Below are 57671 nucleotides of genomic sequence, written 5' to 3'. Positions count from 1 at the left end.
TGTGAGAACTGGTTGATGGTCGCCGAGCGCACGTACCGCGCGAGCTCGGGGAAGAACGCGACCACGAGCACCAGGAACGGCATGACGAAGTGCATCAGGAAGTCGACCGGGTCTCCCTGCTTGCCCACCGAGTGCATGCCGATGATCGGGAACCAGCGCAGCTGGTAGCCGAAGACGTAGATCACGAGCAGGGCGAACCAGAACGACGGCGTCGCGATGCCGATGCCGGCGAGACCGTCGATCGCCTTGTCGATCACGGTGCCGCGGCGCGAGCCGGCGATGAGGCCCAGGACGATCGCGAGCACGAGGGCCGCGACGTACGCCGGAGCCACGAGCAGGATCGTGTTGGGGATGCGGGCGGCGAGCTCCTCGGCGATCGGCTGACGGCTGGCGAGCGAGTAGCCGAAGTCGCCCCGCACGACGTTCCCGAGCCAGAGCCCGTACTGCACCACGAGGGGCTGGTCGAGGCCGTACCGCTCGCGCATGGCGGCCTTGGTCTCTTCCGACATCTGCGGCGTCGTGATGGTGTCGACCACGTCGTACGGCGCGGCGTGCAGCAGCGCGAAGACGATGAACGTCACGAGCAGCAGCATCGGCACGACCTGCAGCAGGCGGCGGAGGATGTAGACCGCCATCGTTCTCCTTTCACGGCGCGTGACCGGGGATGCCGCGAGCCAGCGCCCCGGGCACACGACGACGTCACGGGCACCCGGCGCGGGTGCCCGTGACGCCGGTGACTCACTGCTCGGTGAGGAGCCCGAAGTTCTCGAACGTGTAGATCGGGACGAGGCGGGCGTCCTCGACGCCGCCGATCCGCGGGTTCACGGCGAGGATCTTGAGGTTGTCGGCGAGCGGGAAGACCACCGCGTCCTCGGCGATCTGCGCCTGCAGGTCGGCGTAGATGTCCTTGCGGGCGTCGGGGTCGAGCTCGACGGCACCCTGGTCGAACAGCGCGTCGGTGGCCGGGTTCGAGTACGAGAAGTAGTTCGCCGAGGCGCCGGTGCGGTACAGCAGGCTGTACGCGTCGGGGTCCTGGCCCATGATGTACCCGCCGAGGAAGGCGTCGTACTGGGAGTCGGTGCCCTTCTGGATCTCTTCGAAGACCGCCGCCGGCTCGATGCCCGCGAGCTCCACCGTGATGCCGGCGTCCTTCAGCTGCTGCTGGATGAGGGTCGCCTCGGTGGTCTGCGCGGGGTCCGCCCCGGCGTACGCGAGCGTGAACGAGAGGCCCTCGACGCCGGCCTCTTCGAGGAGGGCTGCCGAGGCATCCGCGTCCTGCTCGTACTTCTCGACGTCCTCGGTCGCGAACGCGTTGCTCGGCGGAAGGATCGTGTAGGCGTTCTCGTAGTAGTCCTCGCTGAGGAACGCGCCGGTGTTGATCTCCTCGCGGTCGAGCGCGAAGAAGATCGCCTGGCGCACCTTCGGGTCGGTGAGCTTCGCGGCGTTCAGACCCAGGTAGGCGACGCGACCCTCGGCATACGGGTACACGTTCAGGCCGGCGCCCTCGAGCTCGCTGATCTGGTCGGGCGTCGCGAACGAGGCATCCACCTCGCCCGTCTGCAGCGCCGTCTTGACGGTGTTGGCGTCAGCCACGATGCGCAGCGTGAGCTCGGGGATCTCGGGCGCCTCGCCGTAGTAGTTCTCGTTCGCCTCGAACGTCAGGTACTGGCCGCGCTCGTACTCGGTGAGCGTGTACGGGCCCGAGCCGACCGCGATCGGGTCGAGCTCGGTCACGGAGAAGTCGGTGACGTCGCCGTAGACGTGCTCGGGGATGATGTACGTCTCGGTCGCGATGTTGCTGAGGGCAGCGGCGCTGACGCTGGGCAGGCGGAAGACCACGGTGCGCTCGTCGGTCGCCTCGGCGGTGATGGGCTGGTCGCCGACGTACAGCAGGTCGGCGTTGCCGTTCTCGCGGACCGCCTTGTTCGTGTAGGTGAAGACGACGTCATCGGCCGTGAGCGGCTCGCCGTCGGACCACTTCAGGCCGTCCTTCAGCGTGACGGTCACGGAGAGTCCGTCGTCGGCGGGCTCGATCGACTCGGCCAGCTCGTTGACGACGGTGCCGTCGCCCTCGACCCGCGCGAGCGGCGAGTAGACGATGTTCGTGACGGTCAGGCCCCAGCGGTCGCTGACGTTGATCGGGTTGAGCGACGACGGGTCGCTCGCGATCGCGTAGGTGAGCTGGCCGGTGGCCTCGGCGCCCGACGTCTCGGGTGCGGCATCGCCCTGCGCGCAGGCGGCCAGACCGATGGTCGCCGCCAGTGCCAGTGCGATGGGGGCGATCACTCGCCTCTTCGTCTTCATTCGTTCGAGTCCTCTTCGCTGTGCATGCGCCGGAATGGACGCACCGTTCGAGCCTAGGTCGGGTCGGATGAGGGGGGCTCCGTGACGGCGAACAATTGCGAAGTATGACGACGCGCGGACGCGCACATGGCTTCTCCGGCTGGGCGCGTACTTCGCAGCCTGCCCAGACGGCGCGGGTCGCAGCATCCGTCGCTCTACGCTCGGATCATGCTCCTGACCTCGCCCGTCACCCTCGAGAACGCCTACGTCCGCCTCGAACCGCTCGCCCCCGACCACGAGACCGACCTGGCTGCCGCCGCCGTGGGGCTCGAGCACACCTGGTACACATCGGTTCCGCGCGCGGACGGCATCGCGGCCGACATCGCCCGGCGACTGGCGTGGCGCGACGAAGGACACATGAACCCGTGGGCGGTGCGCCGCCTCGACACCGGGAAGGTCATCGGCACGACCACCTTCTGCAACATCGACCAGGCCAACCGCCACGTCGAGATCGGCCACACCTGGATCGGGCTGGAGGCGCAACGCACGGCGGTGAACACCGCGTCGAAGCTGCTGCTGCTCGGCCACGCGTTCGAGCAGTGCGACGCGATCGCGGTCGAGTTCCGCACGCACTGGCACAACCGCCAGTCCCGCGCGGCGATCGCGCGCCTGGGCGCCAAGCAGGACGGCGTGCTGCGCAACCACCGCCTGGGCCCCGACGGCACCCTCCGCGACACCGTGGTCTTCTCGATCCTCCCCTCGGAGTGGCCGGCAGTGCGCCTCGACCTGACCGAGCGCCTCGCGCGCGGCTGACGGATGCCGCAGCTCAGCCGTCGATGACCGCGACGAGCTCGTCGAGGAAGGCGTTGAAGTCCGTGCCGCGGCGCACGATGCGCTGCACGCTGTCGCGCTCGCTGAACACCTCGACGAACTGCTCGAACACGGTCTGGAACGCTTCGCGGTCGGTCTCGGAGAAGGCGACGAGGGCCACGACCTGCACGCGCCCGTCGCCCCACGGGATCGACGGGTCGGCGATGCCGATGGCGATGGCGGTGCGGGATGCCGTCATCTCGAGCGCGTGCGGCACCGCCAAGGCGTCGGTGAACGCCGTGGACGACAGGCGCTCGCGCTCGATCGTGCGCTCGATGTAGTCGGCATCGATCACGCCCCGGTCGCGCAGGAGCGCGCCCAGCGTGCGGATCACGCCCTCCTCGCCGGCGGTGTCGTCCAGCCCGCGCGCGAACGCCGACGGCTCGAAGTACCGCTCGAGCTCGGCGCGCAGGCGCGCGAGCCGCCGGGTTCGCCGGATGCGTCCTGCCGCGCCCTGCACCCGCTCGACATCGGTGTCGGTGAGGAACGGCTGGATGCGCACGATCCGGTCGCCGGTCGCCGGCGGGTCGATCGTGGTGAGCACGAGGTCGGTGTCGATCGCCCCCCAGTCGGGATCGACGCGCGTCTCGACGCCGACGACCTCGATCGCCTGCCCGAGCGAGCGGTCGACGCTCGAGCGCAGCAGCTCGTGCAGGTCGTAGTAGCCGGGGCAGACGATGGTGGCGGTCAGCAGCTGGTCGGCGCGGCGGCTGCGCTCGAGGCGGCCGCCGACGTGCATGGCGATGTAGGCGATCTCATCGTCGGGCAGCGGGATGCCCAGCCGCTGCTGCAGGCGGCTCGCGATGAACACCGCGACCTCGAAGATCATCGGATAGGTCGACTTGAGCGACCGCGTCAGCGGGTTGCGCGACCACGCCTGCTCGCGGGCGCGGTGCAGCAGGTTCTGCACGTGCAGCGCCAGCCGCGCGATGAAGTCCTCGTGCACGATGTCGACGAGGAACTCGTCGGCGGCGGCCGTCACGACCTCGCGCACGACTTCGTGCACCGCCGGGTCGAGGCTGGAAGGAGCGGTGGCGGATGCCGCGCCCGCGGGCTCGTCGGGGGCGACGACGCGCGTCAGCACCAGGGTGGCGAGGTGCTGCAGATCGGCGCTGCCGAGCCGCACCTCGAGGTGGCGCTCCGTGAGCTCGGCGAGGATCTGCGCCACCTGAGTCTGGGTCGGGCGTTCGGCGACCGCTGCACCGTCGGCGCCCACGGCGTCGAGCGGACGGTCTCGGGCGGTGCGGTCCGCCGCGATCGCGATGTGCATCACCACGTCGGCGATGCCGAACTCGTTGACGAACCAGCCGAGCTCTCCCAGGCGCGCGACCAGCTCGGTCTTGAAGGGACCGAACGCGCGCGCACCCACCGAGCCTTCGCCGAGCGTGCGCCGGAGGGCGGCGAGGTCGAAGGAGCCGGCATCCATCTCGTCGTGCGCCAGCTTGCTGAGCAGCCGCCGCTGCGCACCCTCGGTGCCCCGCAGCCGAGCGCGCGACGCCGAGCGCTCCAGCGTGAGCTCCGTGCCGCCGAGAAGTCCGCGCACCCGGGCGAGGTCGGCGTCGAGCGTCGCCGGTGAGACGTGCAGCGCGTCGGCAGTCTCGAACACGTCGATGCCGTCGGAGGCGTCGAGAAGGGTCCGCACCAGCGTGTGCAGCCGGTCGCGGGGCGTGCCCACCTCGCTGCCGGCGCGCAGGGCGGCCGCGGCATCCGATCCCGCGCGGTATCCCTGTGGGCCGGATTCCACGGCGACGCCGGGAGCGACGCGCGCGTTCGCCGCGGTCACGTACGAGCGGATGCTGCGCGGCGTGACGCCGAGAGCGTCGGCGAGCGCGGCCGCCGTCACCCACTCTCCGTCGCGCAGGAGCAGTCCGAGCGCGCGATCTTGCCGGGCCCGGGTCACTCCCCCAGTCAACCACGCACACCGGCGGCGAAGGCCGTCCGGTCGCCCACCGCGTTTCATCTCGCTGGATCGACGACCGGGGACCGAACCGACGCCGACGCCGCGGCGTTTCCGCCCCCGCGGAAGAAGCAGTGGTTGTCCCCTCCCAGCGTTCTCACAAGAATGGCGGGAAGAGGAGGCGGATCGATGAGGATCCTGGTGGTCTGCGGAGCGGGTGCCTCGAGCACCTTCGTCGCACAACGCGTGCGACACGCTGCCCATGCAGAGGGACTCGACTATTCCGCCTTCGCCGGCACCGAGCAGTCGCTCCCGATCGATCTCGATGCCGCCGACGTCGTGCTGGTCGGTCCGCACCTCGGTCATGCGCTCGCGCGTATCGAACGGGACGCGGCCGCCCGCGGCACGACGGTGGTGCTGCTGCCGCCCGACATCTTCGGAGACCGGGACGGCACACGGACACTCGCGCTGGTCCGCGCCGCGACCGGGGGCCCCGGGGGGCCGCTCCCGGCCGCGGACACGGTCGCACCGCGCGACTCGGCCGGGCCGCACGTCTCCGCCGACCCCGACCAGACCGCCACGTCCTGAACGACGACCAGAAAGGGCCCTGCCATGCCACCCATCTCCCGCACCGTCCGGATCGGATCGTCGCACGGGCTGCACGCGCGCCCGGCGAAGCTGTTCGCGCAGGCGGCGAAGGATGCCGGCATCCCGGTCACCATCGCGAAGGACGCGGGCAGTCCCGTCAACGCGGCCAGCATCCTCGGCGTGATCGCGCTCGGCGTGGAGCAGGGCGACTACGTCACCCTCACCGCCGACGGCGACGGCGCCGAGTCCACGCTCGACAAGCTCGCCGAGCTCCTCACCACCGACCACGACGCGGAGGCCTGAACGATGACCGAACTGCGGGGTGTGGGAATCGGCCTGGGTGTCGCCCAGGGACCCGTCGCGCGCATGGCCGAGCCGGCGCCGGCGCCGTCGGACGCGCCGAGCACGCTGAGCATCGACGAGGAGAAGGCGCGAGTGACGGATGCCGTGGCCGCCGTCGCCCGTGAGCTCGAGGCCCGCGGCGCGCAGGCAGGCGGCGCTGCGCAGGAGGTGCTCGAGGCCCAGGCGATGATGGCCGAGGACCCCACGCTCGCCGACGAGGTCGGTGCGCGGCTGGAGAAGGGCAAGACCGGCGAGTTCGCGGTGTTCGACGCGTTCGCCTCGTTCCGCGACCAGCTGACCGCGCTCGGCGGCTACCTCGGCGAGCGCGCCGCCGACCTCGACGACGTCGCCCAGCGGGTCATCGCCCGGCTCCGCGGCGTCGCGGCTCCGGGTGTGCCCGATCCGGGGCATCCGTTCGTCCTCGTCGCGAAGGATCTCGCGCCCGCTGACACCGCCCTGCTCGATCTGGACAAGGTCCTCGCCCTCATCACCACCGAGGGAGGCCCGACCTCGCACACCGCGATCCTCGCGCGCGAGAAGTCGATCGTGGCGATCGTGGGCGCCGTGGACGCCACCGGCCTCCGTGAGGGCGAGACGGTGATCGTCGACGCGGCGGCCGGCGTGGTCACGACGGAGCCGACGCCCGCCGAGCTCGAGCGGGCCCAGAACCGCGCCGACGCGCGTGCGGCCGCGGCATCCGCCCCCATCACCGACGGAGCGCTCGCCGACGGCACTCCGCTGCCGCTCCTGGCGAACCTCGGCAACCCAGAGGGCGCGACAGACGCGGTGGCGCTCGGCGCCGAGGGCGTGGGCCTGTTCCGCACCGAGTTCCTGTTCCTGAGCTCCAACCAGGCGCCCACCGTCGAGCAGCAGCGCGAGGCGTACACGAAGCTCCTCTCCGCGTTCCCGGGCAAGAAGGTCGTCGTGCGCGTGCTCGACGCCGGCGCCGACAAGCCGCTGGCGTTCCTCAACGATGCGCACGAGGAGAACCCCGCGCTCGGTCTGCGGGGCATCCGCGCGCTTCGCGCGAGCGAGGACATCCTGCGCGAGCAGCTGACGGCGCTGGCCCAGGCCGACGCCGCGACAGACGCCGACCTCTGGGTCATGGCGCCGATGATCGCCACCGTCGAGGAGACGAACTACTTCACCGGCCTCGCGCGCGACTACGGGATCAAGACGGCCGGCGTCATGGTGGAGGTGCCCTCGTCGGCGCTGCTGGCCGACCGCATCCTGGTGGACGCCGACTTCGCCTCGATCGGCACCAACGACCTCACGCAGTACACCCTGGCGGCCGACCGCCTCCTGGGCTCGGTCGCGTCGTTCCAGGACCCGTGGCACCCCGCGGTGCTGCGCCTGATCCGCGAGGTCGGCGACGCCGGCCGCGCGAACGGCAAGCCGGTGGGCATCTGCGGTGAGGCGGCGGCGGATCCCCTGCTCGCCGTCGTGCTCGTGGGCCTCGGCGCCACGAGCCTGTCCATGGCACCCACGGCCCTCGCCGACGTGCGCGCCACCCTGCTCCAGCACACCATCGCCCAGGCACGCGACATCGCCTCGGCCGCCCTCGCCGCCGATGACGCGGCATCCGCCCGAAGCGCGGCTCAGGAAGCCGCCACCCGACAGGCCGCCGCCTGAGCGGCCACCATCCGAACAAGGAGACACAGCCATGACAACGGCGTCAGTTCCCGCCACCAGCGGCGGGTCGCGAGTACGGGTCGGAGTCCAGCGCTTCGGCACGTACCTGTCCGGCATGATCATGCCGAACATCCCCGCGCTCATCGCGTGGGGCATCTTCACCGCCTTCTTCATCGACGTCGGCTGGACCCCCAACGCCGACCTCGCCACGATCGTAGGCCCGTTCATCCACTACCTGCTGCCGATCCTCATCGCCTACACGGGCGGCAACATCGTGTACGGCGTCCGCGGCGGCGTCGTGGCGTCGATCGCGACGATGGGTGCCATCGCCGGGTCGGACCTGCTCGTGGCGCAGTTCAACGAGACGCTGGCCGAAGGCGAGGCCCAGCTCGGCCAGGTGCACATGTTCATCGGCGCGATGATCCTGGCCCCGCTGTCGGCGTACACCATGAAGTGGCTGGACAGCCTGTGGGACGGCAAGATCCGGGCGGGCTTCGAGATGCTCGTCAACATGTTCTCGGCCGGCATCTGGGGCTTCGTCATGGCCGTGGTCGGGTTCTACCCGATCGCCTGGCTCGTCAACGGCATCATGGGCGCGCTCGGCCGCGCGGTGGAATGGCTGGTCGAGTTCAACCTGCTGCCGCTCACGAGCATCCTCATCGAGCCGGCGAAGGTGTTCTTCCTCAACAACGCCATCAACCACGGCGTGCTGACGCCGCTCGGCATCGCGCAGGCCGCAGACGACGGCTCATCGATCCTGTTCCTCCTCGAAGCCAACCCCGGCCCCGGCGTCGGCCTGCTGCTCGCGTTCACCTTCTTCGGGATCGGCGCGGCGCGCGCGTCCGCGCCCGGTGCGGCCGTGATCCAGTTCTTCGGCGGCATCCACGAGGTGTACTTCCCGTACGCGCTGATGAAGCCGATCCTGATCCTCGCGCTCATCGCGGGCGGCATGACCGGCGTCACGACGAACATGCTGCTCGGCGGCGCGCTGCGCGCGCCCGCGGCACCAGGCAGCATCATCGCGGTGCTGGCGCAGACCGCGCAGGGCGCGTACCTGGCCGTCATCCTGTCGGTGATCCTGTCTGCCACGGTGACGTTCCTCATCGCGTGGCTGATCCTCCGGGCATCGCGCAGACGCGACCTCGAGGCGCTCGCAGCGACCGACGACGCGTTCGGCGCGGCCATCACCCAGACCGAGGCCGCCAAGGGCCGGTCGTCGTCGCACCTCTCGGGCCTGCGCGGCGGCGCGGCGACCGGGGCCGACGGCGGCATCGAGCCGTCGACCATGACCGAGCGCGAGATCAAGAACATCGTGTTCGCGTGCGACGCGGGCATGGGTTCGTCGGCGATGGGCGCCAGCGTGCTGCGCAACAAGATCAAGAAGGCGGGCATCGAGGACGTCACGGTCGTCAACAAGGCGATCGCCGCCCTCGACCCCTCCGCCGACCTGGTGATCACGCAGAACCAGCTGACCGAACGCGCCCGTCAGCGCACGCCCGATGCGGTGCACGTGTCCGTCGACAACTTCATGAACTCGCCGCGCTACGACGAGGTCGTCGACCTCGTCCGGGCACAGCACGACGAGAAGGCATGACGCCCCGCCGATGGGGCCGGGCGGATGTACCCGGCCCCATCGGCGTCGGCGCCCGCGCCGTTGTGCCGCGAGCACCGCGGGCTGCGGCATCCGCTCCCCACAACCGACGATCCACGAGAAAGGCATGACATGGCACGCGAGGTACTGAGCATCGGGCAGGTCCGGATCCACTCCGGGAGCGCCACGCGCGACGACGCGATGAGGGAGGCGGCAGACATCCTGCAGTCCGCGGGCGCCGTCACCGGCAGGTACTACGACGCGATGCTGCAGCGGGAGCAGACGGTGTCGACGTACATGGGCAACGAGCTGGCGATCCCGCACGGCACGAACGAGACGAAGAACGAGATCCTCGACTCCGCGCTGTCGGTCGTGCGCTACGACGGCGGCGTCGACTGGGACGGCAACCCGGTGACCTTCGTCGTCGGCATCGCCGGCAAGGGCGACGAGCACCTCGAGATCCTGTCGCAGATCGCGATCCTGTTCTCGGATGAAGACGAGGTCGCCCGCCTCAAGCAGGCGCAGACACCGGAGGAGCTCTTCAGCCTGGTGTCGGCGGCGGGCGTGTGATGAAGGCCGTCCACTTCGGCGCCGGCAACATCGGGCGCGGGTTCGTCGGCCTGCTCCTGCACCAGGGCGGCTACCAGCTGGTGTTCTCGGATGTCGCGGCCCCGCTTGTCGACGCGATCAACCGCGTCGACCGCTACACGGTGCACGAGGTGGGCGAGGGCGGGCACGACACGGTGGTGAGCGGCTTCAAAGCCATCAACAGCGCGGAGCATCCCGACCAGGTGATCGACGAGATCGCCGGCGCGAACGTCGTCACGACGGCCGTGGGGCCGACGATCCTGAAGTTCGTCGCGCCGCACATCGTGGCCGGGCTCGCCCTGCGAGACCCGTCGAGCCCGCCGCTGCAGATCATGGCGTGCGAGAACGCCATCAACGCCACCGACCTGCTGCGCGACGAGATCAAGGCCCTCGCCGGCGAGGCGTGGGATGCGCTGGCGTCGCGGGCGGTGTTCGCCAACACCGCCGTGGACCGCATCGTGCCCGCCCAGCCCGAAGGCGCAGGGGTGGACGTGACCGTCGAGCCCTTCTTCGAGTGGGCGATCGAACGGCCGCCGTTCGGCGACGATCCGCCCAACATCCCGGGCGCCCACTTCGTGGACGACCTCGATCCCTACATCGAGCGCAAGCTCTTCACCGTCAACACCGGACACGCCACGGCGGCGTACTTCGGCGCGCAGGCGGGCATCGAGGCCATCGCCGACGCCCTGGCTGATGCGGGCGTGGCCGCTCGCGTGGAGGCGGCGCTCGAGGAGACGTCGGCTCTGCTGGAGGCCAAGCACGGCCTCGACGCGGAGTCGCTCGCCGCGTACCGGGCGACGATCCTCGGCCGATTCCGCAACGCCGCGCTTCCCGACACCGTGTGGCGCGTGGGCCGCCAGCCGCTGCGCAAGCTCTCGCGGCACGAGCGGTTCGTGGGTCCGGCCGCGGAGGCCGCGGAGCGGGGCCTCGGCGTCGACGCGCTGGTGGCGGCGATGGGCGCCGCACTGGAGTTCGACGACAGCGAGGACGCCCAGTCCGTGGACCTGCAGCGGTGGCTGCGCGAGCAGGATGCCGCCTCGTTCACGGCGTCGGTCACGGGCCTGGAGCCGGGGCATCCGCTCTTCCCGAAGGTCCAGGCGGTCGTGGCCGCGCGCCAGGCGGACCTGGGCCTCCCAGGAGACTGATCGGGCACGCGGTTACGCTCGTGAGGTGACCTCGCCTGACGCCGTCCCCGAGCAGACCTCCAGCCCCGCCTCGGATCCCGGCAGCGACGCCGCTCCCGCTCAGCCCTCCACCTCCAGCCCCGCCGCGTCGGACGCCGGCAGCGACGCCGCGCCTGCGGATCCGGCCACCCCGAAGCGCCGCAGCACGGGGCTGCGCGTCCTGTGGTGGATCCTCGGCTCGATCGGCGCGCTGATCCTGATCGGCATCGTGGGCATCCTCATCTGGAGCCAGGTCGGCGTGATGGCCGCCGAGCCCGAGCCGCTGGCCAAGGTCACCTCGAACGCCGCCATCGAGATCACCGACACGGATGCGGGCATCGTGCTCTCCCCCACCGGCGACCAGGCCGACGTCGGGCTGGTCTTCGTGCCCGGCGCGAAGGTCGACCCGTGGGCGTACGCCTACAAGATGTCCGGGCTCGTCGAGGAGGACGGCGTCACGGTCGTGATCACCAAGCCCTGGCTGAATCTCGCGTTCTTCGACCTGCGTCCGCTGTCGAGCTTCACCGGCCTCGCCCCCGGAATCGACACCTGGCTCGTCGGCGGCCACTCGCTCGGCGGCGTGCGCTCATGCCAGCTCGCGTCCGACGCCGACGGGCTGGCGCTGTTCGGCTCCTATTGCTCCAACGACCTGTCCGGATCCGGCCTGCCGGTGATCAGCGTCGCCGGCAGCGAGGACGGCCTGTCGACCCCCGAGAAGATCGCCGACGCCCGCCACCTGCTTCCCGACGACGCCGAGATGCACGAGATCGAAGGCGCGAGCCACTCCTCGTTCGGCGACTACGGGCTGCAGGCCGGCGACAACACCCCGACGATCTCGGACGAGGACATGCTGGCCGAGCTCACCGAGCTGGTGGGGGCGTTCGCGCTCGGGGTGCCCGCCTCCTGAGTCGAGCTCCCGCCTGCCTCCCTCGCTGGCTGGGCACCAGCCTGGGTGGCCGCCTGCCTGCCAGCCTGTCTCGCAATCAGGTGATGAGGCGAATTCAGGAAGTTCGCGCCCGATTCCTCCTACGTTCGCCGCATCACCTGATGTGGTGACCGATGCCGCGGCCCGGTCGTTGAGCGAGCGAAGCGGGACGAAACGCCCGCACCCGCCGCAGACCGTATGACGGACGCCGCGGCCCGCCGCATCGCCTGACCCGGCGCCCAACGCCGCGATCCGAGACGGACGCCGCGATCCCGCCGCCTAGACTGGAACCCCGTGACCGTCATCCTCGCGGCGATCGCGGCCTTCATCGCCGCGGTGATCCAGCGCATCACCGGCCTCGGCTTCGTACTGGTGCTCGTCGGCCCCATCGTCCTGCTGTACGGACCCGTCGAGGGCGTGACCCTCGGGGTGCTGCTCGCGCTCGTCGCCTCACTCACCGCCATCCCGCTCGTGTGGCGCCAGATCGACTGGGCCCGCTCGTGGTGGCTCATCTGGCCGGGTCTGCTCGCGGCGCCGTTCGGTGCGCTGCTGGTGCGGCTTCTGCCGGACGCGGCCCTGCTGCTCCTCATCGCGGCGATGGCCTATTTCGCGCTCATCGCCGGGCGCATCCCGACCCTGTCGGCGGCGCTCACCGGACGAACCGGCGCCGTCGTCGCGGGATCGACGGCCGGCTTCATGCACGTCGCGAGCGGCCTGTCCGGCCCTCCACTGGCCGCCTACGCGGTCGGCGACCGGTGGCCCCAGCGCAGGTTCGCCGCCAGCGCGCAGCTGATCTTCCTGGTCTTCGGCGTGGTGTCGGTGGCGCTTCGGGGATTCCCCGTGTCGCCGATCGAGGACGTCGGCACCCTGGCGGTCGCGACGATCGCCGGCATCGCGATCGGCACCATCCTCTCCCGCAACGTCTCGCCGCGGATCGCCAGAGGCGCCATGCTGGTGCTGGCGTGGGCCGGCGCGACGGTGGTGCTCGTGCGCGGCATCCTGGCACTCTTCTCGTAGGCGGATCGCCACGGATGCTCGACGCCGACCGGTATCCGGCGGCGATTTCGGTTAATGCCGAGTAACGCTTAGTGTTCTGTCGGCGGAATCGGCACGACGGCGTGCCGGGCGAACGAACGTGAGGATCAATGAGCGACCACCGCTATGCCATCATCGGCGCCGGTCCGTCAGGGCTGGCGGCCGCGCGGGCGCTGCAGAAGGCGGGCGTCGACTTCGACGGCTACGAGGCGTCGCGGGGCGTCGGAGGACTCTGGGACATCGAGAACCCGCGCTCGACCATGTACGAGTCTGCGCACCTCATCTCGTCGCGCACCACCACCGAGTTCGCCGAGTTCCCGATGCGGACGACGGCGGACTACCCCAGCCACCGCGAGCTCATCTCGTACTTCCGCGACTTCGCCGGCCACTTCGGGCTCACCGAGCACTTCCGGTTCGACACGAAGGTCACCGCGCTCGCGCGGACCGACGACGGGGGATGGATGCTGCGCGCCGAGGTCTCGGCCGGCACCGAGGTGATCGAGCGCCGGTACGACGGCGTGATCCTCGCCAACGGCACGCTTGCGGAGCCGAACGTGCCGGCATTCCGCGGCGAGTTCACCGGCGAGCTGCTCCACACGAGCGCCTACAAGAGCGCGGCGCAGCTCGCCGGCAAGCGCGTGCTCATCATCGGCGCGGGCAACTCGGGCTGCGACATCGCGGTCGACGCGGTCCACCACGCGGCATCCGTCGACATGAGCGTGCGCCGCGGCTACTACTTCGTTCCCCGCTACCTCTTCGGCCGCCCGTCCGACACGCTCAACCAGGGGCGGCCGCTTCCCGCACGCCTGAAGCAGTTCGTCGACGCGCGCGTGCTGCGCGCGTTCACCGGCGATCCGGTGCGGTTCGGCTTTCCGAAGCCCGACTACCGGATCTACGAGTCGCACCCGATCGTCAACCACCTCATCCTCAATCACCTGGGCCAGGGCGACCTGCGGATCATGCCGGACATCGACCGCTTCGACGGCGGCACGGTGCACTTCCGCGACGGCTCGTCCGACGAGTACGACATGGTCCTCCTCGCGACGGGCTACAAGCTCGACTATCCCTTCGTCGATCGTGCCGAGCTCGCGTGGTCGGGAATGGCGCCGCGCCTGTACCTGAACGCCTTCCCCCCGTCGTTCAACGGGCTGTACGTGATGGGCATGATCGAGGCATCCGGAATCGGCTGGCAGGGTCGCTACGAGCAGGCTGAGCTCATCGCCGCCTACCTCGCCGCGATCGAACGCCACCCCGAGCGGGCCGCCGCGTTCCGGCAGCGCGTGGCCGACGAGCGCTGGCCCGACCTCACCGGCGGCTACAACTATCTGGGCCTGGAGCGCATGTCGTACTACGTCAACAAGGACGCCTACCGCACTGCGGTGAGGGCCGCCGCCGAGACTCTGAAGACGGATGCCGCGGCCCACGGCCTGCAGCGTCGCGACGGCCGTGCCGGCCGTGCGTCGCGGACGGCGCCCCGCCCGACCGCGGCCCAGAAGGTGGACGCATGAACCCGGATGACGTGCTCCTGAATTTCAACCCGGGCACGCTCGTGATCCTCAACGTCGTGCTGGGGCTCATCATGTTCGGGATCGCCCTGGATACGACGCTCGCGGACTTCAAGGTCGTCGCGCGCAAGCCCAAGCCGTTCGTCATCGCGATCCTCGCGCAGCTCGTGGTGCTGCCGGCGGTGACCTTCGGCCTGACCCTCATCCTGCCGGTCACGCCGTCGATGGCGCTGGGCATGATCCTCGTGGCCTGCTGCCCGCCCGGCAACATCTCGCAGGTGCTCACGCACCGCTCGGGCGGCAACGTCGCCTTGTCGGTATCGATGACGGCGGTGTCCAACCTCATCTACATCTTCGTGCTGCCGCTGTCGGTCGCGTTCTGGGGCTCGCTGCACCCGAGCGCCCGCGAGCTGCTGGTCGCCGTCGAGCTGAACCCGTGGGCGATGCTCGGCGACATCCTCCTGATCATCGGACTCCCCTTCGTGCTCGGCCTGTTCATCCGGCATCGCTTCCCGCGCTTCGCGACACGCGTGCAGCCGTGGGTGAAGTGGTTCTCGCTGCTGGCATTGGTCGGGTTCATCGTGGCCGCGCTGGCCGGCAACTGGTCGTACTTCGTGGCGTTCCTCGGGATCATCGTGCTGGTGGTGACGATCCACGACGCCGTCGCGCTCGCCATCGGGTACTCCACCGCGGTCGTCGGCGGCCTCGGCACCCGTGAGCGCAAGGCGATGACGTTCGAGGTCGGCATCCGCAACGCCGGCCTCGGACTGGGGCTCGTCTTCGCGTTCTTCGGCGGCCTCGGCGGCATGGCGATCGTCGCCGGCTGGTGGGGCATCTGGGACATCATCGCCGGCCTCATCGTCGCCGCCCTGTGGGCCCGCCACACCAAGCGCCGCACCGGTTCGGTGAAGGGCGACGCGTCCCGCCACGCGGTGCGTGGAGTCGGCGGCACTGGAGACGCCGGCGGTGCGGGCGGTCCCGCCGGGGCGGGGTCGCAGGCATCCGGCTCTTCCGGTCCTGCGGAGCCGGCGGCATGAGCCGCCGTGTGCTCGTCACGGGCGGCTCCGGCTTCCTCGGCTCGCACGTCGCAGCGGCCCTCGCCGCCCGCCCCGATGTCGATGTCGTCGTGGCCGGCGATGTGCGGCGGCCGCAGCATCCCGTTCCCGGTGTCGTCTACGACGACTGCGACGTGACCCGTGCCGACGGACTGGCGCCTCTGCTGAGGCGGCACGGCATCGACGTCGTCGTGCACCTGGCTGCCATCGTGAACCCCGGGCGCGACCACGGCCTCGAGTACCGTGTCGACGTCGATGGGTCGCGGCACGTGCTCGAAGCCTGCGTCGAGGCAGGCGTGAAGCGCATCGTGGTGTCGTCGTCGGGCGCCGCCTACGGGTACCACGCCGACAACCCGGAGTGGCTGCGCGAGAGCGACCCGGTGCGCGGCAACGACGAGTTCGCGTACTCCAGGCACAAGCGGCTGGTCGAGGAGCTGCTTGCCGGATACCGCGAGTCGCACCCCGAGCTCCAGCAGGTCGTGTTCCGCATCGGCACGATCCTCGGCCCCACCGTGCAGAACCAGATCACCGCGCTGTGGGACGGCCCCGCGCTGCTGCGCGTGCGCGGCTCGGCGTCGCCGTTCGTCTTCGTCTGGGTCGACGACGTCGCCGGTGCGATGGCGCGCGCCGCCACCGACGGCCCGCCCGGCATCTACAACGTCGCCGGTGACGGCCGCGTGACCGTGCCCGAGATCGCCCGCCGCCTCGGCAAACCCGTCGTGACGGTGCCGGCCGGCGTGCTGGGATTCGGCCTGCGCGTCGGGCGGATGCTGCGCCTCACCGTCCACGGCCCCGAGCAGGTCGGCTTCCTCCGCTACCGCCCCGTCCTCGCCAACGAAGCCCTGAAGCGCGACTTCGGCTACACCCCGGCCAAGACCTCATCCGAGGCCTTCGAGTCCTATCTCCAGACGCACCCCGGCGTCGCCCGCCGCTGACCGCCCGGCGCGGCGCGGCCCCGGGTCCCGGCATCCGCTGCAGAACTCCTTCGATCACTGATCACGCCCTCCCACGCGACCGCATCCGGCGGCCCGCCCGTCCGATTCGAAGGAGTTCTGCGGGCTTCCTCCCCAGCTCGAGGGCGAGGGACCAGATCCACAGATCACGCCTGGGAACGGCGGGCGGCGACGTCCAGCCCGTGGAATGGATGGGTGCTCGCGCCCACGCCTCTTCATCTCGCCTCGACGGTGCTCTCGGCGACGTTCGTCAGCCCGACCGAATTGGCGAGGCGAGGCCTCAGCCGGGAGGCGACCCGCAGCCTTGTGCGGACCGGGCGGCTGCTGCGACTGCGAAACGGCCGCTACGCGTTGCCCGGCATCCACCCCGCCCTGCTTCAGGCAGGTCGGCTCGGCGGCCGGCTCGACTGCGTCTCGCTGCTGCACACCCTCGGCGTGTTCGTCCACACGCACGACCGACTGCACGTGCAGATCGATATGGGGGCGAGCCGGCTGCCGCCGCGCAGCCACGCCGTCGTCGCGCATTGGCGGGCCACCTCCCGCGAGCGAGGGACGCTTGCCGCCGACCTCATCGAGGCCCTCGCACAGGCGTGCCGTTGTCAGAGTCTGCGCAATGCCATCGCCACCCTCGACAGCGCCTGGCATCTCGGTCTTGTCGACGAAGCGGGCATCGCCGCCGTCTTCGAGCTGCTCCCCCGCCGGTATCGGCGATTGCGGCGACTGCTCGACCCCCGCTCCGAATCCGGCCCCGAGACGATCATGCGCCTCATGCTGCGAGGGCTCGGGTGCCACATCGAAGTTCAGGTGAAGATCGCCGGCGTCGGCCGCGTCGACTTCGTCGTCGACGGCTGGCTCATCGTCGAATGCGACAGCCGCGCCCACCACGAGGGGTGGGCGTCGCAGAAGCACGACCGTCGCCGCGACCTGGCTGCGGCGGCGCTGGGCTACACCACCATCAGGCCGATCGCGGAGGACATCCTCTACCGACGGGAAGAGGTGCTCACCGCGCTTCGGTCCACGTTGTCACGGCCCGCTCCGCGCGGGGCCGTGCAGAACTCCTTCGATCCGCTCGCGTGGGACCTGGTCAGCCGAGATTCACCCGGCGTCGGCCCAGATCGAAGGAGTTCTGCAGACGACCGACCGGCGGCAGACTGGCGGCAGAGCGGGGGCTAGGCGTCGAAGCCGTCGGCGATGAGGTCGATGAGCTCTTCGCGCTCCTCCACGGGGAGGAAGGCGCCGGCGGCGGCGTTGAGCTGGAACGCCTCGAGGTCGTCGAGGCCGTACTCGAACGTCTCGGCGAGCAGCGCGAGCTCGCGCGTGAGCGACGTGCGGCTCATGGTGCGGTTGTCGACGTTCACCGTGACCGCGAAGCCCAGCTGGTACAGCAGGTCGAAGGGGTGGTCCTCGATCGTGGTGCCCCAGCGCTCGATCGCGCCCGTCTGCAGGTTCGACGACGGCGACAGCTCCAGCGGGATCTCGCGGTCGCGCACCCAGCGCGCCAGGTCGCCGAACTGCACGAGCACCTCTTCGCCCGCCCGCGAGACGACCTCGAGGTCTTCGGCCAGGCGCACGCCGTGGCCCAGGCGCAGCGCGCGGCCGTCGATGAGCGCCGAGCGGATGGAGTCGAGGCCGGCTGCCTCTCCCGCGTGAACCGTGACGGGGAAGAACTCCGAGGCGAGGTAGTCGAAGGCCTCGCGGTGGTTCGACGCCGGGAACCCGTCCTCGGCACCGGCGATGTCGAAGCCGACGGCACCGCGTCCGCGCCAGTCGACGGCGAGTCGCGCGATCTCGAGCGACCGGTCGGCGTGGCGCATCGCGGTGATCAGCTGGCCGACGCGGATGTCGTGGCCGCGACGCTCGGCCGCGTCCTCGCCCTCCTCGATGCCCTCCTGCACGGCGGCGACGACCTCGTCCAGTGACAGGCCGCGGGTCAGGTGCTGCTCGGGCGCCCAGCGCACCTCGCCGTAGATGACGCCGTCGGCGGCCAGGTCTTCGACGAACTCGCGGGCGACGCGCGTGAGGCCCTCGCGGGTCTGCATCACGGCGGTCGTGAGGTCGAAGGTCTTCAGGTACTCCACGAGCGACCCCGAGTCGCTCTTCTCGGCGAACCAGTCGGCGAGGTCGTCGGCGTCGGTCTCCGGCACCTCCAGCCCGATCGCATCGGCGAGCTCGATGATGGTCGCCGGACGCACGCCTCCGTCGAGGTGATCGTGCAGCGACACCTTGGGCAGTCCGCGAACCGACAGGCCGTCCAGGATGGCGTCGCCGTGCTGATCGATGGGCATGAGTTCTCCTCGGTGGGGATCGCGGATGGGATGACGGATGGATGCCGCGGCCCGCCGCCGCGCAGGAGCCCCGTGCGGGACTGCCCCAGCCTAGGCGGTGATGCGTTCCAGGACGAGAGGAGCGGCGGCCGGGGCATCCGCCCCGATCGTCCACGCTCCCTCGAGCGCCTCGAGCGCACGGTCGAACCGGGTGGCATCCTCGCCGAGAAGGGTGAACAGCGGCTGACCCACGGTCACCTGGTCGCCCGGCTTCACGTGCAGATCGATGCCGGCGGCATGCAGCACGGGGTCCTGGGCGCGGGCACGGCCGGCGCCCAGGCGCCAGGCGGCGATGCCGAAGGGCAGGGCCTCCATGCCGGTGACGTAGCCGGCTTCTGTCGCGGTGACCGTGTGGGTCTCGTTCGGAGCCGGGAGCGCGGCATCCGGATCTCCGTCCTGCGCGCGGATCATGGCGCGCCAGGCGTCCATCGCGCGGCCGTCCTCGAGGGCTCTCTCGACGTCGGCGTCGGGTTGTCCCGCGAGCGCGAGCATCTCGCGGGCGAGCGCGATGGTCAGCTCCACGACGTCGGCGGGCCCGCCGCCCGCGAGCACCTCGACGGACTCGCGCACCTCGTTCGCATTGCCGATGGCGAGGCCGAGCGGCGTGTTCATGTCGGTGAGGAGCGCGGTGGTCGCGACACCCGAGTCGGTGCCGAGCTCCACCATGGTGCGCGCCAGCTCTCGCGCGCGGTCGACGTCGCGCATGAAAGCGCCCGAGCCGAACTTCACGTCGAGCACGAGCGAGTCGGTGCCCTCCGCGATCTTCTTCGACATGATGCTCGACGCGATGAGAGGAATGGCCTCGACAGTGCCCGTGACATCACGCAGCGCGTAGAGCTTCTTGTCGGCGGGGGCGAGCCCGGAGCCGGCCGCGCAGATGACCGGACCGATGTCGCGCAGCTGCACGAACATCTCGTCGTTCGACAGCGCCGCGCGCCAGCCGGGGATCGACTCGAGCTTGTCGAGCGTGCCGCCGGTGTGGCCGAGGCCCCGGCCCGACAGCTGCGGCACGGCGACGCCGAACGAGGCCACGAGCGGCGCGAGCGGCAGGGTGATCTTGTCGCCCACGCCGCCGGTCGAGTGCTTGTCGACGGTGGGCTTGCCGAGCCCTTCGAAGCTCATCCGCTCCCCCGACGCGATCATCGCGTCGGTCATGACGCGGATCTCGTCGCGCGTCATTCCGTTGAGGAGCACGGCCATCGCGAACGCGGCCATCTGCGAGTCGGCGACGTAGCCGCGGGTGTAGGCGTCGACCATCCAGCGCAGCGCGGGCTCGGGCACCGCTGCGCCGTCGCGCTTGGCGCGGATGACATCGACGGCGTCGAACGGCTCGACGCCGTGGTCGCCGGCGGCGTCCTGAGGCTGTCCGAGGGTCATCGGCCGGCCTCCTCGAGGTCGCGCGGCCCGAAGGCGTCCGGCAGTACCTCGTCGATCGTGCGGATGCCCGACACGGTCTCCAGCAGCATGCCGGGGATCGCGAACTCGTAGAGCAGCTGGCGGCAGCGACCGCACGGCATGATCGTGTCGCCGTGCCCGTTCACGCACACGAAGGCGACGAGACCGCCGCCACCCGACATCGCCAGTTCGCTGACGAGCCCGCACTCGGCGCAGAGAGTGACGCCGTAGGACGCGTTCTCGACGTTGCATCCGGTCACGATGCGTCCGTCGGTCACGAGCGCGGCGGCTCCGACCTTGTAGCGCGAGTACGGCGCGTAGGCACGCTGCATCGCTTCGGTCGCGGCGGCGCGCAGCTCGTCCCAGTCGATATCGGTCACCAGAGGACTCCGTTCACGGTGATTCGAGGCTCCACCGCGGGTCGCGGCATCCGGCGTTCACGTTCCAAGGGGTCTCGTCACCCCTTGATGTACGGCTTGCCCGCGGCGGCGGGACCGCGGATCTGACCCGCGAAGCCGGCCACGGCGATGATCGTGACCACGTACGGCAGCATCAGCATGAACTCGCTGGGGATGGGCGTGCGCAGCACCGTCAGCAGGTTCTGCAGGTTGGTCGCGAAGCCGAACAGCAGCGCGGCCAGCGTCGCGCGGATCGGATCCCAGCGACCGAAGATGACCGCCGCCAGGGCGATGAAGCCGAGGCCCGCCGTCATCTCCTTGGTGAACTGCCCGACCGAGACCAGCGTGAAGTACGCACCGCCGATGCCGGCAATCGCGCCGGCGAGCGAGACGTTCCAGAACCGGCTGGTGTTGACCTTGATGCCGACGGTGTCGGCGGCCTGCGGGTGCTCGCCCACGGCGCGCAGGCGCAGACCCCAGCGCGTGCGGTACAGACCCCACGCCACCAGCGCGATCGTCGCGTACATGAGGTAGACGATGAAGGTCTGGTTGAACAGCACCGGGCCGATGATCGGGATCTCGCCCAGGACCGGGATCTCCCACCGGGTGAAGCGCACCGGGCGGTTGAGCTCGGCCTCGTTCGGCACGAGGAGAGCGCCGTAGAGGAAGCCGGTCAGGCCGGTCACGAGCACGTTCAGCACCACACCGACGATGACCTGGTCGACGAGGTACTTGATCGAGAACGCGGCCAGCACGAACGCGACCAGCACGCCGCCGATCATGGCGCCGACGAGGCCGACGAACGGGTTGTGCGTGATGCTCGCGAGGAGCGCGGCGCTGAATGCCCCGAACAGGAACTGACCCTCGATCGCCACGTTGACGACGCCGACGCGTTCGCCGATCACGCCGCCCAGCGCACCGAAGATGAGCGGGACAGACAGCGACAGCGCACCGAACAGCAGGCCGGTGACCGGCACCAGGCCGCCGGCGGCGGCCCACACCAGGAACGCGAACACGGCGAGCAGACCGAACACGATCGGCAGCCAGATGCCCGTCCGGCGGTAGGCGTACGCGTCCCAGAACGCCCACAGCGTCAGCAGCACGAGGAGGCCGATGAGGAGCCAGCAGGTGATCGCCGTGGGGACGCTGACGTTCGGCAGGACGATCGACGAGCCCGGGTCGCCCAGCCGGAAGGTGCTCACGCCGTTGCGCGGGGCCAGCAGGAACAGCAGGGCGAGCAGCACCGTCGCGATCGCGAGCGTGATCGGCAGCTTCAGGTGACGCACCTTCACGGTCGCCAGCTGGATCGTGCCGTCGGACGCGGGAGCGGGGGCGAGCGTGGTCATGCGGACACCGCCTTCTTCGCGGCCTTGGCTCTCGCCCGGGCGGCCTTCTCGGCATCGGTCTTGGGCAGGAAGAAGATCGTGCGGATGAGCGGCGGCGCCGCGATGAACAGCACGATGAGCGACTGCACGACCAGCACGATGTCGACGGGGATGTCCTGCGAGGCCTGCATCGTGAACGATCCGGCCTTGAGCGCGCCGAACAGGAGGCCCGCGGCGAACACGCCCCACGCCCGGCTGCGGCCGAGGAGGGCGACGGTGATCGCGTCGAAGCCGATGCCGGCGTCGATGAGGCCGTCGAAGCCCGAGGTCACCGACCCCTGGATCTGGTTCATGCCCGCGAGGCCGGCCAGGCCTCCGGCGAAGAGCATCGCGTAGATGTACATGCGCTGCACCGAGATGCCCGACGCCCGGGCGGCGTGCGGGTTCTCGCCCACCGCGCGCAGGCGGAAGCCGAGGCTCGAGCGCTCGACGAGCCACCACACGAAGACGGTGGCCGCGATCACGATGATGAAGCCCCAGTCCAGCAGCGGGAACCGCGGGCCGAGGAGGTCGGGGAACTGCGCGTTCGCGGGCGTCGGCGCCGAGATCGGCTGGTCCTCCGCAGGACGCTGGAGCACGCCCGGAGTGCGCACCATCCACGCCACGAGGTAGAACGCGACGTAGTTGAGCATGATCGTGAGGATCACCTCGTGCGCGCCCGTGCGGGCCTTGAGCACACCGACGATGCCACCCCAGATCGCGCCGCCGGCGATACCGGCCGCGAGGGTGAGCGGCAGCTGCAGGAACATCGGCAGGTCGAGGTTGAACGTCAGCAGCGCCGCCGTCGCACAGGCGATCAAGATCTGGCCGCGGCCGCCGATGTTGAACAGGCCCACGCGGAACGCCAGCGCCACGCCGAGGCCCGCCGCGATGAGCGGGGCGGCGAAGCCGAGGGTGTTCGTCAGCGGCCGGATCTGCGTCGCGAAGTCGTTCGCGCGCGGGTTGAAGATCGCCCCGCGGAAGAGCGCCTCGTACCCGCCGTACACGGCGTTCCAGATCGCGGCGAGCGTGTCGGTCGGGCGGGCGAAGAAGTAGCCCGCCGCCTCCTGGACCTCTTCGTCGGTGATGGCCATCAGGATGCCGCCCACGACCATCGCGACGACGATCGCGAGCACGGTGGTCACCCAGTTGCTGCGCAGCAGCTCCTTGATGAAGACGTTCTGCCGCGGCGGGGGCGGAACCTCGCCGTCGACGGCGCCGGGCGCCTCGGGCGTCGGCGCCGGGAGGTCGGGCGACCCCGTGAGCGGACCCGACACCGGAGGGATCTGCTCGGCGGGCAGCCCCTTGAGCGGGTCGCCGCCGGGGGGATTCTGACCGCTCACGCGACGGCCTCCTCTGCCTTCTCGCCGGCCATCATGAGGCCGAGCACGTCACGGGGCGTGTCGCCGGGCACGATGCCGACGATCGCGCCGCGGTACATGACCGCGATGCGGTCGGCGAGAGCTGCGACCTCGTCGAGCTCCGTGGAGACGACGACGACCGGGATGCCGGCATCCCGCGTCTCGACGATGCGCTTGTGGATGAACTCGATCGAGCCCACGTCGACGCCGCGGGTGGGCTGGGCCGCCACCAGCAGCTTGAGCTCGCGGCTCATCTCGCGGGCGATCACGACCTTCTGCTGGTTGCCGCCGGAGAGCGTGCCCGCCGGAACGTCGGGGCCCTGCGTGCGGATGTCGTACTCGGTGATGCGGGCCTTCGCGAAGTCGTCGAGGATGCCGCGGCGGATCGTGCCGCCGGAGACGAAGGCCTTGTCGCCGGAACGGTCGAGGATGAGGTTCTCGGCGACGGTGAACGTGCCGACCAGGCCGTCCTCGGTGCGGTCCTCGGGGACGAACCCGACGCCCTCGTCGAGGATCGCTCTCACGCTCTTGCCGACGAGCTCGATCCCGTCGAGCTCGATCGAGCCGGTCACGCGGTCGGCGAGGCCGACCATGGCCTCGATGAGCTCGGTCTGGCCGTTGCCCTGGACGCCGGCGACGGCGAGGATCTCGCCAGGGCGCACGTCGAAGCCGACGTCGTCGACGACGACCGTGCCGCCGGCGGTGACGACGCGCAGGTCGCGCACCGCGAGGCCGCCGTCGCCAGGGCGGGGCGGATCCTTGTGCACGGTGAGCTCGACGGCGCGGCCGACCATGAGCGACGCCAGCTCGGCGTTGGACGCGGTCGGCGACGCCTCGCCGACGACCTTCCCCAGCCGGATGACGGTGATGCGGTCGGCGACGGCGCGGACCTCGCGGAGCTTGTGGGTGATGAAGACGATCGACGTGCCCTCGTCGCGCAGCTGACGCATGATCGTCATCAGCTCGTCGGTCTCCTGCGGCGTGAGGACCGCGGTGGGCTCGTCGAACACGAGCACCTTCGCGTCGCGCGAGAGCGCCTTGATGATCTCGACGCGCTGCTGCACGCCGACGGGAAGATCGCCCACGACGGCGTCGGGGTCGACCTCGAACCCGAAGCGGTCGGCGACGGCGCGCACGTGCTGACGGGCCTTGGCGAGGTCCAGCGCGCCGAGCGCCTTGGTGTCTTCGTGACCGAGCATCACGTTCTCGGCGACGGTGAAGACGGGGATCAGCATGAAGTGCTGGTGGACCATGCCGATGCCCGCGTTCATCGCGTCACCGGGTCCTCGGAAATGCTGGACCACGTCGTCCAGCAGGATCTCGCCCTCGTCGGCCTGGTACAGGCCGTAGAGCACGTTCATGAGCGTGGATTTGCCGGCGCCGTTCTCGCCGAGAAGAGCGTGGATCTCACCGGGCTGGACCACCAGATCGATGTGGTCGTTCGCGACGAGGGACCCGAACCGCTTCGTGATCCCACGGAGCTCGAGCTTCATATGTGCACCTTATCCAGTGTGTCGCCGGGCTCGGAAGAACGCGGCCGGGTGGAAACGTCCACCCGGCCGCGCTCTGCTGTGACTGCTGTGTCTTACGGCGAGCTGGGCGAGGTCACCTCGAGCTCACCCGAGATGATCTGCTCCTGCAGCGCGTCGAGCTCGTCGAGCAGGCCCTCGGGCAGCTGCGACTCGAACGAGCCGAAGCCCGACAGGCCGACGCCCTCGTTCTCGAGCGTGCCGACGTACGGCGTGACGTCGAAGTCGCCGGTCGACGCCTCGAGGGTCGCCTGGTAGACGGCCTCGTCGATCCGCTTCATGATCGAGACCAGCACCATGTCGGCCACCGACGGGTCGGCCACGGCGAGGTCGGAGTCGACGCCGAGCATGACGGTGCCGGTGCCGCCGTCGGTGATCGCGTCGCGCGCGCTCTGGTAGATCGGGCCGCCGACCGGGAGGATCACGTCGACGCCCTGGTCGAGGATGCCCTGCGCGGTCTGCTTGGCGGTGTCGTTGGCGGCGAAGCCACCGGTGAACGAGCCGTCCTGCGCGGCGACGTCCCAGCCGAAGGTCTCGACGGCGCCGCCCTTGTCCTCGTTGTACTTCTCGACGCCGTCGACGAAGCCGTCCATGAAGATGGTGACCGGCGGGATCGGGATGCCGCCGAACGTGCCGACCTTGTTGACGCCGGCCTGAGCGGACCACGCCGCCGCGGCGTATCCGCCGAGGTATGCGGCCTGCACCGTGTCGAACATGAGCGGCTTGATGTTGGGCGCGTCGGTCTCGCCGTCGGCCTCGGCGTCGGCCCAGTCGTCGATGATCGCGTAGTTCACGTCGGGGTTCGCGAGCGCGGAGGCGATCGTGTCGGCCGAGAGCTTGAAGCCGACCGAGACGATGAACGTGCAGCCCTCGGCGATGAGGTTCTCGAGGTTCGGGGCGTAGTCGTTGGCCGAGCTGGACTCGACCTCGATCGGCTCGACGCCCAGCTCCTCGGCGGCACGCTCCATGCCCTCGAGGGCCGACTGGTTGAACGACTTGTCGTTGAAGCCGCCGTCGTCCGAGACGAGGCAGGGCGTGAAGCCCTCGACGACGTCGCCGCCGGCGTCACCCGTGGGGTCCGTCTCCTCCGGGGCGGAGCCGCAGCCAGCGAGGGCGATCAGCATGCCCGCGGCGACCGTGACGCCGACGAGCTTCTTGGTGCGTGAGATGGTCAACTCAGCCTCCACTACGTTCCCCCGCGTCCTTCACGGGGACTGCACAAAGTTACCCACTGTGACGCCGCGGTTGCATGCTCCGCGGGGCGCCGTTCGCGAAAGGTTACAAAGACGCAATATCCCGCTCAGATGAGCAGAGGATCAGGGAAAACGGATGCCGGGGCCAGCGGCATCCGTCCGCTCCTCGCCGGCGGGTCAGAGCACCTCGCCGCGACCGCTCAGCTTGAGGGCGTCGACGACGCCCTTCACCCGCTGGGCGTGCTCGCTCGTGGTGACCAGGAGGGCGTCCTCGGTGTCGACGACGACGATGTCGCGCACGCCGATGAGGCTGATGACACGGCGCGTCTGGCTGACCACGATGCCGCTGGCGGCATCTGAGAGGATGCGCGCGTTCTCGCCGAGGATCGCGAGGTCGTTCTTGCGCCCGTGCGAGTTCAGCTTGGCCAGGCTCGCGAAGTCGCCGACGTCGTCCCAGTCGAAGTGGCCCGGGATCACGGCGAGGCGGCCCTTCGCGGCGGCCGGCTCGGCGACCGTGTAGTCGATCGCGATCTTCTTGAGGTTCGGCCACACGCGGTCGACGACAGGACCACGCTTGTCGCGGTCGTCCCATGCCTCGGCGAGATCCATGAGCCCCGCGTACAGCTGCGGCTCGTTCTCGGCGATCTCGCCGAGCAGCACGTCGGCCCGCGAGATGAACATGCCCGCGTTCCACAGGTAGTTGCGGTCGGCGAAGTACTCCTTCGCCGTCTCGAGGTCGGGCTTCTCGACGAAGCTCTCCACGAGCGCCGCCTCGGGCGCGCCGTTGACCGGCAGCGCCGTGCTCTTCTTGATGTAGCCGAAGCCGACCGAGGGCTCGGACGGCTGGATGCCGATGGTGCAGATGTAGCCCTCGCGCGCCGTCGCGACCGCCTGGTTCACCGCCCACTCGAACAGCTGCGGCACCCGGATGACGTGGTCGGCGGCGAACGAGCCGATGATGACGTCGGGCTCGCGGCGCGCGAGGATGGCCGCGGCCAGTCCGATGGCCGCCGTGGAGTCGCGGGGCTCCGACTCGAGGACGACGTTCTCATCCGTGATGCCCGGAAGCTCCTTCTCGACCGCCGCGCGGTGCGCGCGGCCGGTGACCACCGCGATGCGGTCCGGCCCCGCCAGCGGCTCGAGGCGATCCCACGTGTCGCGCAGCAGAGTCTGCCCCGATCCGGTGAGGTCATGCAGGAACTTCGGGGCGTCGGCGCGCGACAGGGGCCAGAGCCGGCTGCCGATGCCGCCCGCGGGGATGACGGCGTAGAAGTCGTCGATGGGTCCGGACATGCCTCACAGGTTAGCCGCACCGGCGAAACAACCCGGGTTCTTGCCGGGAGCGAAGATCCCTCCGTAAGAAGGGATCGTAAGGATGCCCTTCGTCGCCCCCGCGCGAGATGCGGGAATAGGATGGACGCAGCGCCCGCGTGACGCCGATGGCCTGAAGCGCAACGCTTCGGGCCCTCTTCGGGGGTCGACCCCGCAGTCCGAGGGCACCCCACCGTGTTTCGATCCAAGGAGGACGGACGTGTCTGCACCAGCACGCGTCACACCGTCGGTATCCGAGACCACTTCCCGAGTTCCCCGCGGCACGCTGTACCGCGGGAACGAAGGCATGTGGTCATGGGTGCTGCACCGCATCACCGGCGTCGCCATCTTCTTCTTCCTCCTCGTGCACATCCTCGACACGGCGCTCATCCGGGTGTCGCCCGAGGCGTACGACGCGGTCATCGGCACGTACAAGAACCCGGTGATGGCCCTGGGCGAGGTCGCCCTGGTCGGCGCCATCGGGTACCACGCCTACAACGGGCTGCGGATCATCCTGGTCGACTTCTGGTCGTGGGCCACGCGTCACCAGCGCCAGCTGTGGTGGGGCGTCCTGGGCCTGTGGGTCGTCACGATGCTGGGCTTCGCCCCGCGCCACCTCATGCTCGCCTTCGCTCCGGGAGGGGGCCACTGATGACCGCCATCGCCGACCCCCGCGCACCGCGCGCCGCCGTCCGCCGCAAGGGCCCCAACCTCGAGAAGTGGGGCTGGATCTACATGCGCGCGTCGGGCGTGGTGCTGATCGTCCTCATCTTCGGCCACCTGTTCGTCAACCTCATGCTCGGCGAGGGCATCCACGGCATCGACTTCGCCTTCGTGGCCGGCAAGTTCGCCTCGCCGTTCTGGCAGTGGTGGGACGTCCTGATGCTGTGGCTCGCGCTGATCCACGGCGCCAACGGCATGCGGACGATCGTCAACGACTATGTGACGCACCAGGGCACGCGCCGCGTGCTGGTGTGGGCGCTGTGGCTCGCCGCCGCGTTCCTCATCGTGCTCGGCACGCTCGTGGTGTTCACGTTCGACCCGTGCCTCGGCTTCGACGCCGAGACGGCGTCCGACGTCATCATCGACATCTGCAGCGCCCAGGGCTGAGCGCGACCTCCCGGCTAGAGACAATCGAGGCAATCGACACGTGAGCACCCAGACCGCGGACTCCTACGTCAAGGACGGCGTCCACTACCACCAGTTCGACATCGTCATCGTGGGCGCCGGCGGCGCCGGGATGCGGGCCGCGATCGAGGCCGGCCCGGGCGCGAAGACGGCCGTCATCTCGAAGCTCTACCCCACCCGCTCGCACACGGGTGCGGCGCAGGGCGGCATGGCGGCGGCTCTGGCCAACGTCGAAGAGGACTCGTGGGAGTGGCACACGTTCGACACCGTCAAGGGCGGCGATTACCTCGTCGACCAGGACGCGGCGGAGATCCTCGCGAAGGAGGCCATCGACGCGGTCATCGACCTCGAGAACATGGGCCTGCCGTTCAACCGCACGCCCGACGGCAAGATCGACCAGCGGCGCTTCGGCGGCCACACGGCCGACCACGGCAAGACGCCGGTGCGCCGCGCGTGCTACGCCGCCGACCGCACCGGTCACATGATCCTGCAGACGCTGTTCCAGAACTGCGTCAAGCTCGGCATCAACTTCTTCAACGAGTTCTACGTGCTCGACCTGATCACGGTGAAGGATGCCGCGGGCAAGACCGAGATCGCGGGCGTCGTGGCGTATGAGCTCGCCACCGGCGACCTGCACGTGTTCCACTCGAAGGCCGTGATCTTCGCCACCGGCGGCTTCGGCAAGATCTTCAAGACCACCTCGAACGCCCACACCCTCACCGGCGACGGCGTCGGCATCATCTGGCGCAAGGGCCTGCCGCTGGAGGACATGGAGTTCTTCCAGTTCCACCCGACCGGCCTCGCCGGGCTCGGCATCCTCCTCACCGAAGGTGCCCGCGGTGAAGGCGCGATCCTGCGCAACGTCTCGGGCGAGCGGTTCATGGAGCGCTACGCCCCGACCATCAAGGACCTCGCTCCCCGCGACATCGTCAGCCGCTGCATGGTGCAGGAGGTCGCGGAGGGCCGCGGCGCCGGACCCCACCGGGACTATGTGCTGCTGGACTGCACGCACCTGGGCGCCGAGGTGCTCGAGACCAAGCTCCCCGACATCACCGAGTTCGCCCGCACGTATCTGGGGGTCGACCCGGTCGTCGAGCCGGTGCCCGTCATGCCGACCGCGCATTACGCGATGGGCGGCATCCCGACGAACAACGACGCGCAGGTGCTGAGCGACAACACGACCGTCGTACCGGGCCTGTACGCCGCCGGCGAGTGCGCGTGCGTGTCGGTGCACGGCTCGAACCGCCTCGGCACCAACTCGCTTCTCGACATCAACGTCTTCGGCAAGCGCGCCGGCCGCAACGCGGTCGAGTACGTCAAGACGGCCGAGTTCGTGCCGCTCCCCGAAGACCCGGCGGCCGAGGTCCGCGGACTCATCGAGGGCCTGCGCAGCAACCAGGGCACCGAGCGCATCGCCGTCCTCCGCAAGACGCTGCAGGACGAGATGGACCGCAAGGCGCAGGTGTTCCGCACCGACGAGTCGCTGAGCGAGGTGCTCCGCACGATCGAGGAGCTGCGCGAGCGGTACAGGAACGTGCACGTCGACGACAAGGGCAAGCGGTTCAACACCGACCTGCTCGAGGCCGTCGAGCTCGGCTTCCTCCTCGACATCGCCGAGGTCGTCGTCGTCACCGCGAAGAACCGCCAGGAGAGCCGCGGCGGCCACATGCGCGACGATTTCCCGCAGCGCGACGACGAGAACTACATGCAGCACACGATGGCGTACCTGTCGGGCGACCCGCACTCCTCGAACGCCGAAGACCACATCCGTCTGGGCTGGAAGCCGGTCGTCTTCACGAAGAACGAGAAGGGCGAGTTGAACTACCCGCCGATGGAGAGGAAGTACTGATGGCGACCTCGGTCACCGACGTCATCGAGCGCACCGACGCCGACGCCCCCGCGCGCGCGGAGGAGACCGCGAACGACACCGGCATCCAGTCGTTCCTGGTCACCTTCATCATCCGTCGCTTCGACCCGGAGGTCGACGAAGAGCCGCGCTGGGTCGACTACGACGTCGAGCTCTACTCGACCGACCGCGTGCTGGACGCCCTCCACAAGATCAAGTGGGAGGTCGACGGGTCGCTGTCGTTCCGCCGCTCGTGCGCGCACGGCATCTGCGGCTCCGACGCGATGCGCATCAACGGCCGCAACCGACTGGCGTGCAAGACGCTGATCAAGGACCTCGACATCTCGCAGCCGATCTACGTCGAGGCGATCAAGGGCCTGCCGCTGGAGAAGGACCTCATCGTGGACATGGAGCCGTTCTTCGCCTCCTACCGCGAGGTGCAGCCCTTCCTCATCGCGAACTCCACGCCCGAGCCGGGCAAGGAGCGCATCCAGTCGATCGTCGACCGCGAGGTCTTCGACGACACCACCAAGTGCATCCTGTGCGCCGCGTGCACGTCGTCGTGCCCGGTCTTCTGGACCGACGGGCAGTACTTCGGCCCGGCCGCGATTGTCAACGCGCACCGCTTCATCTTCGACTCGCGCGACGACGCGGGCGACGTGCGCCTGGACATCCTCAACGACAAGGAGGGCGTGTGGCGCTGCCGCACGACCTTCAACTGCACCGAGGCATGCCCGCGCGGCATCGAGGTCACCAAGGCCATCGCCGAGGTCAAGCAGGCGGTCCTCCGCGGCCGCCCGTAGCCGCTCCTTCCTTCCGACAGACGGATGCCGCGTCCCACTGCGCGATGCGGCATCCGTCTGTCGCTACTCTGGCTTCCGTGAGCGAACGGGACGACGCGGGGGTGAAGAGCCGCCCGCGCGCGCGGGGTCACGAGCAGGATCGGGATCAGGCGGACGCCGCCCAGCGCGAGGAGGAGTCCCTCCGGGCGCGGTGGGAGGCCACGCAGGAGAATCTGCGCCACCGGTTCGACGAGCCGATCAGCCGGGCCACCGAACTCACCCAGCGCACGATGGCATGGTTCCCCATCCGCGTCTGGCGCCACTTCCTGCAGCACAACGGCTTCCTGCTCGCCGCGGGCGTCAGCTACCAGGCGCTGTTCGCCACCTTCGCCGCCATCTATGTGGCCTTCGCGATCACCGGACTGTGGCTCGGCGGCAGCGAGGAGGCCGTCGAGGGCCTCATCAACCTCATCAACAGCTACATCCCGGGGCTGATCAGCCCGGAGAGCTCCTTCGCCACTCCCGAAGACGTGCAGGCGATCGCGACCGACAACAGCGGCGTGCTCGGCATCACGGGTGTCATCGCCCTCGGCACGCTCATCTGGACGGCGATCGGGTTCGTGACGTTCACGAGGCGCGCGGTCCGCGACATCTTCGGCCTGCCACCCGACCTGCGCAGCTACTTCTTCCTCAAGGCGCGCGACCTGTTCGGTGCGGCGCTGTTCGCGCTGGCGCTCGTGCTCGGCTTCGCGGCGACGACCATCGGCACCTATGCGCTGAAGTGGCTGTTCGGGCTCTTGGGGTGGAGCGACGCATCGAGCTGGGCGGGGATCGCCACGACCGCCGGTTCGATCCTCATCTCGTTCGTGATCTTCAGCACGGCGCTCGGGTCGCTCATCCGCTTCCTCACCGGCACGGAGCTGACGTGGCGGCGCATCTGGCCGGGGGCGCTGCTGGGCGGCGGTGCCATCACGGTGCTGCAGCTGTTCACCGGCTGGCTCTTCGTCTACACGCCCACCAACGCGCTGCTGGCGACGTTCGCGATCTTCGTCGGCCTCCTGCTGTGGTTCCGCATCATCGGGATCATCATGCTGGTGGCCGCGGCCTGGATCGCCGTCTCCGCCAAGGACGACGAGATCCCCCTGCTTCCGCAGACCGAGGCCGAGCGCCTCGCGGCGGAGCACGCCGCCCTGCTGGTCGCGGCGCGCGTGCGACTGCGCACGGCACAGCAGGCCCGCGACACGGCACCCTGGTACCGCGTCCTCACGGCCGACCGGGCGGTGCGCGCCGCCGAGCAGGAGCTCTCGCAGGTCGAGGCGGCCACGCCCAAGGCCCCGGCGAAGAAGGCGGGCAGTCTCTTCGAGTGATGTCGGTGGTGCCGGATAGTCTGGCGGGCGTGTCTCGTCGTGTTCGCATCGCATCTGTCAACGTCAACGGGATCCGCGCGGCGACGCGCAAGGGCATGCTCGAGTGGCTCGACGCGGCCGACATCGACGTGATGGCCCTCCAAGAGGTGCGTGCCACGGAAGACGAGCTGCGCGCGGCTCTGCCCGGATGGGAGATCGTCAACGACGAGGCGCTGGCGAAGGGCCGCGCGGGTGTGGCCGTCGCGAGCCGCATCCCGTCCGTCGAGGTGCGCCGTGTGCTCGGGCCCGCGGCCGAAGACGCCGCCGAGGTGCTCGACAGCGCGGGCCGCTGGATCGAAGCCGACTTCGACATCGACGGCGAGCGCCTCATCGTCGTGAGCGCGTACGTCCACACCGGCGAAGCCGACACGCCCAAGCAGGACGCCAAGTGGGCCTTCCTCGACGCGATGGAGAAGCGGATGCCGGAGCTCAAGGCCGCCTCGCCGCTCGCGCTCGTGATGGGCGACCTCAACGTCGGTCACCGCGAGTTCGACATCCGCAACTGGAAGGGCAACATCAAGAAGGCCGGCTTCCTCCCGCGCGAGCGCGCGTACTTCGACCGGTTCTTCGGCGACGAGGGCGCCGAGGTCACCGGGGCCGACGGCTCCACCGGCCCGGGCCTCGGCTGGGTCGACATCGGGCGGCGCTTCCACGGCGACGTCGACGGCCCGTACACCTGGTGGTCGATGCGCGGGCGCGCCTTCGACAACGACGCCGGCTGGCGGATCGACTACCACCTCGCGACCCCGGAGCTCGGCGCGCGGGTGGCCGACTACCGCGTCGTGCGCGCGCCGTCGTGGGACACGCGCTGGAGCGACCACTCCCCCGTCGTCGCGGACTACACGCTCGGGCACTGACCCGGCCGGCGCACGGAGCCCCGGCATCCGCTTTATAGACTGGCCGGATGAGCAAATCGCGTCTGTACTCCGGCATGCAGCCCTCCGCCGACTCGCTCCAGATCGGCAACTACATCGGTGCCCTCATGCAGTGGCGCGATCTGCAGGAGTCGTACGACGCGTTCTTCTCGGTGGTCGACCTCCACGCGATCACCGTCGCGCAGGACCCGGAGCACCTTCGCGAGAAGACGCGCCGCACCGCGGCCCAGTACATCGCCGCCGGCATCGAGCCCTCGAAGTCCACGCTGTACGTGCAGTCGCACGTTCCCGCCCACCCCGAGCTGGCGTGGATCCTGTCGACCATCACGGGCTTCGGCGAGGCCGGGCGCATGACCCAGTTCAAGGACAAGTCCTCTCGCTACGGCTCTGACGCGACCTCGGTAGGGCTCTTCACGTACCCCGTGCTGATGGCCGCCGACATCCTGCTGTACCAGACCGACATCGTGCCCGTCGGCGACGACCAGAAGCAGCACGTCGAGCTCACGCGCGACCTCGCCGAGCGCTTCAACAGCCGCTTCGGCAAGACCTTCACGGTTCCGATGCCCGTCATCCAGCAGGAGACCGCGCGCATCTACGACCTCCAGAACCCGACCGCCAAGATGTCGAAGTCGGCCGAGTCCGATGCGGGCGTGCTGTGGCTGCTGGATGACCCGGCGGTGTCGGCGAAGAAGGTCATGCGCGCCGTCACCGACTCCGAGGGCTCGGTGCGCTACGACCGCGAGAACAAGCCCGGCGTCTCGAACCTGCTCGTGATCTACGCCGCCCTCACCGGCCGGCAGATCCCGGCCATCGAGGACGAGTACGCGGGCCGCGGCTACGGCGACTTCAAGAAGGGCCTCGCCGAGGTCGTCGTCGAGGAGTTCGGTCCGGTGCGCGAGCGCGCCCTGCGCATGCTCGACGACCCGGCCGAGCTCGACCGCGTCCTCGCCGTGAACGCGGCGAAGGCCGAAGAGGTCGCGAACCGCACCCTCAGCGACGTGTACGACAAGGTCGGGCTGCTGCGCCGCAGCCGCTGACGTCGACGGATGCCGCGGCCCGCGGCATCCGTCTCCCGAAGGCCCGTCCGCCGCCAGGCGACGGGCCTTCGCAGCGTCCCAGATCGCCCGGATCGCAACTCAGGCTGGCCGCCGCTGAACTCGGGGTTCACCCCCGGCCAGCCGTGTTCTGCCTGAGTTGTGCGCCGCAGGCCGCGGAACGGCGGCACGGGTGGGCTCTCAGGCGCGACGAAGGGTGCGGGCGAGGCCGCGCACCGCGATCCTCACCTCGTCTGGGTTGAACATGATGTCCTCGGCCAGCGGCCTGAGGGTCGCGTAGCCGAGCCCAGCAGCAGCGAGGTCGCGCCTGCGGTCCCGTCGCTGCTTCTCCCATCCCTCGTGATGCGCTCGACTGTCGCACTCGATGATCAGGCGACCCTCGACCACGAAGTCCACGCGGCCGACACCCGCGATCCGTACCTGCGCTGCGTAGCGCAGGCCCTCTTGCCGCAGCATGAGCCGCATCAGGGTCTCGGGCCCGGATTCCGCCGTCCCATCGGACAGCCGGAGGATCACGCGGTAGCGGTCTGGGAGGGCATCGAACACGCTCCGCACCTCCGCCCAGGTCATGAGACCGAGGTGCAGGACACTGTCGATCGTGGCGACCGCTGCCCGTGCCGGCTGGCAGCGCACGGCCTGCACGAGCGCGTCGAACAGCGAGACCCTGCCGAGAGTCGCGCCGTCGCCGCGAAGCGGCCACCAATGCAGCACCAGACCCCTTCGGGATGCGGCGTGCAGCGGGAGACAGGGATCGTCGGGTGACCGCAGGCGCGACATCGTTCGCTCGAGGTGCAGATGAAGGAGCGAGGCGTCCAACACGAACACCCCCCACATCACGAGGACCGACACGCACGCGAGCCGTCCCCCGACGCGCACGGCCCGGTCGACGCCGCTCGGGGACGCGGCGAGCATGTATCGGTCGCGCCGGAGGCGCAGCAGCCGCCCTTCGCGCACGGCTCGCGTGATCTGTTTGGGTCGAAGGCCTGCTTTGAGGAGATCGGCTCGTGTGAGGACCTGCTCGGCATCGGATACGACGATCGGCATCGGCCCAGGGTCCTCGCCGCGGATTCTGTGACGGCGCCACCGGCCGCTGTTCGGGGACAACCCGCTTCTGACGGCCGTCTGGGGAGGAAGGGCGAAACCAGGCCGACGGCAGCGCGAGCCGACTCGCTCGCAACTCAGGCTGACCGCCGCTGAGCTCAGGCTCGAGCCTGCGGCGGGCCGGGTCCTGCCTGAGTTGTGCGACCCAGCCGTAGGCTGGGCCGATGGAGCCGGTCATCCTCCGCACGCCCCGCCTCGAGCTCTCGCTGCCGCGCGCGGACGACGTCGACGCGATCTACGAGGCGTGCCAGGATCCCGACATCCAGCGGTACACGCCCGTGCCCGTGCCGTACGAGCGGCAGCACGCGGTCGATTTCGTGGAGCGCGTGGCCGGCGACTGGGAGGCCGGACAGCATCTGACCTGGGCGATCCGCGAGGGCGAGCACCTCGTCGGAACCCTCGGCTTCTATCGCGTCGACGGCCGCGGCGCGGGCGAGATCGGCTACTGGATGGCTCCGCGGTTCCGCGGCGGCGGTCGGCTGCGCGAGGCCGGCGAGGCCGCCGTCGACTGGGGCTTCTCGCCCGAAGGGCTGGGCCTGGCGCGGATCGAGTGGCGTGCCGTGGTGGGCAACGTCGGGTCGGCGAAGCTCGCGCGCACCCTCGGGTTCCGCTACGAGGGACTGCTGCGGCAGGCCCTCACCGGCTCGCGCGGGCGTGACGACGGCTGGATCGCGGGCCTCCTCGCGACCGACGACCGCCGGCCGCAGCAGTGGAGCGTGCTCGAGCACTGAACGGCCCTCGTGTCGCCGCCGCATGGCAGGATGAGCGCATGCCCGAGATGCCCGAGGTGCAGGGGCTCGTCGACTTCCTCCGCGAGCGGCTCACCGGCGTGCGCATCACGCGCGCGACCGTCGCGAACATCGCGGCGCTGAAGACCTACGACCCGCCGATCGAGGCGCTGAAGGATGCCGAGATCACCGGTGCCGCGCGCCACGGCAAGTTCATCGACCTCGCCACCACCGGCCCGCACCTCGTGTTCCACCTCGCCAAGGCCGGGTGGCTGCGCTGGTACGACGAGCTTCCGTCGACGATCATCCGTCCCGGCAAGACCCCGATCGCGCTGCGCGTCGCCCTGTCGGACGGCGCCGGCTTCGATCTCACCGAGGCCGGCACCAAGAAGTCGCTGGCCGTCTACGTCGTGCGCGACCCGGCGGACGTGCCGGGCGTCGCGCGGCTGGGCCCCGACCCCCTCGACCCGTCGTTCACCCGGGACGCGTTCGCGTCGCTGATCGCGGGCCGCCGCACCCAGATCAAGGGCGTGCTGCGCGACCAGATGATCATCGCGGGCGTCGGCAACGCCTACTCCGACGAGATCCTGCACGCGGCGAAGATGTCGCCGTACGCGCTCGCCTCGTCGCTGACCGACGACGACGTGACGCGGCTGTACGACGCGATGACCCAGACGCTGACGGATGCCGTCACCGAGGCATCCGGCAAGCCGCCCGCCGAGCTGAAGGACGCCAAGCGCCGCGGCATGCAGGTGCACGGGCGGCGAGGCGAGAAATGCCCCGTCTGCGGTGACAAGGTGCGGAGCGTCTTCTTCGCCGACAACTCGCTCGAGTACTGCCCGACCTGTCAGACCGGCGGCAAGATCCTCGCTGATCGCCGTCTGTCGCGGTTGCTCAAGTAGCGCTCAGCTGCCCGTCGTGCCCATGAGGACGCGGGCGTCGTCGTCGACCCAGTCGAGGGATTTCGACACCGCCTTGCGCCACTGCCGGTAACGGCGCTCGCGCTCGTCCTCCGGCATCCGAGGCTCGAAGCGCATGTCCTCCTGCCAGTGCGAGCGCAGCTCGTCGAGATCGCGCCACACCCCGGTCGCGAGACCGGCGGCATACGCGGCGCCGAGGGCCGTCGTCTCGACGACCTTCGGGCGCACCACGGGGATGCCGAGGATGTCGGCCTGGAACTGCATGAGCAGATCGTCGTGGGTCATGCCGCCGTCCACCCGCAGCTCGTCGAGCGGGCGGCCGGTGTCGGCGATCACGGCGTCGATGACGTCGCGCGTCTGGAACGCCGTCGACTCCAGAGCGGCGCGCGCGATGTGGCCCTTGTTGACGTAGCGCGTGAGCCCCACGAGGGCGCCCCGGGCGTCAGGACGCCAGTATGGTGCGAACAGGCCCGAGAACGCCGGCACGAAGTAGGCGCCCCCGTTGTCGTCCACGGTCGCGGCGAGCGTCTCGACGTCCTCCGAGCGCTGGATGATGCCGAGGTTGTCGCGCAGCCATTGCACCAGCGAACCGGTCACCGCGATCGAACCCTCGAGCGCGTACCGGGCCGGTTCGTCGCCGATGCGGTAGCCGACCGTCGTGATGAGGCCGCTTCCGGAGCGCACGATCTCGGTGCCCGTGCCCACCAGCAGGAAGTTGCCGGTGCCGTAGGTGTTCTTGGACTCGCCGGCCTCGAAGGCCGCCTGGCCGAAGGTCGCCGCCTGCTGGTCGCCCAGGATGCCCGCGATCGGCACGCCGTCGAGCACGGACGGCAGCTGCGAGTGCCCGACGATCTCCGACGAGGAGCGGATCTCGGGCATCATCGCGCGCGGGATGCCCCACGTGGCCAGCAGGTCATCGGACCAGTCCAGCGTGCGGAGGTCCATGAGGAGCGTGCGAGACGCGTTCGTGACGTCGGTGACGTGGATGCCGCCGCGGGTGCCTCCGGTGAGGTTCCAGACCACCCACGTGTCGGGCGTGCCGAACAGCAGCTCGCCGGCTTCGGCGGCCGCTCGTGCTCCCGGGACGTTCTCGAGGATCCACGCCACCTTCGAGGCCGAGAAGTACGTCGCCAGCGGAAGGCCGGTCGCATCGGCGAAGCGGTCGGCGCCGCCGTCCGCGGCGAGCGCGTCGATGCGCGGCTGGGTGCGCGTGTCCTGCCACACGATCGCGTTGTACACCGGTCGTCCGGTGCGCTTCTCCCACACGATCGCGGTCTCGCGCTGATTCGTCACGCCGATGGCGGCGACATCCGACGCCCGAACGCCCGCCCTGCTCAGACACGAAGCGATGACCCACTCCGCGCTGGTCCAGATCTCCACCGGGTCGTGCTCGACCCACCCTGCGCGCGGGAAGATCTGCTCGTGCTCCCGCTGCGAGACGGCGACCACCGCCCCCGCGCCGTCGAACACGATGGCGCGGGTCGAGGTCGTGCCCTGATCGATGGCCAGCACGTGCTGCGACAACGTCGTCTCCTTGTCCTCGCCGCGGGGCGTTGTGCTCGCCGCATGGCGGTGTCCTCGCCGCGCGGCGGCGATCCGGTGCCCGCCAGGCTATCGCGCGGCCGGCCGCCGCCGGACTCGACATCGCCGAGACGGGCGCGTGTGCCGAGCCGAGTCAGCGGGCGGATGCCTCCGCCCAGGCCGGGTCGGCGGCATGCACCCGGTGCAGCCCCCGGTCGACCTCGACGGCGAGGCGGGCGGCGTCCCAGCCGAGCACCGGGGCGACGGCCTCCGCGACCTCGGTCGCGGCCTCGCGAGTTGCTCCGCCGATGAAGGCCAGCGACGTCCGCCGCAGGAGGAGGTCGTCCAGGTGCACCACCGACTCGGTTGCGGCCAGGTGCCGCAGCTCTCCCGAGCTGTAACCCGGCGCGTGGACGAGCGGGGCGTCCTCGTCGTCGGCGGCGATCGCGTCGACGACCTCGCCGGCGACCGTGCCGTATCGATCGAGCAGCGTCGCGACGCGCGCGGCGGGGACGTCGGCCGCGTGCGCGGAGATCCACTGCTGGCGAGCCCGCTCGGTCATCGGATAGCCGCGGCCTCCCCCGATCGGGATGCCCTTGGTCGAGCGGCGCCGGGGATGGGCGAGCAGCGCCAGAGCGCGGTCGGCGAGGTGCTCGGCCGAGGCGCGGAACGTCGTCCACTTGCCGCCCACCAGGCTGAGAACCGTCGTGTCGCCGCCCACGAGGGGCGCGGACTCCACGCGATAGTCGCGTGAGACGAACCCCGCGGCGAGGTCGCCGTGCCCGGGGAGGGGCCGGATGCCGGAGAACCGGAACACGATCTGCTCACGATCGACGCGGATGGCCGGCAGCACCTGGCCGATGAGGTCGATGAAGTAGTCGACCTCGCTCTCGGTGCACAGGATCGGGTCGGCCAAGTCGTGCTCGAGGTCGGTCGTGCCGACCAGCACGCGACCCTTGAGCGGGTAGATCAGCACGATGCGGCCGTCCTCGTTCTCGAAGAACAGCTCGCGCCCGCCGGTCGCCGCCAGCAGCTCCGGGTGGTCCAGCACGATGTGCGACCCCTTGGTTCCGCCCATGTAGCGCGTGGGGTCGCCGAGTGCCAGATTGACGAGGTCGGTCCACGGGCCGCCCACGTTGAGGACGACGGATGCCGCGAACGCGGTCTCGGCGCCGGTCTCGGCATCCCGCAGCACCGTCTGGCCGCCCCGCGCACCCACCGCCGCGGTGTAGTTCGCGGCGCGGGCCCGATCGCCGCCGCCCGCCCGGCCGTCGCGCAGCACATCCAGGGCGAGCCGCTCCGGATCATGCAGCGATGCGTCCCAGTACGTCGCGGTGTACTTGACGTCGGGGTTGAGTTCAGGCAGCTGGGCGAGCGAGCGCTTGCGCCCGTGGAAGGTGTGGCGGGGCACCGCGCCGCCCCGGAACACGCCCCCGCCGCGCGAGAACGAGTCGTAGATGACCAACCCGATCTTGATGAGCGCGGCGCCTCGCTCGCGCGGCTTGCCGCCGCCGTGCCTGAGGAAACGGAGCGGGGCGGTGAGCACACCCGAGAACGTCGAGAAGATCGGGATCGTGGTCTGCAGCGGGCGGACGTAGTGAGGCGCGGTGCGCAGCAGGGCGTTGCGTTCGGTGACGGCTTCGTGCACCAGGCGGAATTCGCCGTTCTCGAGGTAGCGGATGCCGCCGTGGATCATGTGCGAGGACGCCGCCGACGCCCCGCTGACGAAGTCGTCGCGCTCCACCAGGGCGACGTCGACGCCCTGCAGCGCCAGATCGCGGAAGGTCGCCAGCCCGTTGATCCCGCCGCCGATGATCAGGACGTCCGCATACGGCCGTGCCGCCAGCTCGTCGAATCCCCGCCTCGGCTGCGCTGATCCGCGCGCCGCATGTGCCGTGCTCATCGCCTCACCATCCCCTCCCCAGGCTACGTCGGCGCGCGGACATGAGGACGCGCGACGCCCGGCGCGCGGGCAACCCGGACTTCATGCGAAGACATGGAATGAATGGACGGATGCCGCGTTGACTACACTCGTGAGCATCAACGTGCTCCGGGGTCGGTGAGAATCCGAACCGGCGGTGACAGTCCGCGAGCCAAGGCTTCAGCATCCGAACAGGGTGACGCCGCGGCCGATCCGGTGGAATTCCGGAACCGACGGTGATGCGACGAGGTTCCTGCGGGAGCCGGATCGCTAGTCCGGATGGGAGGCAGCACACAGGCGACGCCATGCGCGACGCCCGCTTCCCCTGCCCCGGAGCGTCGAGAACGACGAGACGAGGGGCCGGATGGCGAGCAGGGCGGAACAGGACGCGATGCGTCGGGCGCTCACGATCGCGCTCCAGGGTCCGCGCGGGGTGAATCCCCAGGTGGGCGCTGTGCTGCTCTCGCGCCACGGCGACGTGATCGCGGAGGGATGGCACCGCGGCGCAGGCACCCCTCATGCCGAGGTGGATGCCCTGTCGAAGCTCTCCCCGGGTGCCGCGCGCGGCGCGACGGCCGTCGTGACCCTCGAGCCCTGCAACCACACCGGTCGCACGGGTCCCTGCTCCGAGGCCCTCATCGCCGCGGGAGTCGCCCGTGTCGTGTACGCGACGGCCGACCCCGGCGACCACTCCTCCGGCGGGGCCGAGCGCCTGCGTGCCGCGGGCGTCGACGTCGAGGCGGGCGTGCTCGAGCACGAGGCGACCGCGCTGCTCGACTCCTGGTTGACCGTCCAGCGCCTCGGACGCCCGCATGTCACCGTCAAGTGGGCGCAGAGCCTCGACGGCCGGGCGGCCGCCGCCGACGGCACCAGCCAGTGGATCACCGGTCCGGCCGCGCGCGCCGACGTCCACCGTCGCCGCGCACAGGCCGACGCCATCGTCGCCGGCACCGGCACCGTGCTCGCCGACGACCCCGCGCTGACCGCCCGCGCCCACGACGGCTCGCTGCTGCCCCATCAGCCCGTGCCGGTGGTCCTCGGCATCCGCGCCGTGCCCGCGGCCGCGACGCTGCGCCGGCACCCCCACGCTTTTCTCCAATACGACGGCGACGACGCGTCGGGCGGGCTCGCGGCAGTCCTCGAAGACCTGCGCCGGCGGGGCGTCCAGCGCGTGTTCGTCGAGGGAGGGCCCGCCGTCGCGGCGTCGTTCCTGCGCGAACGCCTCGCCGACGAGCTGCTCGTCTACGTCGCGCCGGTGCTGATCGGCGGCGACCGACTGGCGCTTCAGGACATCGGCGTCACCACCATCGACGAGGCGCGGCGGCTGACCGTGGCGTCCGTCATCCCACTCGGCGACGATGTCCTGTACGTCGCCCGACCCACGTCCCCGCCCGCCGCCGTCGCGGCGCGTGCGACCAGAGAGCGCGTGGGAACCCCGTCGTCGGAAGGAGACGCGTGATGTTCACCGGAATCATCGAAGAGGTCGGCGAGGTCACCGCCGTGGAGCCGTCGGGCGACGGCGTGCGTCTGACGGTCCATGGGCCGAAGGCCGTGTCGGATGCCGCGCACGGCGATTCAATCTCGGTCAGCGGCGTGTGCCTCACCGTCGTCGACCAGGGGCCTGACTGGTTCACCGCCGACGTCATGAAGCAGACCCTCGACATGTCGACGCTGGAAGGCGTCGCGCCCGGTCGCAGCGTGAACCTCGAGCGCGCGACCGCGGCGCACGGGCGACTCGGCGGGCACATCGTGCAGGGCCACATCGACGGCACCGGAGAGGTGCTCGAGGTGCGCCCCGGCGAGCAGTGGCAGGTGCTGCGCATCTCGGTGCCCGAGGCGCTCGCACCACTCGTGGTCGACAAGGGCTCGATCGCCGTCGACGGCGTGTCGCTCACCGTGAGCGGCGCCAGCCCGGCGCCGTCCGCCTCCTCGGTCGCTGAGCCTGTCGAAGCGTGGTTCGAGGTCTCCCTCATCCCCGAGACGCTCGCCGCCACGACGCTGGGCACCCGAGCCGCCGGCGATCGCGTCAACCTCGAGACCGACATCCTCGCGCGCCACGTGCAGCGGCTGCTCTCTTTCGCGGCTCCGGCCGCATCGGTACTGCCCGCGGACCCGTCCGCACCGACGGAAGGAGGCTCGAAGTGAGCCTTTCCACGATCCCCGAGGCCCTCGAGGCGCTGCGCGCCGGCCGGCCCGTCATCGTCGCCGACGATGAGAACCGCGAGAACGAGGGCGACGTGATCCTCTCGGCCCAGCTCGCGACGCCCGAGTGGGTGGCGTGGACGGTCCGCTGGACGAGCGGCTTCCTGTGCGCGCCTATGCCCGCCGACTGGGCCGACCGGCTCGACCTGCCGCCGATGGTCGAGAACAACGAGGACTCGCGCGGCACGGCCTACACCGTGAGCGTCGATGCCGCCGACCGCGTGTCCACCGGCATCAGCGCCACCGACCGCGCGCACACGCTCAACGTGCTCGCCGACCTCGAGTCGACGCCCGCCAGCGTCATCCGCCCCGGCCACATCCTGCCGCTGCGCGCCGTCGACGGCGGCGTACGGGAGCGCGCGGGCCACACCGAGGCCGCCGTCGAGCTGATGAAGCTCGCCGACCTCGCCCCGGTCGGAGTGATCGGCGAGGTCGTCGCCGAGGACGGCAGCATGATGCGGCTGCCCGGGCTCCAGGAGCTGGGTGCCGAGTACGAGATCCCGGTGATCACCATCGAGCAGCTCGCCGCCTACCTCGACGAGCACGCGCCATGCGACCCCGCGATCCGCAACGCCCACAAGCGCCGCGTGAGCCTGCGCGCCGAGGCGCACGTGCCGACGTCCCACGGGAGCTTCCGCTTCCTCGCCTACAAGGACCGCGTCACCGGCACCGACCACATCGCCGTCGTGTCGGGTGAGCTCTCGGACGCGCCGCTCGTGCGCGTTCACTCCGAGTGCCTGACCGGCGAGGCCTTCGGGTCGCTCAAGTGCGAGTGCGGACCCCAGCTCGAAGCCGCGCTCGACGCCATCGAGCAGGACGGCGGCGTCGTCATCTACATGCGGGGTCACGAGGGACGAGGCATCGGCCTCATCAACAAGCTGCGCGCCTACTCGCTGCAGGAGCGGGGCCTGGACACCGTCGACGCGAACCTCGCGCTCGGACTCCCGGCCGACGCGCGGGATTACGCGGCTGCCGCCGGCATCCTCAGCGACCTGGGCGTGGAGAAGGTGCGCCTGCTCACCAACAACACCGACAAGGTCAACCAGCTCCGTCAGCTCGGCCTCGACATCGTCGAGCAGGTGCCGCTGCTGGTCGGAGTCGGCCCGAACAACCACCAGTACCTCGAGACCAAGCGCGACCGGATGGGCCACATCATCGCGGAAGCGGATCTGGCCGATGCGCTGGCCCAGATGCACGAAGGAGCAGAACGATGAGCGGCAAGGGCGCACCCCAGGTCACCGAGACGATCGACGGCACGGGACTGGACGTCGTGGTCGTCGCCGGCACCTGGCACGACACCATCTCGGACGGCCTCATCGCCGGCGCCGAACGAGCGCTCGACGCGTCGGGCGCGACCTGGCGCCTGGTGCGCGTCCCCGGATCCTTCGAGCTCCCGGTGGTCGCGAAGGCGGCCCTCGAGGCGGGGGCCGACGCGGTCGTGGCGCTCGGCGTCATCATCCGCGGCGGCACGCCCCACTTCGACTTCGTCTCCAACGCGGCGACGGACGGCCTGACGCGCGTCGCTCTCGACACCGGCAAGCCCGTCGGCTTCGGGGTGCTGACGCTCGATGACGAGGCCCAGGGCATCGCCCGCGCAGGGCTGGAGGGGTCGCAGGAGGACAAGGGCTTCGAGGCTGCCGACGCGGCGCTTCGCACCGCCCTCGTGCTGCGCGAACTCCGTCGGGCCCGGGTGACGACAGGAGCCTGACCCCGCTGACATCCCGAGATCCCGCGTGGATCGGCCCGGCTCCCGAGTGAGCCGCCGATCCACGCGGGATCTCCTCTTTCGCGCCTGCCCAGCCCACGACACGGCGTGGCGTCCCGCCGACCTTCAGCTAGACTGATGGCATGGAATTCCTCCGTCACGTCGTCGTGCTCGTCCACCTCGTCGGCTTCGCTATCCTCTTCGGCGCCTGGGTCGTCGAGGCGGTGAACGGGAAGCGGCGGTTCACCCGCCTGATGGACTGGGGCCTGGCCATCGCCGGCGTCGCCGGTCTCATCCTCGCCGCTCCGTGGGGCATCGAGTACGACCTGAACTACGTCAAGATCGGCGTGAAGCTCGTGATCCTGCTCGTGATCGGCGCGCTCCTGGGCATCGGTCGCGCGCGCCAGCGCAAGACCGACGCGCTGCCCGCCGCGATGTTCTGGGCCGTCGGCGTCCTGACCTTCACGAACGCCGCGCTCGCGGTGCTGTGGCGCTGATCCTCTGAACGGATGCCGCGACCACGCGCCGCGGCATCCCCGAACGCCTGCGGCTCGGCACCGTCCCGCGACCGCAACGGGATCGCGGGGGTAGGCTTGATCTTCGTGCCGGCGACAACGCCTGCCACCACGGTGATCCAGTGCAGTGCCGCCTGACGCGTCACCCCTGCGCCTTGCGGATGCCCACCGCCGCATCCCACCCGGATGCCCCTCTTCGCGCATGCCCCAGGTGAATATGTCTTCCCCCACCACCGCCGCGACCACCGCGGCACCCGCCAATCCCCGTTCCCGCGTCATCCTGGCGAGCCTCGTCGGCACGACGATCGAGTTCTACGACTTCTACGTCTACGCGACCGCCGCGGTGCTCGTCTTCCCCATCCTCTTCTTCCCCACCGGCAACGACACCACCTCGCTGCTGCTGTCGTTCAGCGTGTTCGGTGCGGCGATGATCGCCCGCCCCCTCGGCGCGATCGTCTTCGGCCACTTCGGCGACCGCTTCGGCCGCAAGGCCACCCTCGTCGCGTCGCTGCTGACGATGGGAATCGCGACGTTCCTCATCGGATGCCTCCCGACCTTCAACGAGATCGGGGTCTGGGCGGCCGTGCTGCTGCTCGTGCTGCGGCTCGCTCAGGGCTTCGCCCTCGGCGGCGAGTGGTCGGGCGCCGCACTCGTGGCCACCGAGAACGCCCCGAAGGGCAAGCGCGCCTGGTACGGCACGTTCCCGCAGCTGGGTGCACCCCTCGGCTTCATCATCGCCAACTCGGTGTTCCTGGCGATCAACTACCTGCTCCCGCACCCCGACGGCGCGGCGCAGCGCTCCGACGAGTTCCTCGCGTGGGGCTGGCGCGTACCGTTCCTCTTCTCGGCGGTCATGGTGGTCATCGGCCTGTGGGTGCGCCTGCGCCTGGTCGAGTCCGAGACCTTCGTCAAGGCGGAGGAGAAGGGCGTCATCCGCAAGTTCCCGCTCGGCACCGTGATCCGCCACCACTGGTGGCACCTCATCCTCGGCACGTTCATCATGCTCGCGACGTACGTGCTGTTCTATCTGATGACCAACTTCACCCTGTCGTACGGCACGAAGGCGGCCGACCTCGAGACGGCGTCCGCTGCCGCCCAGAAGGCCGCTGAGGCGGCCGGGACCGCGTTCGACCCCGCGGCGTTCGCGGCGCAGTTCTACCCCGGACTCGGCTTCGGCTACACCGATTTCGTGCTGATGCAGATCATCGGCGTGGTGTTCTTCGGCATCTTCACGCTGCTCTCGGGCCCCATCGCCGACGCGATCGGCCGCCGCCGGCTGCTGCTGTGGGTGACCGGCCTCATCATCGTGTTCGGCCTGACGTTCAACCTGTTCCTCTCGCCGCAGCTCGACCCCAAGTTCACGGGGGCGCTGACGCAGGCCTTCCTCATCTTCGGCTTCATGCTGATGGGCTCGACCTTCGGGCCGATGGGTGCCGTGCTGCCCGAGCTGTTCCCGACGAACGTGCGGTACTCGGGCTCGGCGATCTCGTACAACGTGTCGTCGATCCTGGGCGCGGCGCTCGCGCCCATCGTCGCGGTGTGGCTGTGGTCGGCGGCCGGCGGCAGCCCTGTCTTCGTGGGCCTGTACCTCTCGGCGATGGCGGTGCTGACCTTCATCGCGCTGCTCCTCTCCCCCGAGACGAAGGACGTCGACTACAACGCCGACCTCGGTGTGGGGGCGACCGGCTCCCTGTAGCCCCTGGACAGCAGACGAACGGATGCCTCGACCCGGCCGGGTCGAGGCATCCGTCTCTCGTGCGAATGACCCCCTTCGGCAGAGTCGGAGGGGGTCATTCGTGCTCGAGGCCATCCGCGGGTCGGCCCGCTCGCCGACCGGGTGGCGGCCGTGGTCAGTCCAGGAAGAGAGCGCGCAGGCGCTTGGTCGTGAAGAGGAGTCCGATCGTGATCATGACCACGTAGTACAGGACGTGCCACCACATCGCGGGTGTGAGGATGCCCGCGGTGAGCCCGCGGACGAGCTCGACCCCGTGCCACAGCGGGAACGCCATGATGATCGACTGGATCCACTCGGGATAGATCGTGATCGGGTACAGGGTCGCCGAGAACAGGAACATCGGCAGCAGGACGAAGTTGATCCAGTCCATCTGCTGGAACGTCTTCATGTAGCTCGTCACGGCCATGCCGAGGCTGGCGAAGCCGAACGCGATCAGCATCACCGCGGGGAGCGCGAGGATGGCGGTCCACGCGAGGTTCAGCCCCAGGATCTGCATGATCACCATGAACCCCGTCGCGTACAGCAGGCCGCGCAGGAGGGCGTACAGGATCTCGCCCAGCGCGACGTCGAGCGGGCCGAGCGAGGTGGCGAGCATGCCCTCGTAGAGCTTGCCGTAGTTGAGCTTGAAGAAGACGTTCCACGTCGAGTCGTAGATGGCGCCGTTCATGGCCGACACCGCCAGGAGGGCGGGCGCGATGAAGGCCGCGTAAGGCACCTCGACGCCGCCGGACGTCTCGACGTCGCCGATGAGCGAGCCGAGGCCGATGCCCATGGAGGCGAGATAGAACACCGGCTCGAAGAAGCCGGAGAGGACGACTGCCCAGCTCGACGACCGTGCGGCGATGAGGCCGCGCTGCACGACGGACTGCGGGTTGCCCGCCCACAGCGCGCGCACGCCGCCCGCGCGGACGGGCGCCGCCTCGGTTCCGGTGGCGATGGTCATTCGCCGAGCCTCCTCTGGAAGATCCGTCGCCCGATCAGGTAGCCCCCGACCGTCAGCGCCAGCAGGTAGCCGACATGGATCACCACGGCGAAAGGATCGGCGGGCATGCCGTACGTCGCGATGCGCCCGAGCTCGGTGGCATGCCACAGGGGCGAGACCCACCCGATCCACTGCAGCCACAGCGGCAGGGTCGCGAGCGGGTAGAAGGTGCCCGAGAACAGGAACATCGGCATGAAGACGAAGCGCTGCACCAGGGCGACCTGGCCCTTGTCGTCGGTGATCGACGCGGCGTAGGCCATGTACGGGATGCCGAACGCGAGGCCCGCGAGGAGGCCGACAGGGATCGTGATCCATCCGGTCTCGGGGTTCGGCACCGCCTGGAAGACCCATAGGAACAGGTAGTACGCGATGACGACCACGATGATGCGCGCGGAAGCGCCGGCGATGACGCCGCCGGCGATCTGCCCCGGCGAGAGGCCGGTCGCACTGAAGCCGAAAAAGTAGCGGCGCCACTTGAACCCGGCCATGACGGGGTACGAGAACTCCTCGGACGCGACCGAGATCGCCGCGGTCATGAGCAGCGCAGGGGCGACGAAGACGAGGTACGAGACTTCGACGCCGTTCTGGGTGATGGGCGCGTCGATGAGCGCCGCGAGCCCGACCGCGAGCCCCAGGAGGTAAAGGATCGGCTGCCCCAGCGCGCCGACGATGATCGTCCAGCCGTAGGCGCGCATCGCGCGCACCATGTGCTCGGTGACGTACCAGGTGCCGGCGACGCGGGGCTTGCGCCCCCACTGCATCGCCTCCGCCCGCAGCTCGTCGAGCGAGGGCTGCGCGCGGGTGGCCGCCGTCGGCTCTCCGCCCGGCCGCGCGGCGTCGGGTGAGGCGGTCATTCGATCAGCGACCTTCCGGTCAGACGCAGGAACACGTCCTCGAGGCTCGAGCGCCGCACCAGCGAGGTGATCGGTTCGAGGCCACGCTGGGTCACCGTCTCGAGCGCCGCCTCGCCGTTGTGGGCGTAGACCAAAATGCGGTCGGGCAGCACCTCGACCCGCTCGCCGATGCCCTCGAGCTGCGGCGCGACCTGCTCGTTGCGGTCGGAGCCGAACCGCACCTCGAGCACCTCGCGGCTCGAGTGCTCGCGGATGAGCGAGGCGGGCGTGCCCTCGGCCATGATCCGGCCCTTGTCGACCACGATGAGCCGGTCGCAGAGCTGCTCGGCTTCGTCCATGTAGTGCGTGGTGAGGACCAGCGTGGTGCCGCGCTCCTTCAGCCGGAAGAGCCGATCCCACAGCACGTGGCGCGCCTGCGGGTCGAGACCCGTGGTCGGCTCGTCCAGCAGCAGGATGCGCGGGTCGTTGATGAGGCCGCGCGCGATCGTGAGCCGCCGCTTCATTCCGCCCGACAGCTGCTCGACCTTGCTCTTGGCCTTGTCTTCGAGCTGCGCGAACGCGAGCAGCTCGTCGGCCTTCTGGTGGCACACCTTGCCCGGAAGACCGAAGTACCGCCCGTAGATGTACAGGTTCTCGCGCGCGTTGAGCTCGCCGTCGAGGTTGTCCTGCTGGGGCACGACGCCCAGTCGCGACCTGATCTCGGGGCCGTACCGGTCCGGATCCAGCCCGAGGATCGACAGCTCGCCCGACGTGCGGGTGGAGACCGCGCCGATCATCTTCATCGTCGTGGACTTGCCCGCACCGTTCGGACCGAGGAGCCCGAACGACTCGCCGGGCGCCACCTCGAACGAGAGGCCGTCCACGGCAAGGAAGTCGGGCTTGCCTTTGACCTTGTAGGCCTTGACGAGGTTGTCAGCGGTGATCACGGGGGCGGGCACCGGATAACCCTAACGCTCCGCTCCGACACCTCCCACACCCGCCTTCCCCTCGGCCCAGAACGCCCGCTCGTCAACGCAAGTTGACGACCGTGGACGCGTCAACTAAGGTTGACGGCGGATGCCTCGACCGGCGGCATCCGTCGGCGAACGCGAGAGGCGGGCACCGTGAGCGGTGACGAGATGCGCACCCTGATCGGAGCAGCCGGCGAGCGCGAGCCGCTCGCCGAGCTGCACCACCTGGCCGAGGTGCGTCGCGAGCTGAGCCGCGCCGAAGAGGTGCAGGTGCGCCGGGCGCGCAACCTCGGCTTCTCGTGGCAGGCCATCGCGAGCGCCCTGGGCGTGTCCAGACAAGCCGTCCACAAGAAGTACGGTCGAAAGTAAGCCCCTTCACGAACGAGGTTCACCCATGCCCTCCGCCGAACTCGACGAAGCCCCGGCCGCCACCCCCGCGGCCTCCTCCCCCGCACGCGCCCGACGCGGTCGCGGCCGCCGCGGCAAGGACGAGGAGGGCCCGCGCGCCACCTTCGCGCAGCTGCTGCCGTACCTGTTCGAGCACAAGCGGACGCTCGCCGTCGTGGTCGTGCTCAGCATCCTCAGTGCGGGTGCCTCGCTGATCCAGCCGCTCCTGGTCGGCGAGGTGATCACGCGCGTCCAGGACAACCTCGACCTCGGGATGCTGATCTGGGCGCTGGTGGGGTTCGTGCTGCTCGCCTCGCTCATCTCGGGCTGGCAGCACTACCTCCTGCAGCGCACCGGCACCGCGGTCGTCTACTCGAGCCGCCGCCGGCTCATCTCCCGCATCCTGCACCTGCCGATCAGCGAATTCGACGCGCGGCGCACCGGCGACCTCGTCTCGCGCGTCGGCAGCGACACGACGCTGCTCTACGCCGCACTGACGCAGGGCCTCGCCGACTCGATCGGCAACGGGCTGCTGTTCGCCGGCGCGCTCGTCGCCATGGCGATCATCGACCCGGTGCTGCTCGCGATCATCGTGCTCGTGATCGGCGTCTCGGTGCTGGGCGTCGTGCTGCTGAGCGGCCGCATCCGCGCGGCGTCGACGGAGCAGCAGGAGAAGGTCGGCGCGCTCGCCTCGGGCGTCGAACGCGCGGTGGGCTCGATCCGCACCGTGCGCGCGTCGGGTGCGACGGCACGCGAGGTCGACGCGGTCACGGCCCAGGCGACCGAGGCCTACGACGTCGGCGTGCGCATCGCCAAGGTGTCGGCGCTCGTGGTGCCGATCGCGAACGTCGCGCTGCAGGTGTCACTCCTCGTGGTGATCGGTCTGGGCGGCTTCCGCGTCGCCACCGGCGCGCTGTCGATCGCGAGCCTCGTGACCTTCATCATGTTCCTCTTCATGCTCATCGCCCCGCTCGGCTCGTTCTTCGGCGCGATCACGTCGGTGAGCCAGGCCCTCGGCGCCCTCGGGCGCATCCAGGAGGTGCTCGACCTCCCCACCGAGGCGCAGGACGACGCCGCCATCGCGGCGCGTGCGCAGGCGTCCGGGAGTCAAGTCGCGCACGTGGCGGAATCCGACGCCCGGAATGCCCACAGTGCGCGACTCGAAGCCGAGGAGGCACCCGCCATCGAGTTCCGCGACGTGCGCTTCCGCTACCCCGAGAACGTCGTCGCCGCTCGCCGCAAGGCCGAGTCCGAGGCGCTGGCCGTGCTCGAGAGCGCCCACGTCGCCACCTCCACCATCGTGCTCGGCGACCTCGCGGCAGAGGGGGGCGGGATGACGGATGCCGCGGCATCCGTCCCCGTCGATGCGGAGGTGCTGCGGGGCGTGTCGTTCTCGGTGCCCCGAGGCGCACGCGTCGCGCTCGTGGGTCCTTCGGGGGCCGGCAAGAGCACCACCCTCGCCCTCATCGAGCGCTTCTACGACCCGACCGACGGCGCGATCCTCCTGGACGGCACCGATGTGCGCGGCCTGGACCGCGACCAGCTCCGCGCGCAGCTCGGCTACGTCGAGCAGGACGCCCCGACCCTGGCCGGGACGATCGGCGACAACCTGCGTCTCGCCTCGCCCGAGGCGTCGGATGCCGAATGCGAAGCGGTGCTCCGCGCGGTGAATCTCGGCGACGTCCTCGATCGCAACCCGCTCGGCGTCGACGCCCCGGTCGGCGAGGCGGGGGTCATGCTGTCGGGCGGCGAGCGCCAGCGCCTCGCGATTGCGCGCGCTCTGCTCGCCGCTCCGCCGATCCTGCTGCTCGACGAGTCGACGTCGTCCCTCGACGGGCTCAACGAGCAGCGGATGCGCGAGGCGATCGACGCCGTCGCCGCCGGCCGCACGCTCATCGTGATCGCGCACCGCCTGTCGACCGTCGTCGACAGCGACCACATCGTCGTCATGGAGCACGGCCGGGTCGTCGGCCAGGGCACCCACTCCGAGCTCGTTCAGTCGACACCGCTCTACCGCGACCTCGCGAAGCACCAGCTGCTGGTCTGACCGGGCGTCGGCACCCGTGAACGAGGATGCCTCGACCCGCTGCGAAGACGCGGGTCGAGGCATCCGTCCCCTGCAGGGGGCCTCGCTCGGCCGGATCACCGGCCGGCCGGCGGGTTCAGGCGCGCTGGAGGCGGTAGCGCAGCGCGGCGAGTTCGGCCCACAGCGGTGCGGGCACGCGCCCATCGAACGTGCGGTAGAACTCCTCGGTCAGGTCGGCCTCGCGCAGCCACAGCTGCGGGTCGACAGCGAACAGCTCGTCGAGGTCGGCCTGCGACACCTCGATGCCGTCGAGGTCGAGGTCCGAGGGCTCGGGCAGCCGGCCGATCGGGCTGTCGACCGCGCCGACCTCGCCCTCGATGCGGCGGATGATCCAGTCGATGACGCGCGAGTTGTCGCCGAACCCCGGCCAGAGGAAACGGCCGTCGGCACCCTTGCGGAACCAGTTGACCTGGAAGACGCGCGGGGCCCGGTCGAAGCGCAGCTTCTGCCCGACCTTCAGCCAGTGGGCGAAGTAGTCCGCCATGTTGTAGCCGCAGAACGGGAGCATCGCGAACGGGTCGCGGCGCAGCTCGCCGACCGTGCCTTCCTGGGCCGCCGTCTTCTCCGACGAGATGTTCGAGCCCATGAAGACGCCGTGGGTCCAGTCGGTGGCCTCCACGACCAGCGGCACGTTGGTGGCGCGGCGTCCGCCGAACAGGATCGCGTCCAGCGGCACGCCCTGCGGGGCGTCCCAGTCGCCGGCGATCTGGGGGCACTGCGCAGCGGCGACGGTGAAGCGCGAATTCGGGTGCGCGGCGGGACGACCGGATGCCGGGGTCCAGGGCTTCCCCTCCCAGTCGGTGAGCTCCGCCGGCGGCTCGTCGGTGAGGCCTTCCCACCAGACGTCGCCGTCCGGGCGCAGCGCGACGTTGGTGAAGATCGTGTTGCCCCACAGCGTCTCGACGGCCGTGACGTTCGTCGACTGGCCTGTGCCGGGCGCGACGCCGAAGAAGCCGGCCTCGGGGTTGATGGCCCACAGGCGCCCGTCCTCGCCCGGACGCAGCCACGCGATGTCGTCGCCGAGCGTCTCGACGCGCCAGCCGGGGATCGTGGGGCGCAGCATCGCGAGGTTCGTCTTGCCGCAGGCCGACGGGAACGCCGCCGCCAGGTGGTAGGCGCGGCCGGCCGGGTCGATCACGCGGATCAGGAGCATGTGCTCGGCGAGCCACCCCTCGTCGCGGCCGATGACCGAGGCGATGCGCAGCGCGAAGCACTTCTTGGCGAGGATCGCGTTGCCGCCGTAGCCCGAGCCGTACGACCACACCTCGAGCGTGTCGGGGAAGTGCACGATGTACTTCTCGTCGTTGCAGGGCCAGGCGACGTCCTGTTCGCCCGGCTGAAGCGGGGCGCCCACCGAGTGCACCGTCTTGACCCACGGCGCGCCGCCGGCGATCTCGCGCAGCACCTCGGTGCCGACGCGCGTCATGATGCCGATCGAGGTGACCGCGTACGCGCTGTCGGTGACCTGGACGCCGATGTGCGAGAGGGGGCCGCCGACCGGGCCCATCGAGAACGGCACGACGTACATCGTTCGGCCCTTCATCGACCCCTCGAACAGCGGGGTGATCGTGGCGCGGATCTCGTCGGGAGCGACCCAGTTGTTGGTGGGCCCGGCGTCCTCCTCGCGCTCGGAGGCGATGAAGGTGCGCGCCTCGGTGCGCGCGACGTCGCTCGGGTGCGAGCGCGCGAGGTACGAGCCCGGGCGCCATTCGGGGTTGAGCTTGATGAGCTTGCCCTCGTCGACCATCTCGCGCAGCAGCGCGTCGTTCTCGGCGCGCGATCCCTCGATCCAGTGGACGCGAGCCGGCTGGGTCAGCGCGGCGATCTCGTCGACCCATGCCCGCAGCGCAGCCATGCCCTCGCCCTGAACGGCCGGCAGCTCACCGTACGTCCGGGTGACGGTGGGACGCGCGGAAGAGCCTTCGGTTCGGGTGAAGATGTCGGCAAGGGCCATGGTGTCGCTCCTCGTTGATTCGACCGTCAGATGGTTGTGACGATGCAGATTCGTGCTCTTCCTCTACTTTCGCGTCTAACAGGAGTCTCTTCCCGCGAAATGCGGTGTCAAGACTTGCGATTCTTTCGCTAGCATCAAGGAATGCCCCCCACCTCCCTGGAGCTGTCGACCCTGGGTCACCGCATCCGTCATCAGCGCCTCGCGCACGGCTACACGCTCGACGAGCTCGGAGCGCTCGTCGGCGTCGCCGGCAGCCAGCTCAGTCTCATCGAGAACGGCAAGCGCGAGCCCAAGCTGTCGCTGCTGCAGGCGATCGCCTCGACCACCGGCGTCGAGGTCGCCGACCTGCTGTCGGCCGAGCCGCCGAACCGGCGCGCCGCGCTCGAGATCGAACTGGAGCGGGCGCAGTCCGGCTCGGTCTTCCGTCAGCTCGGCGTCCCGCCGATCAAGGTGTCGAAAGGAATGACCGACGACACGATCGAGGCCATCCTCGGGCTGCACCGCGAGCTGCAGCGCCGCGAGCGGGAGGCGATCGCCACCCCCGAGGAGGCGCGGCGTGCCAACACCGAGCTGCGGCTCATGATGCGGGAGCGCGACAACTACCTGCCCGACATCGAGAAGCTCGCCGAGAAGCAGCTCAAGGCCGCCGGCCACGTGTCGGGCGCCCTCACGCACCGCACCGTGAGCATCATGGCCGAGAAGCTCGGCTTCGAGCTCATCTACGTCAACGACCTGCCGCACTCGACGCGGTCGGTGACCGACCTGGAGCACGGCCGCATCTATCTGCCCCCGGCATCCATCCCCGGAGGTCACGGCCTCCGCTCGATGGCGCTGCAGGCGATGGCCCACCGCCTGCTCGGCCACAAGCAGCCGACCGACTACGCGGACTTCCTGCAGCAGAGGCTCGAGATCAACTACTACGCCGCATGCTGCCTGATGCCCGAGACGGCGTCGGCGGGCTTCCTGCAGCAGGCGAAGAAGGACCGCAACCTCGCCGTGGAGGACTTCCGCGACGCCTTCGGTGTCACGCACGAGGCGGCGGGCATGCGGCTCACCAACCTCGCCACGCACCACCTGGGCATCAAGCTGCACTTCCTCCGCGTCGACGGGTCGGGCGCCATCTCGCGCGTGTACGAGAACGACGACCTGCCGCTGCCCATGGACGTGACCGGTGCCGTCGACGGCCAGATCGCCTGCCGCAAGTTCTCGGCCCGCGCGGCCTTCTCGGAGCAGAACCGCACCACCGAGCACTACCAGTACACCGACACCCCCGCCGGCACCTACTGGTGCTCGACCCAGACCGGCACGACTTCGGACGGCGAATTCTCGATCACCGTCGGCGTGCCGTTCGACGACGCCCGGTGGTTCCGTGGCCGCGAGACCCAGAAGCGGGCCACCTCCACCTGCCCCGACGAGTCGTGCTGCCGCCGGGTCGCGCCGGACGTCTCGGCGCGGTGGTCGGGCAAGGCGTGGCCGAGCGCCCGCGTGCACATGCAGATGTTCTCGCCGCTCCCCCGCGGCGCGTTCCCCGGCGTCGACGACAACGAGGTGTACGACTTCCTCGACCGCCACGCCTGAGCCGTCGCCCGCCGGCCGCGCGCGGGCGCGCCGAGACCGCGGCGGGGCGAGGGGACACCGGGAGGATCCAGGGCTCACGCCGTGATGAAGTCGCGGTAGCGGTCGAGTGCGGCCGAGATCTCGGCATCCGTCGCCGTGCCCGGCGCGAAGAGCTCGGGGATCGGGTCGTCGGCGTGCCGGCCCACGGCGACCGAGTGGGTCCACACGCCCACGGCCTCGCCCCGCGCGACGAGGATCGGCCGGACGATGCCGTTCATGCTCGGGCCGATCGCGCTCAGGAACTCGGGCGCGCACGGCACGGTGCGATCGGCGTACGAGAGGTAGTACTCCTCGAAGGGCGGCAGCGCCACGACCTCCGGAGCCGCTGCGCTCCGCCGCGGCGCCCCCGACGCGACGACGTACTGCGGCTCGGGTTCGTCGGCGACGACGGTGAGGCGATCGGATGCCGCATCCGCCGCGCCGCGCGAGATCCCGAGGGGCAGACCCGTCCACCAGGCGAAGTCGCGGGGACCCGCAGGACCGTGCGAGGCGATGAAGCGGAAGAAGAACTCCGCGAGCGGATCGGTTGGGGTCGCGGCATCCGTGATCCACTCGTCGGTCAGCACGAGGAACTGCTCGCGGGTCGGCCCCGCTGTGCGCGGCACCACCGGACCCTGGCAGACCACGGCTCGCAGCGACAGGGCGACCAGCAGGTGGTAACCGCGCTGGCGGGCGGTCGAGACGCCGCCCAGCTCCCACACCTCGAACAGCTCCTTGCGGGTGAGGCGGTTGCCTCCGCCGAGCGCCGCGCGCGCGAGGCGTTCGGCCCGGTCGGCCTCATCGGCGTCGATGCCCTCGGCGCGATGGACGGCCGCCGCCTGGCGGCGCTGCCGATCGCCGGTGATCGAGAGCACCCACTCGAGGTCGGCGGTGGGGATGGTGTGGATCGTGCCCCGCATCGTCCACGTGCGCACGATCTCGCCCCGGTCGTACGCGGCGTCGACATCGCGCACCGTCGTCCGGCCGCGCGTGCGCGCGGCGAGCGCCCAGCGCCCGCCCCAGAACTCCTGGCTCTGCGTCGCGAGCATGTGCCGGGCGGCTTCGGCGACCGTCGGCGCGGGGGCGCTCAGCCGGTGCGAGCGAAGCCGCTCGTGACGCGTGGCCGGGACCGGCAGCCGGCTGGCGGTGGCCGCGGCGCCGGACGACGAGGTGGGACCCATGCGCCCATCATGGCGCAGGTGGCGGACGCCGGACGGGACCGCGCCCGCGACCCGGTCGAGCTCCGGCGGCGCTGACGACGGGAGACCGGATGCCGCGGGCCGCGGCATCCGTCACCATCAGACAGCGGACGGGATGACCTTGCGCATCACCGTCTTGCTCTTGCCGATGTGACGCTCGAACGTGAATCCCGCCTTCTCGAACATCGCCCTCGTGCCGTTGTGGAGGAAGGAGGAGGACGTCTTCTTGCCGGGGACCAGCTCGTTGGGGAAGGAGACGACTTCTCCCCCGCCGGCCTGCGCGATCAGGCTCAGCGCACCGTCGAGGGCCTCACGTGCCACCCCGGACCGCCGGTGGTCGCGGTCGACGAAGAAGCAGGTGATCCGCCACGGTGCCGGGTTGGTCTCGCCCGCGTCGTACTGCTTGCGGTGGTAGATGCCCGGCAGCTCGTCCGGGCTGCCGAACTCGCACCACGCGATCGCCTGGTCGCCGTCGAAGACGAGCGCCGCGTGCGCGACCCCCTCTTCCACGAGTCGCTGCTTGAACGTGGCGCGGTCGTACTCGCTCTTGACCGTGTGCTCGGTGTCGCCGTGGAAGTACGAGCAGTAGCAGCCGCCCCACACTCCGTTGTGCTTCTCTGCGAGCGCGAGCCACGCCGGGAAGGTCTCGGGGGTGAGCGGCTTGATCACGTGCGAGGTCATGACGGACTCCTCGGGTCGCTGGTGCCCAGTCTGCCGAGGGGTACCGACCTTGTCGAGCCGGCGGCCCGTGGCGCGCAGCGCGGAGGCAGAGTAGACACGTCGTATGACGAAGGCGAGCGCCTGGCTGGCGGGCTACATCAAGGCGTGGGGTTCGAAGGACGAAGGCGACGTACGGGCGATCTTCGCCGACGACGCGGAGTACTGGTTCCGACCCGACGACGACGATCCCGTGATCGGCCT

At 70.3% G+C, this 57671-nt stretch carries 52 protein-coding genes and 1 riboswitch (2 of these 53 cut by a window edge); of the genes, 32 read left to right on the top strand and 20 right to left on the bottom strand.

All coding sequences use genetic code 11. From position 1 onward, the window contains the following. Together IM767_RS11205 and IM767_RS11200 are read right to left on the bottom strand one after the other, a co-directional pair. On the bottom strand, positions 1-635 hold the 5' portion of the coding sequence (locus IM767_RS11205; RefSeq protein ID WP_109209899.1) for an ABC transporter permease. Its footprint begins 325 nt before the window's first position; only the first 635 of its 960 coding nucleotides appear in the window; its start codon is at positions 633-635; the stop codon falls past the left edge of the window. A 103-nt stretch (positions 636-738) separates the two neighbouring features. Next, positions 739-2304 (bottom strand): ABC transporter substrate-binding protein, encoded by a 1566-nt coding sequence (locus tag IM767_RS11200; protein ID WP_109209898.1) that lies wholly within the window; start codon positions 2302-2304, stop codon positions 739-741. 207 nt (positions 2305-2511) lie between these two features. Here IM767_RS11200 and IM767_RS11195 point away from each other — a divergent pair, with 207 nt between their 5' ends. Then, positions 2512-3096, top strand: a complete 585-nt coding sequence (locus IM767_RS11195; RefSeq protein ID WP_109209897.1) for a GNAT family N-acetyltransferase — start codon at positions 2512-2514, stop codon at positions 3094-3096. Between the two features lie 13 nt (positions 3097-3109). Here IM767_RS11195 and IM767_RS11190 read toward each other — a convergent pair whose 3' ends face one another. Further along, positions 3110-5053 (bottom strand): BglG family transcription antiterminator, encoded by a 1944-nt coding sequence (locus IM767_RS11190; protein ID WP_239453254.1) that lies wholly within the window; start codon positions 5051-5053, stop codon positions 3110-3112. Positions 5054-5239: 186 nt separating this feature from the next. On the opposite strand from IM767_RS11190, the gene IM767_RS11185 reads away from it, so the two are divergent. From IM767_RS11185 to IM767_RS11135, 12 genes are all read left to right on the top strand, one after another. Next, on the top strand, positions 5240-5638 hold the full coding sequence (locus tag IM767_RS11185; RefSeq protein ID WP_109209895.1) for a PTS sugar transporter subunit IIB: 399 nt from the start codon (positions 5240-5242) through the stop codon (positions 5636-5638). Between the two features lie 24 nt (positions 5639-5662). Next, the gene (locus tag IM767_RS11180) at positions 5663-5941 is read left to right on the top strand and encodes an HPr family phosphocarrier protein (RefSeq protein WP_109209894.1); all 279 of its coding nucleotides are present in this window, start codon (positions 5663-5665) and stop codon (positions 5939-5941) included. Positions 5942-5944: 3 nt separating this feature from the next. Continuing rightward, complete coding sequence (gene ptsP, locus IM767_RS11175; protein ID WP_109209893.1) at positions 5945-7612, top strand: phosphoenolpyruvate--protein phosphotransferase; 1668 nt, start codon at positions 5945-5947, stop codon at positions 7610-7612. 31 nt (positions 7613-7643) lie between these two features. Beyond that, the gene (locus tag IM767_RS11170; protein ID WP_239453253.1) at positions 7644-9206 is read left to right on the top strand and encodes a PTS mannitol transporter subunit IIBC; all 1563 of its coding nucleotides are present in this window, start codon (positions 7644-7646) and stop codon (positions 9204-9206) included. 129 nt (positions 9207-9335) lie between these two features. Continuing rightward, a complete protein-coding gene (locus tag IM767_RS20785) occupies positions 9336-9773 on the top strand; it encodes a PTS mannitol transporter subunit IIA (RefSeq protein WP_239453252.1) in 438 nt (145 codons plus the stop codon). Next, positions 9773-10936, top strand: a complete 1164-nt coding sequence (locus tag IM767_RS11165) for a mannitol-1-phosphate 5-dehydrogenase (protein ID WP_109209892.1) — start codon at positions 9773-9775, stop codon at positions 10934-10936. The genes IM767_RS20785 and IM767_RS11165 overlap by 1 nt, the downstream gene beginning before the upstream one ends. 190 nt (positions 10937-11126) lie before the next feature. Further along, positions 11127-11861 carry an alpha/beta hydrolase gene (locus tag IM767_RS11160; RefSeq protein ID WP_198425888.1) on the top strand — a complete coding sequence of 245 codons (735 nt, stop codon included), beginning with the start codon at positions 11127-11129 and terminating at the stop codon, positions 11859-11861. Between the two features lie 312 nt (positions 11862-12173). Continuing rightward, positions 12174-12896, top strand: a complete 723-nt coding sequence (locus IM767_RS11155) for a TSUP family transporter (protein WP_109209890.1) — start codon at positions 12174-12176, stop codon at positions 12894-12896. A 128-nt stretch (positions 12897-13024) separates the two neighbouring features. After that, entirely contained in the window at positions 13025-14422 is a 1398-nt protein-coding gene (locus tag IM767_RS11150) for a flavin-containing monooxygenase (protein WP_109209889.1), read from the top strand. Then, positions 14419-15456 carry a bile acid:sodium symporter family protein gene (locus IM767_RS11145; protein ID WP_109209888.1) on the top strand — a complete coding sequence of 346 codons (1038 nt, stop codon included), beginning with the start codon at positions 14419-14421 and terminating at the stop codon, positions 15454-15456. Before IM767_RS11150 ends, IM767_RS11145 begins: the two co-directional genes overlap by 4 nt. Then, on the top strand, positions 15453-16409 hold the full coding sequence (locus tag IM767_RS11140) for an SDR family oxidoreductase (protein ID WP_109209887.1): 957 nt from the start codon (positions 15453-15455) through the stop codon (positions 16407-16409). Before IM767_RS11145 ends, IM767_RS11140 begins: the two co-directional genes overlap by 4 nt. A 213-nt stretch (positions 16410-16622) precedes the next feature. Beyond that, positions 16623-17600, top strand: a complete 978-nt coding sequence (locus IM767_RS11135) for a type IV toxin-antitoxin system AbiEi family antitoxin domain-containing protein (RefSeq protein WP_239453251.1) — start codon at positions 16623-16625, stop codon at positions 17598-17600. On the opposite strand, the gene IM767_RS11130 is transcribed toward IM767_RS11135, so the two are convergent. The 8 genes from IM767_RS11130 to IM767_RS11095 form a co-directional block, all read right to left on the bottom strand. Next, positions 17597-18712 (bottom strand): adenosine deaminase, encoded by a 1116-nt coding sequence (locus tag IM767_RS11130; protein ID WP_109209886.1) that lies wholly within the window; start codon positions 18710-18712, stop codon positions 17597-17599. The two genes, IM767_RS11135 and IM767_RS11130, sit on opposite strands and share 4 nt — an antisense overlap. 90 nt (positions 18713-18802) lie before the next feature. Further along, the gene (locus IM767_RS11125) at positions 18803-20128 is read right to left on the bottom strand and encodes a thymidine phosphorylase (RefSeq protein WP_109209885.1); all 1326 of its coding nucleotides are present in this window, start codon (positions 20126-20128) and stop codon (positions 18803-18805) included. After that, positions 20125-20526 carry a cytidine deaminase gene (locus IM767_RS11120; RefSeq protein WP_109209884.1) on the bottom strand — a complete coding sequence of 134 codons (402 nt, stop codon included), beginning with the start codon at positions 20524-20526 and terminating at the stop codon, positions 20125-20127. Before IM767_RS11120 ends, IM767_RS11125 begins: the two co-directional genes overlap by 4 nt. Before the next feature lie 77 nt (positions 20527-20603). Beyond that, positions 20604-21890, bottom strand: coding sequence for an ABC transporter permease (locus IM767_RS11115; protein ID WP_109209883.1), 1287 nt, complete (start codon positions 21888-21890; stop codon positions 20604-20606). Beyond that, the gene (locus IM767_RS11110; protein ID WP_109209882.1) at positions 21887-23251 is read right to left on the bottom strand and encodes an ABC transporter permease; all 1365 of its coding nucleotides are present in this window, start codon (positions 23249-23251) and stop codon (positions 21887-21889) included. The genes IM767_RS11115 and IM767_RS11110 overlap by 4 nt, the downstream gene beginning before the upstream one ends. Continuing rightward, a complete protein-coding gene (locus IM767_RS11105) occupies positions 23248-24762 on the bottom strand; it encodes an ABC transporter ATP-binding protein (RefSeq protein ID WP_109209881.1) in 1515 nt (504 codons plus the stop codon). The genes IM767_RS11110 and IM767_RS11105 overlap by 4 nt, the downstream gene beginning before the upstream one ends. Before the next feature lie 92 nt (positions 24763-24854). After that, complete coding sequence (locus tag IM767_RS11100) at positions 24855-25973, bottom strand: BMP family lipoprotein (RefSeq protein WP_109209880.1); 1119 nt, start codon at positions 25971-25973, stop codon at positions 24855-24857. A gap of 195 nt (positions 25974-26168) precedes the next feature. After that, positions 26169-27284, bottom strand: coding sequence for a mannose-1-phosphate guanylyltransferase (locus tag IM767_RS11095; RefSeq protein ID WP_109209879.1), 1116 nt, complete (start codon positions 27282-27284; stop codon positions 26169-26171). Positions 27285-27522: 238 nt separating this feature from the next. On the opposite strand from IM767_RS11095, the gene sdhC reads away from it, so the two are divergent. The 7 genes from sdhC to trpS all read left to right on the top strand — a co-directional run bounded on the left by sdhC (position 27523) and on the right by trpS (position 34376). Further along, on the top strand, positions 27523-27954 hold the full coding sequence (gene sdhC, locus IM767_RS11090; protein WP_109209878.1) for a succinate dehydrogenase, cytochrome b556 subunit: 432 nt from the start codon (positions 27523-27525) through the stop codon (positions 27952-27954). After that, complete coding sequence (locus tag IM767_RS11085; protein WP_109209877.1) at positions 27954-28412, top strand: succinate dehydrogenase hydrophobic membrane anchor subunit; 459 nt, start codon at positions 27954-27956, stop codon at positions 28410-28412. Before sdhC ends, IM767_RS11085 begins: the two co-directional genes overlap by 1 nt. Positions 28413-28452: 40 nt before the next feature. Beyond that, a complete protein-coding gene (gene sdhA, locus IM767_RS11080) occupies positions 28453-30279 on the top strand; it encodes a succinate dehydrogenase flavoprotein subunit (protein ID WP_109209876.1) in 1827 nt (608 codons plus the stop codon). After that, entirely contained in the window at positions 30279-31079 is an 801-nt protein-coding gene (locus IM767_RS11075; protein ID WP_194398866.1) for a succinate dehydrogenase iron-sulfur subunit, read from the top strand. Before sdhA ends, IM767_RS11075 begins: the two co-directional genes overlap by 1 nt. 77 nt (positions 31080-31156) lie before the next feature. Then, complete coding sequence (locus IM767_RS11070) at positions 31157-32425, top strand: YihY/virulence factor BrkB family protein (protein WP_239453250.1); 1269 nt, start codon at positions 31157-31159, stop codon at positions 32423-32425. A 29-nt stretch (positions 32426-32454) separates the two neighbouring features. Next, on the top strand, positions 32455-33321 hold the full coding sequence (locus IM767_RS11065) for an exodeoxyribonuclease III (protein WP_239453249.1): 867 nt from the start codon (positions 32455-32457) through the stop codon (positions 33319-33321). A gap of 47 nt (positions 33322-33368) precedes the next feature. Then, the gene (gene trpS, locus IM767_RS11060) at positions 33369-34376 is read left to right on the top strand and encodes a tryptophan--tRNA ligase (RefSeq protein WP_109209873.1); all 1008 of its coding nucleotides are present in this window, start codon (positions 33369-33371) and stop codon (positions 34374-34376) included. Positions 34377-34574: 198 nt separating this feature from the next. Here the strand turns inward: trpS and IM767_RS11055 are convergent, their stop codons facing one another. After that, complete coding sequence (locus IM767_RS11055) at positions 34575-35438, bottom strand: DUF559 domain-containing protein (RefSeq protein ID WP_109209872.1); 864 nt, start codon at positions 35436-35438, stop codon at positions 34575-34577. Between the two features lie 221 nt (positions 35439-35659). Between IM767_RS11055 and IM767_RS11050 the strand changes: the two genes are divergently transcribed. Then, a complete protein-coding gene (locus IM767_RS11050; protein ID WP_109209871.1) occupies positions 35660-36226 on the top strand; it encodes a GNAT family N-acetyltransferase in 567 nt (188 codons plus the stop codon). Between the two features lie 38 nt (positions 36227-36264). Continuing rightward, positions 36265-37125 (top strand): Fpg/Nei family DNA glycosylase, encoded by an 861-nt coding sequence (locus tag IM767_RS11045; protein ID WP_109209870.1) that lies wholly within the window; start codon positions 36265-36267, stop codon positions 37123-37125. 3 nt (positions 37126-37128) lie between these two features. Here IM767_RS11045 and glpK read toward each other — a convergent pair whose 3' ends face one another. Both glpK and IM767_RS11035 read right to left on the bottom strand, forming a co-directional pair. Continuing rightward, positions 37129-38667 (bottom strand): glycerol kinase GlpK, encoded by a 1539-nt coding sequence (gene glpK / locus IM767_RS11040; RefSeq protein WP_109209869.1) that lies wholly within the window; start codon positions 38665-38667, stop codon positions 37129-37131. A 151-nt stretch (positions 38668-38818) separates the two neighbouring features. Continuing rightward, on the bottom strand, positions 38819-40567 hold the full coding sequence (locus IM767_RS11035) for a glycerol-3-phosphate dehydrogenase/oxidase (protein ID WP_109209868.1): 1749 nt from the start codon (positions 40565-40567) through the stop codon (positions 38819-38821). A 140-nt stretch (positions 40568-40707) separates the two neighbouring features. Then, positions 40708-40880: riboswitch (FMN riboswitch) on the top strand. 69 nt (positions 40881-40949) lie between these two features. On the opposite strand from IM767_RS11035, the gene ribD reads away from it, so the two are divergent. The 6 genes from ribD to IM767_RS11005 all read left to right on the top strand — a co-directional run bounded on the left by ribD (position 40950) and on the right by IM767_RS11005 (position 46703). Then, a complete protein-coding gene (gene ribD, locus IM767_RS11030) occupies positions 40950-42044 on the top strand; it encodes a bifunctional diaminohydroxyphosphoribosylaminopyrimidine deaminase/5-amino-6-(5-phosphoribosylamino)uracil reductase RibD (RefSeq protein WP_109209867.1) in 1095 nt (364 codons plus the stop codon). Beyond that, entirely contained in the window at positions 42044-42730 is a 687-nt protein-coding gene (locus tag IM767_RS11025; protein ID WP_109209866.1) for a riboflavin synthase, read from the top strand. Before ribD ends, IM767_RS11025 begins: the two co-directional genes overlap by 1 nt. Further along, complete coding sequence (ribA, locus tag IM767_RS11020; protein WP_109209865.1) at positions 42727-44001, top strand: GTP cyclohydrolase II; 1275 nt, start codon at positions 42727-42729, stop codon at positions 43999-44001. Before IM767_RS11025 ends, ribA begins: the two co-directional genes overlap by 4 nt. Then, positions 43998-44495: a 6,7-dimethyl-8-ribityllumazine synthase gene (ribH, locus tag IM767_RS11015; protein WP_109209864.1), complete on the top strand. Its 498-nt coding sequence runs from the start codon at positions 43998-44000 to the stop codon at positions 44493-44495. Before ribA ends, ribH begins: the two co-directional genes overlap by 4 nt. A 140-nt stretch (positions 44496-44635) precedes the next feature. Next, positions 44636-44989: a Fe-S protein gene (locus tag IM767_RS11010; protein ID WP_109209863.1), complete on the top strand. Its 354-nt coding sequence runs from the start codon at positions 44636-44638 to the stop codon at positions 44987-44989. A 235-nt stretch (positions 44990-45224) separates the two neighbouring features. Next, positions 45225-46703, top strand: a complete 1479-nt coding sequence (locus IM767_RS11005) for an MFS transporter (protein WP_109209862.1) — start codon at positions 45225-45227, stop codon at positions 46701-46703. Between the two features lie 154 nt (positions 46704-46857). On the opposite strand, the gene IM767_RS11000 is transcribed toward IM767_RS11005, so the two are convergent. From IM767_RS11000 to IM767_RS10990, 3 genes are read right to left on the bottom strand one after another with little or no spacing between them, the layout of a single operon-like run. Further along, the gene (locus tag IM767_RS11000; protein WP_109209861.1) at positions 46858-47685 is read right to left on the bottom strand and encodes an ABC transporter permease; all 828 of its coding nucleotides are present in this window, start codon (positions 47683-47685) and stop codon (positions 46858-46860) included. Further along, on the bottom strand, positions 47682-48578 hold the full coding sequence (locus tag IM767_RS10995; protein WP_109209860.1) for an ABC transporter permease: 897 nt from the start codon (positions 48576-48578) through the stop codon (positions 47682-47684). Before IM767_RS10995 ends, IM767_RS11000 begins: the two co-directional genes overlap by 4 nt. After that, positions 48575-49516, bottom strand: coding sequence for an ABC transporter ATP-binding protein (locus IM767_RS10990; protein ID WP_109209859.1), 942 nt, complete (start codon positions 49514-49516; stop codon positions 48575-48577). The genes IM767_RS10995 and IM767_RS10990 overlap by 4 nt, the downstream gene beginning before the upstream one ends. Positions 49517-49681: 165 nt before the next feature. Between IM767_RS10990 and IM767_RS10985 the strand changes: the two genes are divergently transcribed. Together IM767_RS10985 and IM767_RS10980 are read left to right on the top strand one after the other, a co-directional pair. After that, the gene (locus IM767_RS10985; RefSeq protein ID WP_479686723.1) at positions 49682-49897 is read left to right on the top strand and encodes an AsnC family protein; all 216 of its coding nucleotides are present in this window, start codon (positions 49682-49684) and stop codon (positions 49895-49897) included. Between the two features lie 25 nt (positions 49898-49922). Beyond that, the gene (locus IM767_RS10980; RefSeq protein WP_109209858.1) at positions 49923-51962 is read left to right on the top strand and encodes an ABC transporter ATP-binding protein; all 2040 of its coding nucleotides are present in this window, start codon (positions 49923-49925) and stop codon (positions 51960-51962) included. Between the two features lie 115 nt (positions 51963-52077). Here IM767_RS10980 and IM767_RS10975 read toward each other — a convergent pair whose 3' ends face one another. Beyond that, positions 52078-53955, bottom strand: coding sequence for a phosphoenolpyruvate carboxykinase (GTP) (locus IM767_RS10975; protein WP_109209857.1), 1878 nt, complete (start codon positions 53953-53955; stop codon positions 52078-52080). Positions 53956-54096: 141 nt separating this feature from the next. Here IM767_RS10975 and IM767_RS10970 point away from each other — a divergent pair, with 141 nt between their 5' ends. Continuing rightward, positions 54097-55533 (top strand): XRE family transcriptional regulator, encoded by a 1437-nt coding sequence (locus IM767_RS10970; RefSeq protein WP_109209856.1) that lies wholly within the window; start codon positions 54097-54099, stop codon positions 55531-55533. 74 nt (positions 55534-55607) lie between these two features. Here the strand turns inward: IM767_RS10970 and IM767_RS10965 are convergent, their stop codons facing one another. Together IM767_RS10965 and IM767_RS10960 are read right to left on the bottom strand one after the other, a co-directional pair. Continuing rightward, complete coding sequence (locus tag IM767_RS10965) at positions 55608-56732, bottom strand: winged helix DNA-binding domain-containing protein (RefSeq protein ID WP_109209855.1); 1125 nt, start codon at positions 56730-56732, stop codon at positions 55608-55610. A 117-nt stretch (positions 56733-56849) separates the two neighbouring features. Then, positions 56850-57431, bottom strand: a complete 582-nt coding sequence (locus IM767_RS10960; RefSeq protein WP_109209854.1) for a GNAT family N-acetyltransferase — start codon at positions 57429-57431, stop codon at positions 56850-56852. A gap of 103 nt (positions 57432-57534) precedes the next feature. On the opposite strand from IM767_RS10960, the gene IM767_RS10955 reads away from it, so the two are divergent. After that, positions 57535-57671, top strand: partial view of a nuclear transport factor 2-like protein gene (locus IM767_RS10955; RefSeq protein ID WP_109209853.1) — the beginning only. 223 nt of this gene lie beyond the right edge of the window; 137 of the gene's 360 nt are visible here — the first part of the coding sequence; its start codon is at positions 57535-57537; the stop codon falls past the right edge of the window.

Source organism: Microbacterium ureisolvens, assembly GCF_015278315.1.
Taxonomy (GTDB): Bacteria; Actinomycetota; Actinomycetes; order Actinomycetales; family Microbacteriaceae; genus Microbacterium; species Microbacterium ureisolvens.
The sequence above is the reverse complement of the archived record's forward strand: the minus strand, read 5'-3'. Positions and strand labels throughout refer to the sequence as shown.

Coding starts and splice junctions, on each gene's coding strand:
- IM767_RS11045 (WP_109209870.1), top strand. CDS start 36,265: ATGCCCGAGATGCCCGAGGTGCAGGGGCTCGTCGACTTCCTCCGCGAG.
- IM767_RS11105 (WP_109209881.1), bottom strand. CDS start 24,762: ATGAAGCTCGAGCTCCGTGGGATCACGAAGCGGTTCGGGTCCCTCGTC.
- IM767_RS11055 (WP_109209872.1), bottom strand. CDS start 35,438: ATGCCGATCGTCGTATCCGATGCCGAGCAGGTCCTCACACGAGCCGAT.
- IM767_RS10960 (WP_109209854.1), bottom strand. CDS start 57,431: ATGACCTCGCACGTGATCAAGCCGCTCACCCCCGAGACCTTCCCGGCG.
- IM767_RS11140 (WP_109209887.1), top strand. CDS start 15,453: ATGAGCCGCCGTGTGCTCGTCACGGGCGGCTCCGGCTTCCTCGGCTCG.
- IM767_RS11010 (WP_109209863.1), top strand. CDS start 44,636: ATGGAATTCCTCCGTCACGTCGTCGTGCTCGTCCACCTCGTCGGCTTC.
- IM767_RS10965 (WP_109209855.1), bottom strand. CDS start 56,732: ATGGGTCCCACCTCGTCGTCCGGCGCCGCGGCCACCGCCAGCCGGCTG.
- IM767_RS11035 (WP_109209868.1), bottom strand. CDS start 40,567: ATGAGCACGGCACATGCGGCGCGCGGATCAGCGCAGCCGAGGCGGGGA.
- IM767_RS11085 (WP_109209877.1), top strand. CDS start 27,954: ATGACCGCCATCGCCGACCCCCGCGCACCGCGCGCCGCCGTCCGCCGC.
- IM767_RS11200 (WP_109209898.1), bottom strand. CDS start 2,304: ATGAAGACGAAGAGGCGAGTGATCGCCCCCATCGCACTGGCACTGGCG.
- ptsP (WP_109209893.1), top strand. CDS start 5,945: ATGACCGAACTGCGGGGTGTGGGAATCGGCCTGGGTGTCGCCCAGGGA.
- IM767_RS11050 (WP_109209871.1), top strand. CDS start 35,660: ATGGAGCCGGTCATCCTCCGCACGCCCCGCCTCGAGCTCTCGCTGCCG.
- IM767_RS10980 (WP_109209858.1), top strand. CDS start 49,923: ATGCCCTCCGCCGAACTCGACGAAGCCCCGGCCGCCACCCCCGCGGCC.
- ribD (WP_109209867.1), top strand. CDS start 40,950: ATGGCGAGCAGGGCGGAACAGGACGCGATGCGTCGGGCGCTCACGATC.
- IM767_RS10970 (WP_109209856.1), top strand. CDS start 54,097: ATGCCCCCCACCTCCCTGGAGCTGTCGACCCTGGGTCACCGCATCCGT.
- IM767_RS11095 (WP_109209879.1), bottom strand. CDS start 27,284: ATGTCCGGACCCATCGACGACTTCTACGCCGTCATCCCCGCGGGCGGC.
- IM767_RS11025 (WP_109209866.1), top strand. CDS start 42,044: ATGTTCACCGGAATCATCGAAGAGGTCGGCGAGGTCACCGCCGTGGAG.
- trpS (WP_109209873.1), top strand. CDS start 33,369: ATGAGCAAATCGCGTCTGTACTCCGGCATGCAGCCCTCCGCCGACTCG.
- IM767_RS11145 (WP_109209888.1), top strand. CDS start 14,419: ATGAACCCGGATGACGTGCTCCTGAATTTCAACCCGGGCACGCTCGTG.
- IM767_RS11150 (WP_109209889.1), top strand. CDS start 13,025: ATGAGCGACCACCGCTATGCCATCATCGGCGCCGGTCCGTCAGGGCTG.
- IM767_RS11075 (WP_194398866.1), top strand. CDS start 30,279: ATGGCGACCTCGGTCACCGACGTCATCGAGCGCACCGACGCCGACGCC.
- IM767_RS11170 (WP_239453253.1), top strand. CDS start 7,644: ATGACAACGGCGTCAGTTCCCGCCACCAGCGGCGGGTCGCGAGTACGG.
- IM767_RS11180 (WP_109209894.1), top strand. CDS start 5,663: ATGCCACCCATCTCCCGCACCGTCCGGATCGGATCGTCGCACGGGCTG.
- IM767_RS10995 (WP_109209860.1), bottom strand. CDS start 48,578: ATGACCGCCTCACCCGACGCCGCGCGGCCGGGCGGAGAGCCGACGGCG.
- IM767_RS11195 (WP_109209897.1), top strand. CDS start 2,512: ATGCTCCTGACCTCGCCCGTCACCCTCGAGAACGCCTACGTCCGCCTC.
- IM767_RS11185 (WP_109209895.1), top strand. CDS start 5,240: ATGAGGATCCTGGTGGTCTGCGGAGCGGGTGCCTCGAGCACCTTCGTC.
- IM767_RS11130 (WP_109209886.1), bottom strand. CDS start 18,712: ATGCCCATCGATCAGCACGGCGACGCCATCCTGGACGGCCTGTCGGTT.
- IM767_RS11165 (WP_109209892.1), top strand. CDS start 9,773: ATGAAGGCCGTCCACTTCGGCGCCGGCAACATCGGGCGCGGGTTCGTC.
- IM767_RS11115 (WP_109209883.1), bottom strand. CDS start 21,890: ATGACCACGCTCGCCCCCGCTCCCGCGTCCGACGGCACGATCCAGCTG.
- IM767_RS11005 (WP_109209862.1), top strand. CDS start 45,225: ATGTCTTCCCCCACCACCGCCGCGACCACCGCGGCACCCGCCAATCCC.
- IM767_RS20785 (WP_239453252.1), top strand. CDS start 9,336: ATGGCACGCGAGGTACTGAGCATCGGGCAGGTCCGGATCCACTCCGGG.
- IM767_RS10975 (WP_109209857.1), bottom strand. CDS start 53,955: ATGGCCCTTGCCGACATCTTCACCCGAACCGAAGGCTCTTCCGCGCGT.
- IM767_RS11000 (WP_109209861.1), bottom strand. CDS start 47,685: ATGACCATCGCCACCGGAACCGAGGCGGCGCCCGTCCGCGCGGGCGGC.
- ribH (WP_109209864.1), top strand. CDS start 43,998: ATGAGCGGCAAGGGCGCACCCCAGGTCACCGAGACGATCGACGGCACG.
- IM767_RS11125 (WP_109209885.1), bottom strand. CDS start 20,128: ATGACCCTCGGACAGCCTCAGGACGCCGCCGGCGACCACGGCGTCGAG.